Below are 57,671 nucleotides of genomic sequence, written 5' to 3'. Positions count from 1 at the left end.
GGCAAAATAGAAAAGTCTACATTTACCGTCCGAATCGAGAAGTTGAAATTTTGGAAAATCCCGAAGCAGTTAGTGGCAATCCAGAATTACCAGGATTTATCCTACGAATGACCAAAATTTGGTAATTTGAGTCTTCCTAATAAAAAACTTGTGTTTTGAGAGCGTTAGGAATTGCCTCAAGTATTCGCTGAAAGTAAAGTGATCTTCGTTGTTCGAGGAGCGATCGCACTACGCTACGCCATAATCTGTATACTGACGCTTATATGGAGCTTGCAAACCCAAGACAATATCCTCTCGTGGTACTCCCATTATCACTAATTCCTCTGCTGGATTGCGATAGGTTAAATTCTGTTGCAGCCAGATTTTGCCATCTTTAATATCAAAATGGATAACGCATCGATAAATACGATTAAATCCTTGCCAACCTACATTCATCCATTGATAATGATTGCGTTCTGTGTCTAAAATCAGTTGGACTTCGACATTGTTATTCGAGACATCATCACTGGCATAGTTCGTCAACAATGTTTTAACATATTCTTGATATTTTGCTAGTTTATCCACTCTACAATCACCTCATCTACTGGATTGTAAACAATTAATAGCACCTGATACTGTTTGATCGCAGTTTGAGTAAATTCCAGTTGAAAAAATGTTTTGTATGTATCCAATGGAACTGCTAAGTATAAGACTCGCTCTAGTTCATATCCTGCTAATGCTAGACGTTAACTAAGAAATTGTCCCAAAGCAGAGTAAAAATCTGTAATTGCCGAGGGGTTTAAAAAGCTTTTGATTTCAATTGCTATTTTTTCATTTCCTTTTTCTGCGGCAATTATTTTCTCTACGCCTAAACCAATTTGGAAATTGACTTACCCAAATTTAAATTTTAAAGGATCGCTCGTAATCCTCCTTTGTTCTTTTTGCAAAGCTTTTTTAACTGATTCATGAAAAATATCTTTTGCAGATACAGTTAGATTAATATTCCCCATTAATGAGAAACAGTTTTTTTTAGTACGCCAGGAATTGCCTCAAGTATTCGTTTGGCAACGTCTTCAGGCGTATCTCCCTCTCGCTCGGTGATGTGCAAATCGGCTTGAGAGTAAAGTGGTGTTCGTTGTTCAAGGAGCGATCGCAATTTGCCTTTAGGATCAGCATCTTGCAAGAGTGGTCTTGTGGTATCCTCAGCTAAACGGCTGTAAATTAGATCCACTGGCGCATCTAGCCACACTATTAAACCGTGGTGCAGATAACCCCAATTTTCTCGCCGCAGTACAATGCCTCCACCTGTTGATATAGTCAATTTTGTAAAAGCACAGACTTGTGAAAGCACGTCACTTTCTATCTGGCGAAATCCTGCTTCCCCTTCTTCGGCAAATAACTGATTGATAGATTTACCTGTTGCTTGGGCAATGACATCATCGGTATCCACGAACCCATAACCCAGTTCCTTGGCCAGTAAGCGCCCTATTGTCGTCTTACCAACACCCATCATGCCAATTAAGTACAGGTTGACTCCTTTTAATAAGCTGCTCACCAGTTGCTTTGCTCCAATTATGAGTTCTGAGGCACAGTTTTAAATTATAAACTGCCTTAACGCACTTCATTATGTATAAGAATAGAAAAGCGATCGCAGTGTCTAAATTCCCAACTTCGTAAAGTTTTTCGCTTATCTAACTTTTCACGAATTGTTTAGGACTGCTATATAAATTTTCTAACTCGCAATTATTTTTAAATTCTACAAATTCATCTTCTATTTTAGTTTAATCAACCGTTGTTATTACTATTGTTAATGTATTTAAAGTAACCAAGGCAATTAATTAACAATTTTTCTGCGAAATTATCATAATATAAACGAATAATTTCTCAGGAATGTAGTAAGTTCCCTCAATTAACTTTGTATTTGCTGCATAGCGATCGCTATGCTTAATAAAAAAAATAATATAGCTTCTTTGAAACTTTATTCAAACAATTCCTGTCTATCTAAATAATCCGAATTTTCACTTTGGTGGGTAATTTTAAGTATACAAAACACTGTGTTTCTACCAGCACCGTGTAGTTATTCTAAAAATCTAGTCATAACAAGCTCTGAGCAATTAAATGTTTCTGATAGAGGTGTAAATAATGACTTATATACTGCGATCGCCCAAAAAACTTTGCAAATTTGAAGTTTTGGCATGAAAGACTACTGCATATTTCACCCCAATAAGCCTGAATGAATAAATATATGATGAATGAGGCGTCAACTATGACTCGAATTCGTGACGTTGTACAAAAAGCTTTAGCAACTGGCTATTTGACAGTGGAAGCTGAAAATCAACTACGACAATTGTTGACTACCCGGTATGAATTGGAAGATTTTAATGCTTTCATGACTTTGCAGGAAGCTGCCATGACTGGTAAGGTCAAGCAGGAGTCTAGAGAGCGGTGTGGCATCAAGTAGAGAGCCTGCTGCATCTCACCGACGGGAGCGTTTATCATCATCCTCAAAATCATCATCATCATTAAAAAATTCCCAATCATCATCATCAGTTTGATTGGTAGTTGGCGGCTGATAAGGAGGGATGATCACCCGGTAGTCAGCATCATAAACGGATTCAGTTTTTCCCACAGCCGTATTTTTTGGTTCGTGGTAGCTGTAAGAATAAACTGAACCGGACTGAGAACTGCTTTTGACTTCTGATTGACGTTCGTAAGTTTTAGAATCTTTAGGCTGTTGAGCTTGAGGATTAGGGGTAGGTGCTTCGTCTAAGCTTTCATCAAAGTTCCAATCATCATCTTTACTGCCATTTGTCTCCCAATCATCAAATACATCACTGCTAGGCTCTTCTTTTTTACTAGCTGGTGGTGGAGAACTGGCAGGGCGAGATGTAGGTTCTTCTCTCCGGTTTGCCTTCGCACGAGCCGAAGTTGTGCTTCGGCGCTCAGGAGTTTGGCGTTGTCCTCCCCCAAAATAATTGGATAAGTTAAACAAGGTAGCAATCAATACAGATGTGAAAGCACCAGTGGCAGTACTGAATAAAATCCATATCGCTAGTGGTAATGGTTGAGTTTGCACGCCCAAAAATACTAGCGATATGGCAGGTGACCAATTTTGGACTAACAACAGCGTTAGTCCTCCCAGTACCGCCACCAATAAAATTAAGCGAATTACAGCCATAGCAATTTTGTCAGTTGTCAGTTATCAGTGGTCAGTTGTCAGTGGTCAGTTATCAGTCTGATTACTCTTCACTAATTACTGTTCACTGACTACTGACACTATCAGCCATCTCTATCATTACCCTTTTAGGACTATTGTGAAATTTCCGATCAGTCTGCTGAGGGCATTAGCGACGACCTTCCCACCGCTGAATTGGGATGCAGTCAATATCTAGTTGATCTAAAGCACGGGCGACTACAAAATCAACTAAATCCTCAATGGTTTGGGGATTATGGTACCAGGCGGGAATAGCGGGGACAATTCTCACTCCAACTTCTGCTAAAGAGGTTAAGTTACGCAGGTGGATGAGGCTAAAAGGCGTTTCACGAGGGACAATGACCAGCTTTCGCCCTTCTTTGAGTTGGACATCCGCCGCCCGTTCTAGTAAATCGGAACTCAAGCCAACCGCTAACTTTGCTACTGTACTCATGCTGCATGGAATAATTATCATCCCCAGAGTGGCAAAGGAACCACTGGCAATCCCAGCTCCAACGTCACCCCAAGGATGGCAGCGGAGTTTACCCGAAAGTGCAACTCCAGCTTGCTCTCGCCAGAATTGTTCTTGCCCGCTTGGTTCTGATGGCATCCGAATTTCCTGTTCTGACTGCCAAACCATGTAAGTAGATTTAGAAGCAACCAATTCAATACTATAATCTGCTTCTAGCAAAAATTTGATCGCGCGAACAGCGTAAATCAGACCAGATGCGCCCGATACGCCTAAAATTAGAGGTTTAGTGTTATTTGACACGAACGTTTTAGTTGATTTTACTCATCCTCCGAGTAAGGGTCTATATCATCAGACTCCATGTCATTTGGTAAGTAGAGGTCTGACAGATCGTCATTGGAACCATTACCAGTTAAACCTTTGGGTACACCATCGCTGCCGACAGTTACCAAATCAATTTGTTGACGGTAGTAATCGACACTCTTAACTTGTACGGCGACCCGATCGCCTAATCTATAAGAAGCGCGATTTTTGCGCCCAAACAGTGCCTGTTGTCTAGCGCGATATTCATACCAATCGTCTTTGAGAGAACTGACATGTACCAATCCTTCTACCCTCAAAGGCACACCAGGATTACTGCTAGATTCCACTTCAGCGGCTGGGACTTCAATTTCCACAAAGAAACCGTAGGATTGAACGCCAGTAATCACACCTTGAAATACCTGTCCGATGCGTTGCTTCATCAGTTGGGCTTTTTGTAGCCCGGCTAAATCGGCTTCAGCCTCTTGGACTTCTTTTTCTCGGTCGTTGATTTGGACAATTACCCTAGTCAGATCGCTTTGCAGTTCTTGTTGCAATTCTGGGGGTAAAACGTTCCAGTTAATTTCCTCGTGGCTGGAGGAGTGGCGCAGGTTAACGCGCTCTCTCACACGGGTATTGCGGCGATCGCGTCCGTTTTCGAGTAGCGTGTAATACACCCTCTGCATCAGCAAATCTGGGTAACGCCGCAAGGGAGCGCTAAAGTGGACATATTGCGGTAGTGCCAGACCAAAGTGAGAACCTTTGGTAGTGCTGTACGCAGACGGCTTAAGGGTATCTTGTAACAAGTAAGTCAGAACTTGCTCAGAGGGAGATTCCGCAAAAGCTGTAGTCAAATGTTGATAATCTAAGGGTTGGATATCGACTTCTGGATCTAGTGTGAGGTCAACGCCCAAATTGACTGCCAATTTCAGCATTTCCTGGACATCTTCGACATCGGGCGTGCCTTGAACTCGCCAGATGGCGGGAACACCAAGAGCATTTAAGTGAGTTGCAACCAGTTGATTAACTAATAGTACCAACTCCGTGAGTAGCGATCGCACTGGTAAATCATTCACCACCACAGCGCCTAAAATCCCTTCATCATAGTAGGCGTTTTGGCTAGGCGGCAGATTTAACTGGAGGCTACCACGAGTCAACCGTACCTGTTTGATGGCTGTTTGCAAGGCTTGGAGGTCTTGCAGGATTTGGGAAACCTGTGATGATTCTTGCGCTTCACCTGTAAGAATTGCTTGGGCTTGTTCAGTAGTCAGTGCAGTTTCTACGTTAATTACACTGGGTTGAATTTCCCATTCCAGGACTTGTCCAGATTGGGGATCAATGGTAATTAAAAAAGAGATAGTTAAGCGATCGCTTCCAGGTACTAAAGAACAGCGTTCTGCCACACCTGGGGGTAGAATGGGCAGCACTAATTCTCCCAGATATACTGATTTGCCCCGTTTGAGTGCTTCTCTATCTAAGGCTTCATCAGGTTGGACATAGTGAGAAACATCGGTAATATGAACGCCTAAAAGCCAATTTCCGGCTAGGTTTTTTTCTAAACTAAAAGCGTTTTCTATAACTTTGGTATCGCCATTTACCCCTTCAATGGTGAAGGTAAATAAATTACGCAAATCCAGCCGATTTTTCAGGTCTGCTTTAAGTAGCTTTTTGGGCAACTTGGCGGCTGCATCTAGTACATTATCTGGAAAAGTCCGGGAAAGGTCATGTTTACACGTAACTAAATCTATATCAGCAGCAGCTTCGGCATCGCTACCGAGGATTTGCACCACTCGACCAAGGGGAGGATATTGTGCTAACGGGTAACGCAAAACTTCCACATGAACCAAGTGATCGATCGCTTCTTCCAACTTTGCCTCGTTAGGTTGAATCTTCAGTTCAAACAGCAATCGATCATCTAAAGGCACAGCCCGGAAACCAGCTTCTACCTGCTTAATTCGTGCCAGTAAAGTGTGGTTAGAACGTTCTAGAATTAGCTTCACCTCCCCTTCAGGAGAGCGACGACGGCTGCCTTCTTTGAGAACTCTTACCAAAACGCGATCGCCATTCCAAGCATTACTCAAATGACTTTCGCGGATGTAAATATCCTCGGCTCCTTCGACATCTTGAATAGCAAAGCAAAAGCCTTTACTAGAACAACGGAGCTTTGCCTCGATTACTCCCTCTTCGGTGACACGGCGGTACTTGCCCCGTTCTTTCACTAAAATACCGATTTTTTCGAGAACATCTAAGGCGATGTGAAGTTTTTGTAAGCTTTTTTCATCTTCACAGCCAAGTTTCTTTTCTAAAACCTTCCGAGCTACCAATTTATCATCGGTGAAATTGGCAAGGAGTGTAGCGATTGAAAATTCCATGCAGTGAACCGACCTTTGGTCAAAACATCATTGGTTGTTTAATCTGGTTCTTTTCTGTATACCCTCACGGCTTACAGAAACAAGCTGGAAGCGAATTGCTCAGAGGCAAGGCTTCCTAAGTTCTAAGGAAAGGAAGCCCAACCCAGCAAGAGTGGGAAACTACTCCGGCAGTTCCGAGCAAAGGAAGCCTACCCACGAACAACTCTGGGCATCTACGAACTTCTCACTGCACGATGCTCTCAGAATTCGCCTGCGTTCAACTCTCTTCATCTAACCAAACTGAGAAAGTACGCCTGATTTAAATCTAGCCCCGCTAGGTAATTACGCGACGGGTTTTTGAGAAGCTGGGTTTAGAGAATCCATACTGCTCAAAAGCGCTATGCAGGGAAGCTACTGCGGTTAGGCAGCCCCCGTCTTGGCGGTTCCCGTCGTTAGCGCTAGCGGTAGCGATAGCCGTTAGCGAGGAACGAGCGTCGGAACGAGTGTCTGGGGGACTGCCGAACCCGAAGGGTCTTGAGGTCTCCCCAAGGGGAGGAGGCAGTGCGGTCTTCTCCTAAAGGGAGAGGCTAACGCCAAGGGGTCTCCCCAAGTGGAGCAACTGCCGTCAAGTGGCGTGGAAACTACAGGTGTTTGATTGTCTAGAGTGAAGGTAATTTTACGCCATTAGAATCTGATTTTTGACTCGGAGGAACTGCCGGTGAACCCAATTTACCCACATGTAGAATCGGTAACAATTAGGTGAGCAGCTTAATAAGCAGTGAGGGCGAACCGTATCTCCATTATTGTAGATTTAGAGCGCATTTCCAGAAAATAGTTCTAGATATCAAGTTGGGTAATCAGTATAGCATTGCAGGCAAGACTACCCAGATAAGTTAGCACTAGCTAAAAATTTCGTCAAAAAAGAGCTGCTGCTACAATTGGGACACAGGACAAAGCAAGAATATGGGACTTCCAACTAAAAAAATATCCCATCGCATTTAGGGCAGGGGAGCAGGGGGCAGGGAGCAGGGGGAAAAATAGTAGTGTTGAGTCCAGAAATTTGGATAATTTATTTTTTGGAGTTCCCTATCACTAAGCTGATGCGCGCCTAAATTGTATAAGCGCTCTTTATGATCGTTAACTGTTGACGGTTAACGGTCATCGTGTAAATGTTCAAGTTAAATGCATAACAGCTTATTGATGAGAGTTAAAAATAAAAAATGCAATATTGGTAGGCATCCTGGGTATAGAGTGGATGTAAATTAAAGTAAGGGTAGCTAGCTCGCTTGAGCATACAGGCAGTATCGACCCCGTTATTAAAAAGATTTAGATTGGTAGCAATATTATGTTGGCTCAATTCCAGAGCTTGTATCCCAAGGGCAGTCTGATTTCTGAATTAGTGCAAATTTTTCAAGGAAAATATATTGTCCGGGCAAGCGTGCAAATAGAAGGTGTAACCCGTGCTACGGGTATGGCAGCAGCAGAAACAGTAGAAGCAGCAGAAGACCAAGCCAGAACCAGGGCGCTGATAGTTTTGGGTATTACAAATGCGCCACAGCAATCAGTTGCATTTAGCTCAAATCCAATTCCACCAGCGCAGCTAAACCCTTCGTTGAATACCAAAAGTGGATTAGATCAGTCTGCTGCCTATTCCTCTGCCAAAGATCAGGATTTTGTTAGTAGTCAGTGGTCAGTAGTCAGTGACAAAGAAATATCTATACCGCCTTCCAAAGTACGGAACATCAAACCAGAAGTAGTAACAAACAATAATGAACAGTACGGGTACAGCAGTGGTGCGTCCCTACCAAGCGATAGCTATAGCCAAGATTTAGGTCAAAACTTTCCTGTGACACCCAACAAGGAGCTAGAATTTGATCCTCCAGTGGAAAACTTGGAAATAACCTTTGATAAACAGGTGGAAAATCAAACATTTCCAGAGATTTCTGCCAATAATGTCACACCATTTACACCTCGGAGTTACAGCCCTCAAGAGAATGTCGCTACCCCGCCAGTGGCAGGAAAGAGAAAGAAGAAAGCTGAACCCGTTGATTTATCGGATGTAATTGCTAAAACAGATGTCGAACTTCAGCGTTTAGGCTGGACACCAGAACAAGGACGGGAACATCTGATTGAAACTTATGGTAAGCGGGGGCGTACTTTGCTAACTGAAGAAGAATTACACGGATTCCTCAATTACTTACAATCTCAGCCAGACCCAATAGCGGGATTTTGATTTGTCATTAGTCATTAGTTATTTGTAAGGACTAATGACTAATAACGTAGTGTGTTAAATCTGAATCGAGTTTTGAAGTCAAATAACCCCTTTTCACTGATGAAAAGGGGTTATTTTTAGGGTTTAAGGGAATTAAAATTGGTAAATCACCATTTACCAATCGTGACTATTAATTAAGAACAGCAACTGCTGGACGGCTACCAGCAGCGTGACGGTCAATCACTTCGTCAATTAAGCCGTATTCTCTGGCTTCCTCAGGTGACATGAAGAAGTCACGTTCAGTATCTTCAGCAATGCGCTCAATTGGTTGACCTGTATGTTCGGCTAAATAGTCATTTAGCCGCTTCTTGTGGTACAAAATTTCCCGCGCCTGAATTTCGATATCAGTCGCTTGTCCTTGAGCGCCACCTAGAGGTTGATGAATCATAATCCGAGAATGGGGTAAACTCATCCGCTTACCCTTAGCACCAGCACTGAGGAGGAAAGCGCCCATACTCGCCGCCAATCCGGTACAAATTGTACAGACATCAGGGCGAATGTGTTTCATAGTGTCAAAAATGCCCATACCAGCCGTCACCGAACCACCGGGAGAATTGATGTACATATAAATGTCTTTCTCCGAGTCTTCGGCATCCAAATACAGCAGTTGGGCAACAATCAAGTTAGCAATGTTGTTGTCAACTTGTTGTCCCAAAAAGATGATGCGCTCACGCAACAGCCGTGAGTAGATGTCAAAGGCGCGTTCGCCTCGACCCGATTGTTCAATAACGATAGGAATCATGGAAGCGTGTTTGTGGCTACTTTAAATACATTTTATCGGTGACAGCACGAAACTGGGGTTTATCTCTACAGTTCTCAAGCAGATAAATCAATCCTTTCTCGTTTTCCCTTGTCTAATACAGCGATTTTCAGTTGAGCAGACTATAAAATTTAACCCCTAAGGGCACTTTTTAGGAACAGAAGGTGTCTAAAAAAAAGAGAAGAACAAATTAAAAACTCTAATTATCGCCAACCTCATATATCGGCACTTGCTGGACAACTTTGGCGATGTAGTGATTAAGCCGATAACCGAAATCCAACTTACTTAGGGAATTGTGTTAAATTAGTAACATTTTAAACATTTTTTTAGGATTTTCCTCAGCAATTCTCAAGTTATTTTTGTTAGATTCGGTAAATCGATAGTACAAGGTGTATTTAGAATAACCAGTCCTACTTTAATGCTATCCACCCAGAGAGACGTGCCATGCTGGAAAAACTTGTACAAGCCGCCATCATCACCTTCTTGCTCCACCTGATAGCAGGACTTAGCCCAAATACTATGATTCAAACAAGGACAGCATCACCTGTGCCAGAAACGCCACCAAATATCGTTAGCTTACTATTGCGATCGTTTCAGTAAAAATATTTCACAAATTGTACAGGTGTCGGCGATATCAAAGACATGGACTACTATCTCTTACCCAAGGGATAATTCGCTCGTAGGATTTCTTGCTTATGTACATAGCCGTTTAGGCTAAGACTTCTGGGAACAAGATAGACTGAGCAAAGAAGGCAACTACTTGCGTTTAATCATGACTAATCGCCTTGCTGAAGCTAAGAGCCTCTATCTCCGCAAACACGCCGAAAACCCGATTGATTGGTGGTCTTGGTGTGATGAAGCACTTGCAACTGCAAGGGCGCAAAATAAACCGATTTTTCTCTCCATTGGCTATTCTAGTTGCCACTGGTGTACTGTCATGGAAGGCGAGGCTTTTTCTGATATTGCGATCGCTGACTACATGAATGCTAATTATCTTCCCATCAAAGTAGACAGGGAAGAAAGACCTGACCTCGATAGCATTTATATGCAAGCTTTGCAGATGATGAGTGGTCAAGGGGGTTGGCCTTTAAACGTATTTCTTTCCCCAGAAGATTTAGTGCCGTTTTATGCTGGTACTTATTTCCCTGTAGACCCGCGCTATGGTCGTCCTGGATTTTTACAGGTGTTGCAAGCGCTTCGCCGTTACTACGATACAGAAAAAGCAGAATTACAGCAACGCAAAGCCTTAATTATTGAGTCGCTGCTCACGTCTGCGGTGCTGCAAGATGATACAACAGATGAGCTTGAAGACCGGGAATTACTCCGCCAAGGTTGGGAAACCAGCACAGGTGTAATTACTCCTAGTCAATCTGGTAATAGCTTTCCGATGATTCCCTATGCAGAATTAGCACTGCGGGGAACTCGATTTAATTTTGAATCTCGCTATGATGGTAAGCAAGTTTGTACCCAACGCGGATTAGACTTAGCGCTGGGGGGCATTTACGATCATGTAGGCGGTGGCTTTCATCGCTATACTGTTGACGCTACTTGGACAGTGCCCCATTTTGAAAAAATGCTCTACGACAATGGACAGATTGTGGAGTATATAGCTTCTTTATGGAGTGCAGGAGTACAAGAAGCAGCCTTTGAGAGAGCAGTTGCTGGTACTGTACAATGGCTGAAGCGGGAAATGACCGCGCCTGAAGGTTACTTCTATGCTGCTCAAGATGCCGACAGCTTCATTGAACCCACGGCAGTAGAACCAGAAGAAGGAGCCTTTTACGTCTGGAATTACAGCGAATTACAACAACTGTTAACACCTGAAGAATTAAGGGAATTAGAACAGTTTACGGTAACACCTAACGGCAACTTTGAAGGACGTAATGTCTTGCAAAGGCGCTATTCTGGGCAACTGAGTGCAACGGTGGAAACGGCTTTGAGCAAGCTGTTTACCGCTCGCTATGGCGTTAGTTCTGAGTCTTTAGAAACTTTTCCCCCGGCTCGTAACAACCAGGAAGCAAAAACCACTAACTGGCCAGGTCGCATTCCTTCAGTGACAGATACGAAGATGATTGTCGCTTGGAATAGCTTGATGATTTCTGGGCTAGCTAAAGCTGCTGGGGTTTTCCAAGAACCGTTATATCTGGAATTAGCAGCACGAGCGGCGAATTTTATCTTGGAAAATCAGTTTGTCGATGGGCGTTTTCAGCGACTCAACTATCAAGGAGAACCAACCGTTTTAGCGCAGTCTGAAGATTACGCCTTTTTTATTAAAGCTCTGCTGGATTTACAAGCTTCCAACCCTGAGCATAAGCAATGGCTAGAAAAAGCGATCGCCATCCAAGATGAATTCAACGAATTTCTCTGGAGTGCAGAATTAGGTGGTTACTATAACACATCAAGCGACTCTAGTCAAGATTTAATTGTGCGGGAGCGTAGTTACGTTGATAATGCTACACCATCAGCGAATGGAATTGCGATCGCTAATCTTGTTCGTCTCGCCCTACTCACCGATAATCTAGACTATTTGGATTTAGCAGAACTTGGTTTGAAAGCTTTTCGGAGTGTGATGAATCGCGCTCCCCAAGCTTGTCCTAGTTTATTTACAGCTTTGGATTGGTATCGTAATTCTACCTTGATTCGCAGCACCACTGAGCAAATAAACTCTCTGATCCCCAAGTTTTTACCAACGGCTGTGTTTGCCATAACATCTGATTTACCGGAGGGAAGCGTTGGGTTAGTTTGCCAAGGTTTGAAGTGTCTTGCACCAGCAGCAAATGTAGAGCATTTATTGCAGCAAGTCCAGAAAAGTCAAAATAGAGGGTAATTTTAGCAACAGTCAGACGCACAACCGTGAATAAACCGCCTGTACTTGGAAACATTAGTCCTATTATTCCTGCTGGTAGCGATATGGAAAAAGTGATCGCTTTCTATGAACAACTTGGTTTTACAACAATCCATAAAGAAGGCGATCCGGTCATTATGGCAATTATAAAACGCGACTGTGCAGAAATTTTTCTGCAAAAAAATGACGATCAACACCTTGCAGAATGGACAACTTTTCGGATCAAAGTTGATGGTATTGAGCAGCTTTATCAGGAATTTCAAGCACAAGGCGGACAAATGATTCATCCCAACGGTCAGTTGCAAACACAACCTTGGGGAATGAAGGAGTTTGCGATTATTGATGTAGCTGGTGTATGCATTACGTTTTTTGAGCCAGAGAACTAACATGACTATCCGCAGCGAATTAACTGCCATAGTCTTAGCAGGTGGCAAAAGTTCTCGCATGGGCCAAGATAAAGCCCTGATTCCCATTCAAGGAGTGCCGTTGTTGCAGCGAGTTTGTAGCATTGCTCAAAGCTGTGCTGATGTTGTTTATATAGTCACTCCCTGGCCAGAACGCTATCAAGACTTGCTTTTGCCTGGTTGTCAGTTTATTCGAGAAGTGCCTTTATCTGAAGAATCTTTAGCCCACGGGCCTCTAGTTGGGTTTGCCCAAGGGCTAGCCGAAGTTAAAACAGAATGGGTGCTGCTGCTTGCTTGCGATTTGCCAAGATTGCGGGTTGAGGTTTTGCAAGATTGGGTAACTAGACTTGATGGCGTGGAGGATAATGCGATCGCAGCTTTAGCTCATCATCCGAAAGGTTGGGAACCTCTATGTGGTTTCTATCGCCGTCGCTGTTTGCCACCGCTTTTAGAGTTTATCAACCAAGGGGGGCGATCGTTTCAGCAATGGCTGCGGCAATATCCTGTAGAAGTTTTGCCTTTACCAGAACCCGAAATGCTGTTTAACTGTAATACACCAGAGGATTTGGCTTTAAGTTAATTGAAAAAGAGTTCAGAATTCAGAATTAAGTTAGTGGGGGATGAGAAAGATGAGGGGGATTTTCCTTCTGAATTCTGACTCCTGCTATTTACCGACTGCGACAAAATTTGCGATCATTATCATTCTGAGGATATTGCCAAGAATAGGCAAAATGGCTCACTCCCTTCAGTTGGGGGGCGTATTGGCGAAGTGCTTGCATTTGCGCTTCTAGGGATGGACGATTACTAATAGATCCTCCCCATTTGCCGGCTAAAGCTGGAATCACTTGAGTACCAGGTTTTGTCATACTCAAAACCCGTTGCACTTGTGCCACAATACAACTCGCATTACCGCAATTCCCATAAGCCATAGGATGCCACTGCAATGTGGCGGGGAAACGATCCCAAGGTTGTAAGCGGGAATCATACCCTTGTCCTACAGTTTGGTTGCCATCAGGGAAAAACACTACTCCCGTGGGAATATTTTGCTGCTTTGCTGGGTAACTAGCTATAGTGACAAAATCTAGAATTCCTTGCATGGCGTGGGCAACGGCGAGTTGCCACAATTCCCACTGTAAAAGTGGCTGTCTATCAGTTGCAGGCAGAATTGATTTTTGCCCTGGCGGGGGGATGCGTCCTTGCCAGAGGGGTTCGCCTTCCTGAGGATAAAGTTTATCGAGTTCAGCGATATCTCCGGCGGTGACATATCCCTTACGCAAAAAGCGGCGAATCAAGTCTAGCCCTTTATAATTCTGTGCCCGTTTAAATAAAGCTTCTTGAATTGCGGGACTAAATAGCCATAAATCTGAAACTTTGGTAGCGATGGAATCACTTCCTGCTTGGCGCGGATAGCGCACGTAGTCTAATAGCAAACCATCTGGGCGACGACGTAAAACTTCTTGTACTAATTGGTAGTAGTCGCGTTTTGCTTGTGGGTTGTAGGGGTCGATAAATAGTTGAGAGCCGTTATCTACGACATATAAGCTTGTTTGACCTTTACCATTACGAGCGATCGCATCTTCTCTATCTTTACGCTGGGCGTAAGTATAGCCGAAATTGGTAGTAAACATCCAGGCGTAGACCTTTAAACCGCGTTGCCGACCTTTTTGAATTGCTGTGGCGAGTAAATCGGCGTTTTCTGCTCCTGGGGTGCGAATTACAGAAGGCCAAGCCGTCGGGTTGGCTGTTGCTGGCAATAATACTTGCCCGTCGTAAAATACTTCTATATAAACTTGATTATAACCACGGTTGACAATCCGATCCATAATCTGGTCAATTGTTCCTGGTTGAACATCACAGGGATACAAGCGCAACCAGAGGGCTTGGATTTGGGGCCAAGTCCGGGTGCGACACTTCTGTAATTCCTGTGCCTGCTTTTTTACTAAATTTTGGTAGCGGGTTTGGGCATCTTGGTTGCCTTTGAGAGCTGATAAACGTAAGGTTTCTTTTTCTTGTGCTGCTGCCGATGATAAGTGACAATACTGGGTTACTTGCGCCCTTGCTGGTTCGCTTCCCAAGTTGGGGAGCAACGAACTACTAGTGAAAACAACAGCGAATAGGCGCTGCCAAAATAATCTTGATCTTGCAACGTTCAAGGAATGGTTAGACATACCTAGCAGTAGATGGACACAATAATCATCGACCCCAATTCAGATAATTGTGGGCAACGTGTATCGAATTATATCGTTAAGGAGTAAAGGTTCTAAAACCTCTTTTTTCAAGACTGATAAAGGACTATTTGTGTTGCCGAATTTTTTTATAAATACATAAATACATATATTGCAGTATAAAATATCTAAATTTTTACGCAATTTAGCCTACTATTGGGTAGATTTAGCCTCTACCTTAGTTAGTGAAAATCTGCCAAAACTAGTAGTATTTTTGAACTAAGAATAACCTGACTTTTAGCTCTTGTCATTACCCCCATCTTTTTAATTTCTAGCTTCGTTGCTATTCCGTTTGGGAATTAATAGCTATATGTAGCAGTCTTAAAAATCATTGTTAAATAAATTAACCGCAGAGGCGCAGAGAACGTAGAGAGAGGAATCGGAGATTTTCACGGCTTATTTAGGATTGCTATAGCTAAAGCCGATTAAAACTTTCAATATTTCAATAAACAAGGTAGGAGCTGAACTAAAGCGTCTACGCAACGATCGCAAAGTCAAGTCAAGTGAACTAAAAGCTAAATTTGCTATTTTTGAATGTGGTGCTGAGTATGTTTCTTATGCCATTCTTACCCTAAAAGGAGTTTTAATATGTATCGTCGTTGGTTATTATCTGCTTTAGCACTTTTGATGAGTATAGTTTTGGCTGGTTGCACTACAGTAACCACTCAACAGCCACAAACAAAAATCACAAACCCTACTGAAACGGTAAATACAAATTCTCAGCAATTATCAAAAGGATCAGCTAAAAGGGTTGTTGCTCTTTCTTCTCTGTCTGCTGACATTATCTCTCGGCTCGATCAAACAAAAATTGTTGGAATTACTGGTAGTAAATTATTTAATAATGACTCAAGATTCAAGGATATCCCCCGCGTTAGGGAAGGGCAAAGTCCGCCCAACTTAGAAAAAGTGGTAGCACTCAAACCAGATTTAGTTATTGGTGCAGAAGGTTTTTATAACATCCCAATTCAAAAACTTCAACAGCTAGGGATTCCAACCTTTATGACTAAGGTAAATAACTGGGAATCTCTAGAAGAACTTACTAAAACGCTTGCTAAATCAATTGATGCTGATCCTCAGACTTTGTTAAACCGTTACAAAACTTTCTTGCCAGAAAAGCCAACTCAGGGTTTTTCTACTCTAGCGCTGGTTAGTCGTCAACCAATTTTAGCGCCAAATAAAAATAGTTGGGCTGGGGATTTGCTGGCGAAATTTCAGGCGAAAAATATAGCAGCAGATTTACAAGGAAAAAGCCCAATTGGCGGCTATGTGACGCTTTCGGCTGAGAAAGTTTTAGAAGCAAATCCAGAGGTGATAATTTTGGTCAATCCCCCACAAGGTAATTCGGAAGCTGGGCTTTTAGATTCCCTGAAAAAGGAAGCTTTTTGGCAAAAACTGCAAGCAACTAAAAATAACCGAGTCTATATGTTTGATTATTATGGTCTGGTGAATCCAGGTAGTATAGATGCAATTGAAAAAGCTTGTCAGCAGCTTAAGCAAGCATTGTTTGCGCCACAGTCTACTTAGCTCAATAAATATAATTTGAAATCTTGTTTTCAGGTTCTACCTTGATGAATATAACGGTTCCTATTGAGCTTACAAGATTATATTGCGAGGTGTAAGGGCACGGTATGCCGTGCCCTTACGCGTGTATCTTCAATCTTTTGTAGAACTAATTGGTTTTTGAGGAAAGGGGATATTTTTTTTACCTTCAGGAGAAGCACCTCCAAGGCTGCGGAAATATAGTCCTCCAATGGTAAGTAAAAATGTTACATATCCCACTGCTTGTACAAGATAGAGGTTGTCTCTGTAACCAAATAAAGATTTGAGGATAATACCAGGAAACTGTTCGTCAGGCAAAATTCTGGAAGTATTTGAAACCATTGGCCCCAAAATACAAGAGTGGACTTTAGTAAAACGTTCGTAATAGAAACAAAGGCTTTCTGTAGCACGACTGCTAAGGGCAAAGTTAGCCACAGCGTCGTCAAAATGTTTCAAGGCTGAAACTACTAACCCAGCGACAATCAACACTAATAAAATGCCCATTACCTGGAAAAACTGGCGGATGTTAATTTTGACACCCCATTTAAATAGCAGCACCCCAATGGCAGATGCCACTACCAAACCACCAATCGCACCCAAGGCTGGCATTAATCCCTGTTGAAAATTAGCAGCAACGAACAGAACAGTTTCAAAGCCTTCGCGAACAACGGCAACTAAAATTAAAGTAAAAACACCCCAACCAGCATTTGAATTTTGTGTCAGTGCTTGTGTAACTGCTCCTTCAACTGTAGCTTTCATGAATCTGGCTTGTTTAGTCATCCAGATTAGCATCCAACTGAGCATTGCGATCGCTAACACACTAAACACACCTTCCAACGCTGGCTCAACCACCGAAGTGTATTGAGGATTAGCTGCTCCCAGTACTTGAATTACCCAACTGAATAGCACGCCTATTAAGGCACTCACGATAATACCAACGCCGACACCAGCATACACCCAAGAGTTGAGTCGGGATTGTTTAGCTTTTTTCAGTAAAGCTAGCACAATGCCAACAACAAGGGCGGCTTCTACTCCTTCTCGGAGCGTTATTACAAAAGTAGGTATAGCAGTACTAAAATTCATCTTTTGTCCTTTGTCTTTTTTCATTTGCCATTAGTCATTTGCCCTTTATCAGTTGTCCTTTGAATTATTTTTTGACTAATGACTAATGACCAATAACTAATGACTAATGACTATTAACTAAAATCGCGTAGCATCTTTTTCAATTCGAGATTATGCATCTCTTCTTGCCCAATCATGCCGCGCGCGAATTCTTCAAGATAAATGCTGGCATTAGTAACAGTTTCGAGCAGATTTTTATACAGATCCAATGCCTTTTTTTCATGGGATAAGCTTTCTTCCAAGATATCCCTGACTTTATGCTGGTAAGTTTCTTCCATTGGGGCAATTTTCAAGGAAGGATGCCCATCTAAACCGGTAAGAATTTCTCCCACTTGTTCGGCATGAAGTAAAGATTCACTTGCCTGTGCTTTGAAAAAGGCCACGATTGGAATACGGTTAGGGCCAGTCACCATCAAAGAATAATGTGTATAGCGCACTACCCCTGCTAGTTCAAATTCCATAATGGCGTTAAGCAAGTCAATGGTCTTTTTATGGTCAAGTTCTTGCATCAGTTGTTAGTTCAAGTAATGAATGTGTAATTAGGTATAAGTTAGGAGTTAGGAGTTAGCAGTTCGGGATTATTAACTCAAAACTTTTAATTCATAACTCCTAACTATTTCCTCATTCTAAACTCCTTACCCCATCCTTCCCATTAAATGAAAGTGTTATCGCTGTGCTTGGGTATTGGATTTACCAACCACTTTTTGAGAGTTTTCCTCAATGGTTTTCACCAGTTTGGTAACATCATTAGCAGTTTTGACTGCTTTGGCTGGTGGGATGGCAGAAGGCCAAACTTTTATTAGTTCAGCAAAACTAGCATCGATCGCTTTGTGGGCTTCGGGATCTGCTTGAGCTACTTGACTAGAAATTCCTTTGTATAAATCATTGGCGTAAACGACAAAACCACGAGAATCTTGATACTCAATTGGCGCGGTTATTTTACCATCTGCGATCGCAGCGCCATATTCGGAGTTAGCTGAATCTAGCAATTCGTTAACAACCTGTAGCACAAATCCTGGTTTTGAGCGTTGATCTGCTGGCAAAGCTGCGATCGCTCCATCCACTGCTTGCACTGAAGAAGTAAAATTAGTTTTAACTTTGGTATCCTTCGGACTAGATTTCACTAAATCTTGCAAACTTACTAATGTTGTCTTAAATTCTTTGACTTTGCGCTCATTTAATTGTTCTTCGACATCAACATATATTTCCTCAACTGGATGTCCAATATGAGGTTCTGCTTGTTTCGGCTGATTCTGATCTAGAAGTTCTTGTGCTACTAAAAGATGCCCTTTCATTAAGCCCAATTTACTCATGTAGTCAATATCTTTTGGCTCACCAGTGAGTACCACTTCCTGAACACCAACTTGGTCTTTTATTTGGTCGAACTGCTCTTGAGTAATTACTTTTTTAGTAACTAAATCTTCTGGGCTGCCGTATGGGCGATTTGCCTGGATTTTGTTTGATAAAGCTGGAATACCTAGTTTGGCTTCAAACTTATCTAATTCTGACAATATAGCGCTATTAATGTTAATTTTTTCTTTGCCACCGTGACCACTGTGACTGTTATTACTTACTGCCTGTGTAGCTTGAGGGCTAGCAACTGGTGCTGATGGATTTTCTGCGGTTGGTGTACTACTACAGGAACTCAAGGTAACTATTACGGCTGCTGCTGCTGTTAAACAGATATAACGAAGTTTTATCATCTTTGCTTCTTGCACAACAAAAAAGGTATTAATTGAAACATTTCAAACTATTACTATCAAATAGTTTGTTTGACACATTGTCATAGATTTTACTGTCGCATATAATGACAGTTTTTATCAATTATTATCTAAAATTTTAAGGAATTAATACGAATAATATTGTCACAAATTTTTAGTAGGGTTTTTAGAGTTGCTATCAGCAACTACTTCAAATTGACCCATACAACCGTTTTCTGCGATCGCATCCTGATGGGGATGGAACATATACTTACCTGGGTAGCGAAAAGCAAATTCCAAGATGTGCCTTTCTGCTACACCCATCGTAATCACATCAGTTTTCTCGCTAGGAGTCATGCTCATGCCATAGCGATAGACATCAAAGAAGTTGGCGTGAAGATGAAACGTCACTGCTGGATCGTATTCAATGATGTTAAGGACATACAGCCGAATCAACTGATTTTGATAAATAGGGATGGGATGATGCATATAGTGATGGGGCAAACCGTTGAAAGCGTAATAGTCATTATGGCTATCATCATTCACGTCATACCCAGCCATTACTAGTACGATCTCATCAGCCGGGGGACGAGGAGTAGGTGGATCGATGATGAACATCCCGTAAAGTCCCTTAGCGATGTGACGGGTGACTGGTTCAATATGGCAGTGATACAGGTGTACACCATAGGGTTCAGCATCAAATTCATAAATTGTGGCTTTGCCGTTGCTGATTGGGCGAACACCATCCATTTCTGCCGGATGAACGCCATGAAAATGCAAAGAGTGAGAATGTCCCGCATTATTGAGAAATAGTACCCGGATGCGATCGCCCTGTTTTGCCCGTAGCGTTGGCCCTGGTATGCGACCGTTTAAGTCCCAGATGTTGTAAGAGACAGCACTATTGAGTTTAATGATCGAAGTACCCGCAGTTAACTGAAATTCTCGGATAGTCCGCCCATTTTCTTGCTTTACTGTCCCATAATCAAAATCCCTTAACATCTTCATCGGATTATTAACGTCATCGGATGCTTCCATATCGAATGGTGGCACTTTGACGATTGACTTACTTTGTAGATTTAGCATCTGCCAAAGTCCAGCTGCACCAATTACTCCAGCACCTGCTATACCCAGCTTTAATAATTGACGACGGCTCAAAAATTTTTCGTTACCCAGAGTGAAGTTGTTGGGCATGACATTTAGTTACGGTTAGCGCCAAACAAAGAATTGCAAAATATTTTCAATTGCTTTTAAATATTAGAGGAATTAATAATTATTGTCAATAAATTTAATAACTTCAAAGCTGCTGCTTTAAGTTATTAAATTTAGATCAAGTGATAATCAGTCAGTGAAAATTACAAGCAAATTTCCAAATTTTATCAGTATTTGTTTTTAACCTTATGTATAAAGAATATATCAATAAACTAGCTTTTACTGCCTATGTTCTATTTTATTGATATGCTTATTGTTTTATAGCAGTCCTAAATTATTTGTAAAAGTAAATTAGCCATAGAGGCGCAGAGAGAGGAATCGGAGATTTTCAGGAGTTATTTAGGATTGCTATAGCAGTACTTATAATACAAACAATGCGTATAATAGCACCTGGAATATAGACGAAACTAAGATAGTGTTGCTATGCTGTAGTGCATTTTATTTGCTTGGAGATGAAATAAATTGCGTTTTTATAATATTGTCAGTACTTAGCATTTTTAATTTTTAATCGTTGATTAAAGCATCTACCGATTTAAACTAAGTTCTTAAAATTTATTTGCGAGGTATACAGCGTGGCAAGAATTCTTCTCAAGTCAAAAAGCGTATCACTAATTTTGATAGGTATTTTGAGCTTTTATCTAGTTATTGGAGCGTCTACACCAGCCTATGCCATGCATATTATGGAAGGTTACTTACCAGGAAATTGGGCAATTTTTTGGTGGGTAGTGGCGTTACCATTTTTTATTTTAGGATTGCGATCGCTGACTCGCATCACCCAAGCCAACCCTGAACTAAAATTACTCTTGGCATTGGCGGGAGCTTTTACCTTTGTCTTGTCAGCGTTGAAACTTCCTTCAGTCACGGGTAGTTCTTCTCATCCTACAGGTACAGGGCTAGGAGCGGTGCTATTTGGCCCTCTAGCTATGTCGGTGCTGGGGGGTTTAGTCCTGTTATTTCAAGCGTTGCTGTTGGCTCATGGAGGGTTGACGACATTGGGGGCAAATGCTTTTTCGATGGCGATCGCAGGCCCATTTGCTGCTTACTGGATATATCATTTGACGATGCGGCTAACTGGTAAGCAAAAAATAGCTATATTTTTAGCCGCCGCCTTGGGAGATTTACTCACCTACATTATTACTTCCGTGCAACTTGCTCTTGCTTTTCCCGCACCCGTAGGTGGATTTGTAGCCTCATTTACCAAGTTTGCGGGAATTTTTGCGATTACTCAAGTTCCTCTGGCAATTAGTGAAGGTTTGCTAACTGTATTGGTATGGAATTGGCTACAATCTTATACACCTCAAGAACTAGAATTTTTGAAATTAATCAAAGGGGAACCTCAACACAATGAAACAGTCTAAGAAAGGATTGAGTAATTGGCTGTTGCTATTAGGAGTAGTGGTATTAGCAGTAGCACCACTAGTATTAATTAAAGGAGAATTTAGCGGCGCAGATGGTCAGGCTGAAGATGCAATTAAAGAAATTCAGCCCAAATATAAACCTTGGTTTAATCCATTAATTGTGTTACCAAGTGGAGAAGTAGAAAGCTTATTATTTTCCGTGCAAGCGGCAGCGGGTGCTGGAGTAATTGGTTATGTAATTGGTTTGTATAAAGGGCGATCGCAAGATCAAAGGAATAAGGAATGAGTCTGCAAATAGATACTCTTGCATACACTAATCGGTTGCGGTGGTTAGCACCAGAACAGAAATTGCTGTTTGCGATCGCTCTGCTGATTATCGCTGCCTTTAGTCATTCCCTAGTTCAAGTTTTAATTGCAGTTTGGATGTGTACTTGGACAATTATATATGCAGGGATTCCTAGCAAGATTTATTTTAAATTAATGTATGTTGCTAGTTTATTTTGGTTGACAAGTTTACCAGCTTTAGTGATTAATGGCGTAAATATTTATAACTTCCATTTAGTGCAAACTGACTCAGCAGCAGGGTTGGATATTGGTTCTTATTATGTGTACATCAGCATTCACGGTATGCAACAGGGCTTCATGATTTTAACACGAGCGATCGCCTCTCTTTCCTGCTTATATTTTATCATGTTAACTATCCCCTTCACCGAACTTTTGCAAGTTCTGCGCCGTGTGGGTTTTCCTGTGCTGTTAACCGATTTATTATTACTAATGTACCGTTTTATTTTTATTTTATTAAACACATCTGCCGAATTATGGATTGCCCAACAAGCTCGTGGCGGCTATTGCAGTTTTAGTATTGGGATGAAAAGTTTAGCTCTATTAATTGGACAGTTGCTCAAGCGAACCCTAGAAAGTTATCGTCAAGTATCCTTGAGTTTGGCATCACGGGGATTTAATGGAGAATTTAAAGTTTGGCATCCTCATCGCTATCATTTATCCAGGCGCTATGCTATCGAAGCCGTTATAGGATGTGCATTATTAATAGCATTAGATTGGTATGATCATGCAACAGTTTTTACTCGAATTTGAAAAGTTATATTACACTTATACAAGCGCAGAACAATCAGCTTTAAATGGATTAAGTCTCAAAATTCCTGCTCATAAGAAATGTGCATTAATAGGACAAAATGGTTGCGGTAAAACCACACTATTTTTATTAGCTAACGGGTTATATAAACCTCAAAAAGGCAGCGTCTATTGGCAAGGTAAGCCTCTACAATACGACCGTAAATCACTCATGAAATTACGGCAACAAGTAGGGCTAGTTTTTCAAGATCCAGAGCAACAATTAGTAGCTTCTACTGTTGAAGAAGATATTTCTTACGGCTTGTGCAATTTAGGATTACCGACAGGAGAAATTAAACAACGAGTTGAACAAGCTTTAGTCGAATTTGAACTTACTCAGCTAGCACAAAGACCTGTCCATCATCTCAGCTTAGGGCAAAAAAAGCGAGTTTCCATAGCTGATGTTATGGTGCTAAAACCAGAACTGCTATTATTAGATGAACCAACGGCATATCTTGATAAGTTGCATACTCGTAAGTTGATGGCAACGCTGAAAAAGATTCATGCAGATGGTACAACTATAATAATGGCAACCCACGATCTTGATTTAGTTTATCGTTGGGCAGACTGGATATTTGTGATGGATCGGGGACAACTCGTGATAGAAGGAAAACCCCAAGATGTTTTTAAGCAACGCGAAATTCTTGAAGATTTACAGCTAGGGCTGCCACTGATATATGAGATGTTATTTGCTGAGGTATCACCCGAAGAAGAACCAGTTTTAGAGCGCTTACGGCAACGAATATTGCATCGATTTCATGATTTTTAATTAAGAATAGCCATATTTTTTAAGTAGAATTTAATTGTTTAGAAGATAAAAAATTAATATTTACCGAGAAATTAAGAAAGTAATGTTGACAAAAATTGCCGTTGAAAAAATTCTTGAACGTGCCTTGATGGGGTACGATTTATCTCCTGAAGAGGGAGTGGTATTGTTACAACAAACTGAACCAGAGGCGATCGCAGCAATACGTGCTACATCCGATACACTCCGCCACACACAAGCAGGCGATACGGTTACATACGTAATTAATCGTAATATCAACTTTACTAATATTTGTGAGCAGCACTGTAGTTTTTGTGCTTTCCGTCGAGATGATGGTGATGCTGGTGCATATTGGTTAGATTCGGCGCAAGTTTTGGAAAAAGCGACAGATGCGGTGCAACGGGGTGCGACGGAAATCTGTATGCAGGGGGGATTAAATCCGCAAGCGCTGATAAATGGTAAATCTTTGTCCTATTACCTCAAGGTAGTGGAAACCATTAAACAGGAATTTCCGCAGATCCATCTCCACGCTTTTTCCCCGCAGGAAGTGGAATTTATCGCCAGGCTTGACGGACTTGAGTATGCTGATGTGATTGCTGCTTTGCGCGATGCTGGTGTTAGCTCAATGCCGGGAACAGCAGCCGAAGTATTAGACGATGATGTAAGGCGGATACTGTGTCCAGAGAAGATTGACACAGCCACATGGCTAGAAATTGTCAGCACAGCTCATAAATTAGGCTTGCATACCACCAGCACCATGTTATCTGGGCATATTGAAACCCACGAGCAGCAAATCGGGCATTTAGAAAAATTGCGATCGCTCCAAAAAACTGCCATCAATCAGGGATATCCAGCAAGGATCACAGAGTTTATTTTGTTACCCTTCGTTGGGCAAGAAGCGCCCAAACCCTTACGTCGCCGTGTCGGACGCGATCAACCAGTTCTGAGTGATGCATTGCTGCTGGGGGCTGTGGCGCGGATTTACTTGGGTAATTGGATTCCCAACCATCAGCAGAGTTGGGTAAAACTGGGGCTTGCTGGTGCAACCGAAGCCTTAGTTTGGGGTTGCAACGATATTGGTGGCACATTGATGGAAGAACATATTACTACAATGGCAGGTGCTTTGGGTGGTACGTGTATGGAAGTGGAAACCTTGGAAACTGCGATCGCTTCTTTAGGACGACCTTACCAACAACGCAATACTCTTTATCAAAAAATTAGGAATTAGTTTCAGATTGCCAGCTTTTAAACAATATTCCAAAAAGATTGCTGACATTGGCAAAATTAAAATAGTGCTGATTTTTGTAGAAGCCGTGAGTACAGAAAGTTTAGAAATTGCTAAAACCCGCTACCAGAGAGGGAAAATTGCCTTTGAAAATGGGCAATACCGCGAAGCCATCGAAAATTTAGAAAAGGCCAGCGCCCTATTAGTTCATACTTCTCGCCTTGCGGGCGAAGTAGAAATTTATCTGGTGACAGCTTATGAAGCTGCTGGACGCAGTGATGATGCGATCGCTCTTTGCGAAAGACTTAAACGCCATGCCCATTTTGAAATTAGCAAACAAGCGCGACGGATGCTTTATATCTTAAAAGCACCAAAGCTGAAAAGACCTAGCGAATGGATGACCGAAATCCCCGATTTGGGCACATTACCCGATAATGAACTCAAAATTTCTGTACCTGCTAAGTCTAATAAATCTTCTGTGCAGCAAAAGCCTAAACCTACTGAACCAGAATTCGTTGACCTCAGCCAGGTCAATACCAGAGATAATCGCTTTATCTGGGTAGCGCTAATTGCTATTGGTTTAACCATCTCGTACTTGGTTTGGTTGAATTTTTCAGGAACCCCTGGCTGATACCAATTTTGGATTTTAGATTTTGGACGAAAATTCTTTACCAAAATGATGTTCTAGGAATCTCAAACAATACTAAGAAGTCAAGATTGGTTAAAATGTTTGACTTTTGGGGAGACTTATAGTTATGAATTCTTCAAGTTTAGGAAAGGTTTTCTTGTGGTTAATTAGACCATTTAGTTTTGTGTTGACACTGAATGGTCGAAATAGAATGAAGCGCTTCTTTCCCATGCGAAATCCTATTCTGTGGCTAGTGCTGTTAACATCCGTGCTACTGACTGGCTGTGTTAATTACGATGTAGGGCTTAACTTTGACAACTCAAATAGTGGTGAACTAGTACAGCATATTAAATTAGGAGAGCGGCTAACCAGTTTTAGTGGCGATTCTGTGTACGAATGGTTGAACAGCATAGAGCGCCGCGCCCGTCAACTAGAGGGGAAAACGCAGCGAGTTTCCACTGAAGAAATCATTGTCACAATTCCTTTTAGTAGTGGTACGGAATTGCAAGAAAAATTCAACGAGTTTTTTAACTCCCGTGCAAATCAATCCTCTGAGTCTGGACAGGGCAAATCTGACTCAGAATTACCGAAAATTGAATCAAACGTCCTCTTGGAGCAAAACAATTTTTTACTTTTAGTCCGAAATCGGTTGATTTATGATTTGGATTTGCGATCGCTATCTCTAATTGCCAGTAAAGGTAACGTTCTAGCTAATGCTGGTTCAATTCTCGACTTAGAATTTAGTTTGAAGACTCCTTGGGGAGCCAAAAATATTCAACTAACTGAAACTGCCATTGCGCCAGAAAGAAATGGCAATCAACTAGTGTGGAAACTCCAACCTGGTGAGTTAAACCACATAGAAGCTATTTTCTGGTTACCCAGTCCCCTCGGTATTGGTGGGTTGTTAATTATCCTGTTTATCTGGGGAGGATTGTACTTGAGATACAATTTCATGCCAGATCCCAGAATTCAATTCTCTCCCAAAGCAACAGCTATCCAGGAACAGTAGACTATATCAATATTGTCAGTTAAGCCGATGGAGAATGCATCGGCTTTTTTAATTCACCTTTAAACTGTTGTTCGCTACCATACCAACGTTCAGCAAGTGCATTGAGTTGATGAAGCACATCAATGAGTTCTTGACCATGTTCCGTCAGACCATAAGTTACTTGGGGGGGAATAGTTGGTTCATACTGCCTATAAATAATCTCTGCTGCCTCAAGCATCCTCAGTCTTTCCGTCAAAACTTTAGTTGAGATGCCCTCAACTAAATGTTTCAATGCACCAAAACGAGTAGGGCCACTATTACACAACACCCACAGTATATACATTGTCCAGGGACCTGATAGTAAAGACATCAGAATACTTACGGGGCAAGCATCAGGATTTTTAGACACAGACATCGATAAGTTAGCTAAAATTTTCCGACAGTTACTTTATAGTAACTACTTTACTTTAGTAACTAGTTACTTTTAGTATCTGATGTAATGCTTTACAAATTAGACTTAAAAACAGTAAAAGCAGAAATCCTAGTTAATCAGGAGATATTTGGTGTCAAACATTCTACATATTGATTCCAGCCCCCGTGGTGAACGATCGCACTCAAGAGAACTATCGAAGGAATTCGTCAGTGCGTGGAAAGCAGCGCATCCTGAAGATGCGATCGCCTATCGAGATATAGGACGTCACCCAGTTCCTCACGTTGATGAAGCTTGGATTGCGGCGGCATTTTCACCACCAGAAACCCATACTCCAGAATTAACTGAGGCAATTAGGATTTCTGACGAACTAGTTGATGAGTTTTTGGCAGCCGATCGCTACGTCTTTGGTGTGCCAATGTATAACTTCAATATACCTTCCACTTTTAAGGCTTACATCGACCAAATCGTTCGCATTAACCGGACTGTTGCAATAGAAGCTCAGGGTTTTAGAGGGTTAGTCGAGGGTAAAAAGGCAGTTATCATCACAGCTCGCGGCGGTGACTTTAGCCCGACATCTCCTGCTGCTGCATACGACTTCCAAGAACCCTACCTGCGGACGATTTTCGGTTTTATTGGGATTACAGACATTCAATTTATTAACGCTAACAGCCTGAATGAGGGAGATGCCCGTACCCAATCTCTATCAAAAGCACGGGCAACAATTCAAGATTTGATCAGCCAGTGGTAATCGGGGCATTGGGGATTGGGCATTGGTCAATATGAATATTCTTCTTCCCCTGCTTCCCCTGCCCCCTGCCCCCTGCCCCCTGCCCCCTGCCTCTTCTTCACGGTGACAACCGCTCGATTTTCCAAGTGTTATTATCTAAACGGCTATAGAGCAACCGATCGTGTAAGCGGCTAGAGCGTCCTTGCCAAAACTCAATTTCTGTGGGGATTACTCGTAAGCCTCCCCAATGAGGCGGCCGGGGGATCTCTCGATTTTCATATTTGCTGTGGAACTCTTGCAAACGTCGCTCCAAGACTTCTCGGCTTTCTATCACCTCGCTTTGATTAGATACCCACGCACCCAGACGGCTGTTGGCAGGGCGAGTCTCAAAATAGTGGTCAGACTCAGTTTCAGAAACTTTCTCTACATACCCACAAATCCGCACTTGACGTTCCAGTTCTGCCCACCAGAAGACTAAAGCCGCCTGGGGATTTTCTGCCAATTCTTGTCCTTTGTGACTGTTGTAATTGGTAAAAAAGACAAAGCCCCGTTCATCAAAATCTTTGAGTAACACCATTCTGGCTGAGGGCTTACCGTCTGGTGTAGTAGTGGCAATGGTCATGGCATTAGGTTCGGGGAGTTGCGCTGCTAGTGCTTGATCGAACCATTTTTTAAATTGAATAAAAGGATTGAGGTCTACTTCTAGTTCGCTCAAACTTTCTAAAGTGTAGTCTTTGCGAAGGTCGGCTACGGTTTTGTCCATTGTGATTTGTTTCCTTACTATTCAGATACGCCTATACATATCTTTGTTAAAAATATCTATGATGATGATCAGTACCACCAAGAATTTTACAAATTCTTGGTGGAATATCTAAAAATAGGTTGCATAAGATGCGCCGTTCGGCCTCCCTTCAACGCCTGTTAATTTATGGTCTAAGCGGCCCGATTATCGCTCTTAATGTCTGGCTACTGTCCTTGCTTTTTCGCTATTTCCAACATCCTATTACCGTCTTGATCATTGCGGCAATTTTGGCTTTTCTATTAAATTATCCAGTTCAGTTCTTTGAACGTGCTCAAATTACCCGCACTCAGGCGGTGATCATAGTTTTACTTGTAACGTTAACCCTGTTTGGGATTCTGGGCATCACTTTAGTGCCGTTGATCATTGACCAAACAATCCAACTGTTAAATAATATCCCTGATTGGTTAGCCGCCAGTCAAAAAAACTTAGAGCAATTTGAGATGCTGGCAAAACAACGACGTTTGCCAATTGATTTGAGGGTTATGAGCAGTCAAATCAATGCCAACATTCAAAATCTGGTGCAACAGATTGCTTCTGGTGCAGTGGGATTTGCTGGGACACTGCTATCAGGCTTAGTTGACATAGTGTTAGTCATTGTGCTTGCATTTTATATGCTTTTATATGGCGATCGCGTCTGGTATGGTCTAGTCAATCTTTTACCTTCTAACATTGGAGATCCCCTTACCGCATCCTTGCGCCTAAATTTTCAGAACTTTTTTATCAGCCAGTTGTTACTAGGATTATTCATGGTGCTAACCCTGACACCAATTTTCTTAGTAATGAAAGTACCCTTTGCCCTGTTGTTTGCCATAGTAATCGGGATCTCAGAACTTATTCCCTTTATTGGGGCGTTTTTGGGCATTGGTCTTGTAACGATCTTAGTACTGCTGCAAAATTGGTGGTTGGCAGTTGAAGTTGCTGTGGCGGCAATTCTTATGCAGCAGGTTAAAGATAACCTGTTAGCTCCCAGGTTACTCGGCAACTTTATTGGACTGAATCCCATCTGGATTTTTGTGGCTATTTTGATGGGATTTGAGATTGCTGGATTGTTGGCGACACTCGTTGCTGTTCCTATTGCTGGTACTATTAAAGGCACTTTCGATGCGATCAAGAGTGGTAAGCCTAGTGATTTTGTATCAACTGTCACCATTGCTCATGACCCACCCAATTAAGGGGCAGGGGGAGCAGGGGAGGCAAAGGGGAAGAATAACTCATGCCCCATCCCCAATACCTAAAATCAAAAGTTGCATAATCTTATCTCACAATTCACAATGGTGATTGATTATAAATTTCAGGGGATACTGCCAACAGCCAATTCCTGAAATAAAGAAGCACAAAGGAATTCATAAGTACACGCTTTGCCAATAGTCAATGAGTTTACTCTTGAATTTACGGTCTTATGATTCTGATTAATTAATTTAGAACCCGTTAATGGAAGCTTCCGAGCTATTAGAAACAATCACACTCCTGATTTACCAAGCTGAACAGGGAGAAATTGACCCTTGGGATGTCCAAGTGATTGAGGTGATTGACCGTTACTTAGAACTGATGGCACCGGAGGCAATAGGAAGAGGTTATGAAGCGGACTTGTCTCAATCTGGACAGGCATTTTTATCAGCATCAATGCTGGTATTATTTAAAGCTAATACCTTGATGCAATTGTCAACGGTAGGAGATGTCCAGGATGGTGTACTAGATGATGCCCTATTGGAAGATGAAGACGGAATATCACATCAGGGTCATCGTCTACCATTAGAACGGCAATTACGTCGTCGTCCATCGGCAATGCCACCACCAAAACGTCGGGTGACTCTGCAAGAGTTAATCAAGCAATTGCAGATTATGGCAAACCAGCTAAAACTGGTAGAAAAAGCCAGCAAACCTATCCGTCCCAGACGTTTGCCTAGTGTCCAAAGTATGCGAGAGGCGCTGGAGTTAGCTCACCAGGAAAATCTGACGGAAGTAGCTGGGGAACTGGAACAGGTGTTGAATGTGTCGGCAAGGGAGCTAAATTTAGAACAAAATTGGTTGAATCTAGAACAACTTGTAGAGCTGTGGACTCAGACAAAGCATCTCAACCAAAATGGGTCTGGACATGATTCTAAACATAGTAATTTAGTTAGCGTTTTCTGGGCGCTACTGTTGCTCTCGGCTCAATCGAAAGTAGAGCTATTTCAAGAGGAGTTCTACCATGAGATTAAAGTTCGGCTACTTACAGATTCAGCTAAGACTGGCAAACCTTTTGAGCAATCGATGAACTAAAAAAGCGAAAAGTAGCTTTACAGATAATTTACAGATTTTTGATTCAGTCCCAAAATCCGAGTAAATTGAAAAGATAAGCGATCGCTTGTCATCTAAGTATACCTATGGTTGTAATAACCACTAAATTCCTGTTATCCCTGTTAAAGGGATGACTTAGAGCAGAAATAAAAACTGATGATTAAGTCTCACTTGATAAAAGTAAACTGGCTTGTGGTTGAGGAATAAATTCTTATGAAAGCGATGATTCTCGCGGCTGGCAAGGGTACTCGCGTACGTCCGATTACCTATACAATTCCTAAACCAATGATTCCCATCCTGCAAAAGCCAGTGATGGAGTTCTTGCTGGAACTGTTACGCCAACATGGATTTGATCAAATTATGGTCAACGTTAGTCATTTGGCTGAGGAAATAGAAAACTATTTTCGTGACGGTCAGCGGTTTGGGGTGCAGATTGCCTATTCCTTTGAAGGGAAAATTGATGACGACGGTAAACTGGAAGGCGAAGCAATAGGATCAGCTGGAGGGATGCGTCGCATCCAAGACTTCTCACCGTTTTTTGATGATACCTTTGTAGTGTTGTGCGGTGATGCTTTAATTGATTTGGATTTAACTGCGGCGGTTAAATGGCATAGAGCTAAAGGCTCGATCGCTACTATTATCACGAAATCTGTCCCCAAGGAAGAAGTTTCTAGCTACGGTGTTGTAGTCACTGATGAAGATGGTCGTGTTAAAGCTTTCCAAGAAAAACCTTCAACTGAAGAAGCCCTCAGCACCAACATCAACACAGGTATTTACATCTTTGAACCAGAGGTGTTTAACTATATACCCTCTAATATCGAGTACGACATTGGTGGTCAATTATTCCCTAAATTGGTAGAAATCGAAGCTCCCTTCTTCGCCATTCCTATGGACTTTGAATGGGTAGATATTGGTAAAGTACCAGATTATTGGCGGGCGATTCGTGGTGTACTGCTGGGTGAAATCAAGAATGTGCAAATTCCTGGTCATGAAGTCGCCCCTGGCATTTACACTGGCTTAAATGTTGCCGTGAATTGGGACAAAGTGGATATCACAGGCCCAGTTTACATTGGTGGGATGACGAGAATAGAAGACGGAGCTAAAATTGTCGGCCCAGCAATGATTGGCCCTAATTGTTGGATATGTAGTGGCGCAACAGTGGAAAACAGCGTGATTTTTGAATGGTCGCGCCTGGGACCAGGAGTCCGTTTAGTCGATAAGCTAGTGTTTGGACGTTATTGCGTGGATAAAACTGGCGCTGCAATAGATGTTCAGGCGGCTGCTTTAGACTGGCTGATTACTGATGCCCGTCAGACCCCACCATCACATACCCCTCTTGAGCTACAAGCGATAGAGGAATTGTTGGGGACAAACACAATTTAGGGAATGGGGAATGGGGAATAGGGAATAGGGAATAGAGAGATGAGGGGACTTGCAACAAGTCTTTCCCCTTGTCCCCAATTCTCCTTGTCCCCAAGTCCTCTTCTCCATGCCCAATGCCCAATTCCCCAATTCCCAATCCTAACTATTTAGATACGTGTATCTTCTGAGACTCTGCTCGTAAGTTTGCAGCAGTCGCTGAGATTCTGCTAAGGTGATACGCTTTTCTTCTAATGCTTTCTCGCAACGCTGGCGAATGTTTTCCACCATATCTTCGGAGTCATACTGAACATAGCTCACTACTTCGCTCATGGTGTCACCTTTGACAACGTGTTCAATCTGGTAGCCTTTGGGCGTTAACTGGATGTGAACGGCGTTGGTGTCGCCAAATAAGTTGTGCAAATTGCCCATGATTTCTTGGTAAGCTCCATTTAAGAACATTCCCAAATAATAGGGTTCTCCGGGTTTGTAGGTGTGTAGTTCTAAAACAGATTTGACATCGCGCAGGTCAATAAAGCGGTCAATTTTACCATCACTGTCACAGGTGAGGTCTGCTAAAATTCCTCGTCGGATTGGTTCTTCATCCAATCGGTGGATTGGCATGATCGGGAATAGCTGGTCGATCGCCCAGCAATCTGGTGCCGATTGAAACACTGACATATTGACGTAGTAGATGGAAGCCATGATTTTTTCTAGGTCTTCCAGTTCATCTGGTACGTAGTCTTGCTGTCTAGTGATGTTAAGAATTTTCTGACAACAAGCCCAGTAAAGGCGTTCGGCTTTGGCTCGTTCTCTGAGGCGTAAAATTCCTAAGTTGAAGCGGCTGATAGCTTCTTCTTTGAATTGCGCCGCATCATGGTAGAACTCTTGATAATTTTCTTGGTTGATGGATTGGTAGGTTTCCCACAGGTAATTGATAATTGGGGATTCTCCCTCTTGTGGAGGTTCTGGTGAATCGAGGGGGACATCGCTAGTACTGAGAACATCAAAAATCAGCACTGACTGATGGGAAGCGATCGCTCGTCCACTTTCACTAATCAGTGTTGGTACGGGAATTTGGCGCTCTGCACAGGTATCTTTTAACTCTGCCACAATGTCGTTGGCATAGTTCTGCATATTGTAATTTTTCGATGCATAGAAGTTGGTTTGGGAGCCATCATAATCTACGCCTAAGCCGCCACCAACATCAAGGTATTTCATATCTGCCCCCAGCATCGACAATTCCACATAAATGCGGCTGGCTTCTTGGATGGCATCTTTAATCACATTGATGGCAGAAATTTGTGAGCCGATGTGGAAGTGCATCAACTGCAAAGAATCGAGCAGGTTAGCTTCGCGTAACTTGTCAACAGCCTCGATCACTTCAGGCATTGTTAAACCAAATTTAGCGCGATCGCCACTAGAAGTTCCCCAACGTCCCATGCCTTGGGTACTGAGTTTAGCGCGAACACCTAATATCGGTTTAATACCTAACTGGCGATTGGCATCAATTACCAAATCAACCTCTTCAATCTGTTCTAAAACGATGATTGGTGTTTGCCCTAGCCTCTGGGCTAACATTGCCGTTTCGATGTATTCTCGGTCTTTGTAACCGTTGCAAACTAACAATGCTCCTGGTGTATCCAAAACAGCTAGAGCAATCATTAATTCTGGTTTGGAACCTGCTTCTAAGCCAAATTGATGTGGTTTGCCAAACTTGACTAAATCCTCAATCAAATGCCGCTCTTGGTTGCATTTGACGGGAAACACGCCACGGTATACACCAGGGTAATTATAGCGGGCGATCGCTTTGGCAAAACAAGCGTTCAACCGTTCAATCCGGTCTTCTAAAATATCGGAAAAGCGGATTAACATGGGAAGTCCCAAGTTGCGCTGCTTCATGGCGTTGACCAATTCAAACAAGTCAAGAGATCCCCCGCGATCGCCTTTAGGTGCGACGGTAACGTGACCAGCAGCGCTAATAGAAAAATAAGGTTGTCCCCAACCTTCAATCCGGTATAACGCTTCACTATCCTCAATTTTCCAGGAGCGAGGTAAATCTCCTGTGGTAGTAGTACTAGGTGGTAACAGTTTTTTTTGCTTATGATTTTTCACTTCTTTGTGTCCATTGGACGGTACCTGTACCACCTCGTCAGATGTAGCAGTTGGATCAACACCCATTTCTTCCTAACCTCTGTTTTTCACCCACGAATTAACAATTTAACGCATTCATTTGGGAACGTATATGCACCCAAAGATAATTTCTGAGATAAACTCTGATTGGTCAAGAGTCATGTGTCATTAGTCATTGGTCATTGGTCATTAGTGGAAAACCCTTGGACTTAAGACAAAGGACAAAGGATAAATGACAATTGACAAAATAAAAAATTCATTAAGTTTTTGGAGATAGCTTTGGAACGTACATTCTTAGCAATTAAGCCAGATGGAGTACAACGGGGATTAGTGGGCGAAATTATCCGCCGCTTTGAAACTAAAGGTTTTACCCTAGTTGGTTTGAAGTTCTTGAAAGTCAGTCGAGAATTGGCTGAACAACACTATGATGTTCACCGGGAACGTCCGTTTTTTGGTGGTTTAGTGGAATTTATCACTTCTAGCCCAGTGGTAGCGATGGTATGGGAAGGTGATGGCGTTGTTGCATCTGCTAGAAAGATTATTGGTGCGACGAACCCCTTAACATCAGAGCCAGGAACGATTCGCGGCGATTTTGGCATAAATATTGGCCGCAACTTAATCCACGGTTCTGATGCTCCAGAAACCGCACAACGGGAAATAGCCCTATGGTTTAAGGATGAAGAATTAGTAAATTGGCAACCACACTTAACGCCTTGGTTGCGCGAGTAAGACAGTAGGGAGTGGGGAATGGGGCATTGGGAAGAGGACTTGGGGACAAGGAGAATTGGGGACAAGGGGAAAGACTTGTTGCAAGTCCCCTTGTCCCCTTGTCCCCCTCATCCCCCTCACTTACTTCGAGACTTCGCTCTTTTCCGATTCTACTTGGGCCAATTCAGTGCCAACACGCTTGGAAAATCCCCAGCCTAGAATCAGGAAGATGGCAGTAATCATGATCCATTCTGGTGGAACTAAATTATCGTTCACTACTTTCAACAACAAGCGCAAACCCACAAAAGCTACAGTTATATAGCCTGCGTCTTCTAGGTTTTCATATTCGTCTAACCAACGGATAAACAATCCCGCCATGAATCGCAGCGTGATAATACCAATTGTTGCACCCGTCAGCACTAGCCATTTTTCTTGAGAAACTGCGATCGCAGTTGTCACACTATCCAAAGAAAATGCCAAATCTGTAAATGCAATCACAGGTATCGCTTGCAACAATGAATTAAAACGCGGCCCGTGATGGTGATCGTCCTTCGTTTCTTCCGAGGTAAAGTGTTGAAATACCAACCACAGTAGATAAGCAGCGCCCAATAATTCAAATTGCCAGAATTGTTGCACCCAAGTAGCAGTGAGAATCAGGCTGATTCGCAGCACATAAGCAACGACTAAACCAAAGTTCAAAGCTCTACGCTCAAGTTCCTTGTCTTCCAACCCCTTTGCGATCGCAGCGAGAGCGATCGCATTGTCGGCAGATAACAGCGCCTCTAAAAGCACCAGGATCAGCAGAACTATAAGGGCTTCAAGGCTGAAATGAAAGTCGAGGTAATCAAAAATTTGGTCTAGCATTCCGGGTTTCTCAAGCAGAAAAAATTAAAATTTGACAAGAAGAGAGATTTATATATTAAAAATCGCAATAAATTGCCACTCTAATCCAGCTTAACGTGCTTGTGGTGGATTTTGAAGAGGGTTGAATGGATGCGATCGCAGTGATAATGGGGTAATTTGCGTATAAGTCAATACATCCAAAGTTTTAACATCTAGTTTAGTGCGATCGCAATGAACTGTTGTCAGTTCGCATCTAAAATTAAAAGATGACAACAAAAATATGATAAGAGTTTATGGATAACACACTTCTACAACGCATCACTCATAATCCAAATATCTGCCACGGCAAACCCTGCATTCGAGGACTTCGTTATCCAGTTGAGTTTATTTTGGAACTGCTCAGTTCTGGCATGACTACTGAGGAAATATTGACAGATTATGACGATTTAGAATCTAAAGATATTTTGGCTGTCTTGTTATTTGCCGCTCGACTCAGCCAAGTCAAAAGCATTCATCGAATTGCCTCATGAAATTTCTTGTCGATGCTCAATTGCCAGTTCGTCTTGCCCGTTTTCTCAAAACTTCAGGTTATGACACAATCCACACCAGAGACTTACCACGGGAAAATGCAACGCCAGATAATGAGATTAATGCCGTATCAATTCAACAAAATCGAATTTTAATTACCAAAGATGTGGATTTTGTCAACTCTTTTTTAACAGTTCAGGAACCTTATAAACTATTTTTAATTACGACAGGGAATATCAATAACTCAGAATTAGAATCTCTATTTATAGCGAACTTCCAATCTGTAGTTGAATTGTTTAAGCAGCATTCCTATATTGAAATAAATAGAGACACCATTATTGTGCATCAGTAGTCTCTATAAAAATTTCTAACATCACACATAGGCTTTAGCTTCGTGTTCTAGATACTCAATTTCTCTTTTCCACCGCTCAAGCTTGTTTTCTCGCTCTTGTAATTGAGGTGTTGTAGGGTTTCTTGAAGGCTGGGTATCTGGATTAGGCAAAATTCCCTTATTTGCAAGCCAAGTACGGGAAAATACCTGCCAAAGAAATACATGATCGTGCTTATCCCCACCCAGACAACGAATCCGCTTGACTGAAAGCGTGGATTCACCAAAAAGGATTTGCTCATTTTTGGAATTTTTCGGAAACAGGCGCGTCTCACTACCTCTTCCACGAAAGAATTCGACTACAAACCACTCACCAAAATCGAATATACAGACCTCTGTAAGGTCGCTACCATCATCCTCTAATAGATCAACATCACCTTGAATTTGATACCCTATGGCAATTTGTGATGTCTTGGGTAACAAGATACGAAGCCGTTCAAAGCGGTTACTGTAATTAGCCCAAAAATCCCTGCGACTACATAGCCGATTTGACTCGAAGTTTTCTAAATCCAGCCTGTTTAATATGAGATTTACTAACTTTTGAAAATCATCATAATTGATACCTCCAATCCACTCTCGAAGTCTTTGCCTTGCTGGATCTGAAAGTTTATACCAATTTTCACCATTTCTATAGTTATGTCTCAACCAATCAACCAGTAAAGAATGATTGCTTGCTATATCATTGGAAACATTAGTTAGCAAATGATTAACAGCTTTTATTTGCTGACTCTCTGACATTTCATCCAAACAACTTAACAACCATCTTACTTGCTGCTGAGTTGGAGAGCGAATTGTAGTAAAATAAGGGCTTATATCTTCTATGAATCTGCTAAATAAGGGAATCCAAGTAGGTAAATCTCCTTTGATTATGTTTAGTAATTCAGTTTGATTAACACGCTGTTCACAAGCAATTTTTGCTAATTCTATACCTGCTTGTATACTGCGAAATGCCCGAATAATTTGAAATGGTAGCAGGTGACTAACTGAATTAGCAAAGATATCAAAAGATTCAGCTAAAGACTGTGCTAACACCTGTTCTTGCCGATCGCCATAATAAAGAGCTAAACGCCACAATAGCTGATGCTGCAACCATAAATTAGAAATTGCTACGTTCCAAATAGCTGCTGATGTTTTCCCGGATCGGTCAATGTTTTGCTGATCCCACTGTGCTTTAGCATGGATGCAATAAATCCAGTCTAATTTACTTACTCGATCGGCTTTACCCTGTTCAATAGCTTCCAATACTTTATCAACACTTGGTATTGATATTGTTACATCTGGTAAATTACTTGCAAGCTGAATAAGTTGATTAGGACTACACTGGGGAGTTTCAGGTAGGGAAGTAATGGAAAACAGAGAATTCAAAGTTTTAGTTCCTTTAAAGAGAGGTTTTTACAATATCTTTTTTTAACTCATCACTGCGAAACTGAAAGCGGAAAACTACCTTGCGATCGCCTGGATTATCATATTTGTCAGATTCGATTTCTCCCCGACCAGCAGCCAATATTTTCTGGCTTAAAGGTGTTTTGGTAGGGAAATTCATCTCATAAAAAATGTAGTTGTAAACTGATGATGATCGCAACAAGCTTAGTTGTAGATTGGTTTTATCGTCTCCATCTGAGCTAGTATGACCTTCTATAACTACGCGGCTAATTTCCTGTTCAAATTCTTTTTTTGAGAAAATCACCCCACTGTAAACAGGAATAAAGCTGCGTAAAAAGGCTTTTCCTTCTGGTTTTAGTTCAGTACTTCCCTTTGCAAAAAGAATTGATTCTTGAATACTGATATCCCCGGTTTCTGGGTTGACTTTAACATTGATATGGTTGCTTTTCATCTGTCCCACAACATTACCAATTACTACTCGTTTTGGTACATCCTTTTGTGCAAGCTGGAGTAGTGCAGTAATAAATAGCAAAGCAAAAAACATTAGTAAACCAGACATCAGATCGCCAATAGACAGATAGATACTAGAGTCATCATCCTCTATAATCTCTGCATCAATTTCACCTCTGATAAAATCATCCATGATTGCTTCCACCATTACCAAATTGGCGGTTATCATGTGCAGCAACTAGAACTCTTGCTGTCTCTAGTAAACCTCCGCAAACTCTAGCCATAGAAGTATCTGCTTGTTGGAAAAAGCTTAACTGTGAGTCAACAGTTCTTTGCATAGAAACTTCAAGATGACCCTGCCAAGACTGAAGGCTATTGTCAAATTTTTCATTCAAATTTTTGTATGAATTTTCAACTATGTTCACTTGCTTGGCAATATCAGTAGTAAGATTTGCTAGTTGTATTAGTCGTTGTGAATCGTTTAATCCAGCCGCAATAACTAATTTGTTAATTTGTTCGACAGATACCTGAATTTTAGTCATACTTTCGTCTACTTCTTGAGTCAATTTACTACGTCTTTCAAATTCTTCTCTGAAGACTTGATCAAGATTGCTCACAACCCCAGATAATCCTTCCTGTTGTTTGCCTAGTGTCCCCTCAAGTAAGTTGTTTTGTTTTTGGAAAAACATTTGTAAATTCGCTTGATATTCTTGCCGGAATGTTGTCAAATCTTCCTCTACTGTTTGGCGAGTGGCTGTAAGTGTTGCGTCGATATTTCCTAAAGTAGCCAGAAGATTATCCTTTGCATCATTCATCAATCCAGAAGCTTGATTACCCACTGTTTGTAGAGTATTAGTTTGCTCATGAAAGGTTTTATTTGCTTGGGTGAGAATTTGGATAATTCCAGTCTGAGTAGCTTGAAGCATCTGTTTTTCTACTGCTGCGCGTTCTTGTAATGCTGTTTGCAGTTCCTCTCGAATTCCTCGGAAGGTAACAGCAGCTTGCACTGCGCTTGCTTCAAAAGCACTTCGCTGGGCTGTCATTCCTTGGATACTTTGGTCTACGGCTCGATTAATTTCGTGAGATGTTTGTTGTATAACTCCTGTAGTTTCAGTTTGGAATTGACTCAAAGTTTGCCCCATATTGTTAGCAAAACCTTGAAGCATCTGCTGTTCTACTATTGCCCGTTCTTGTAGCGCTGTCTGAAGTTCCTCTCGAATTCCCCGGAAGGTAGCAGCCGCTTGCACTGCACTTGCTTCAAAAGCACTTCGCTGGGCTGTCATTCCTTGGATACTTTGGTCTACGGCTCGATTAATTTCTTGTGCTGTTTGCTGTAAAACACCTTTTGTATCTGTTTGAAATTGATTGAGAGTGTATCCCAGATGGTTAGCGAATACTTTGAGTTCTACCAAAGTTTCTTTTTGAAAGTTCTGAATTGTCAGGATGGAACTTGCCAAACTTTGAGAGATACCACCCAATTCTCTATGCAGACTCAGCACAGCTTCGGAAGCTTGTTGGGTTAACTTTGCACTTTTATCTAACCGATCTGCAATGGGTTCGAGTACCTGAACTCGCATATCCTTAATGAGTTCTTCTAAAACTCTCTGTCCTTGGTTTTCTTGGAGTTCTCGAAGTTTTTTCTGCTCTTGAAAAATTGCTTCTAAAGCTGGAAATATCTGCTGACGCACAGCTAGACCAATAGCTTGGGCTGATAATTGATTTAACCCGTCGAACTGTCCTGCTATACTCTTACCCACAGATTTACCAATAGCTTCAGCACTCAGTTGATTTAACCCGGCTAACTGTTCTGTTATACTCTTACCTACAGATTTACCAATGGCTTCAGCACTCAGTTGGTTTAGCCCTGACAAATTATTTCCTATACGGATAAATGCCTCAACTACATCGCCATTGTTATTGTCTGTTGTTTTTAAAGTTGCGATCGCCTTCAATTTCTGACGCAAACTATCGCGCCGTTTTTGCCTTAGCGAATCACACCCAAACAAAACTAGAGTAAACAAGCTACCAGAACCAAGCCCCATCAGGGAAGTGGAGAAAGCTGTTTTCATTCCTACCAGTAGTTCTTTACTGGCAGCCATCAGTTCTTTGGGATTTTCTGTAGATAAATTGATTCCTTGGAGTCCCTGCTGTATACCGTAAAATGTTCCTAAAACGCCGATGGCAGTACACAAGGTTGTCACAAAGCGCAGTGAACTACGAGGTATAGGGTGGGCTAAGACAGATGGATACTTTATGAGTATGAAATTACCATCTTGTTGTCTGAATTTACTAGAGTCATCGGTTCCTAGATGCTCTTTTAACCAGGGGCGAACTTTATTTAAAAGCTTTACATTTTTACCTTTTTTCAAATTACTCAAAAATTTAATAGAGGCTCTAGTTGTGCCACACTCTGAGTGCCAATACGATACAATAACAGATGTTTAGATTCCAAAGAGTTAAAGGCTAATCCCGGTTCTCTGCTTAAAGTCAGATGTACTCTTTAGGGGAACAGTTTCAACCTGAATAACAATTCCTTCAGCATTGATAAGTAAAGATTTAATCTTTGTAAGAAATGCTTAAACCTTTCTTATAAATGCTTTAACGTGAGTAACAATTGCTTCAACAAGCATAAGAAAATATTTAACCTTTGTAAGAAATACTTAAGCCTTTCTTATAAATGCTTTAACGTGAGTAACAACTGCTTCAACATTCATAAGAAAATATTTAATCTTTGTAAGAAATGCTTAAACCTTTCTTATAAATGCTTTAACGTGAGTAACAATTGTTTGAACATTGGCAATAAAAAATTGAAATTTTGCAACAAATACTTAGGGTGTGTGCAATTGAGATACCTTACCTTGATTTGACTATGTAAAATTTGTCCCTCTCCTTAGTAACGAGCTGACTTTTCACAGCATCTGGAAAACCTCACTTCTATTTCTCTCTCCTAAAAGGAGAGAGACTTTGAATTTCCCCCTTCCCGCGACGAGTTGGGGGTTAGGGGGTTAGGGGGTTAGGTTTTTCGTGGACTTTTCCATATAACGTGAAAAGTCAAAGTAACGAGAGGGATGTCTGATAGAACAGGGTGAGGTTTTTTACTGTAAAATCAAACAGCGATCGCTCTCCTAAATGCTGTCTTACTCTTACAGCTAAACTATCATTACTTACCAAAAATTCTTTAATAGCATCTAATTGATAATTACCTAAAATTTCGTCATGTCCCCACGTTTCTAGCCACTCTCAATCTACATATTCAACTTAAAAATTAACAAAGTTAACCCCGTAAGTTAGCCAGTTTTGCTGCATTTGTCGTGCTGTTGCTAAAGCTTTAGCAAATGTATCTACTTGATTGTCGCAGTGAGTTGCTCTTTTGAGTGAAACCCAGCCTCATCTAAGGTTAAAACTGAGTTTCACTGCATTCAACTAGCTTAATTCGGCGGTATTTCTTCAGGTGGTGCTTCCGCCGGGGGAGCGAGTACCGCATCCGGCGCAATTTCTTCTACGGGAATCGGTTGCTTCTCCTCAATTTCAAAATCTGGTTGCGCTGCTTCCACTAATTCAGGAGATGGGGGATGTGGTGGAATCGCTTCCGGTACACTCTCGGTTTTGGCTTCGGTGTCAGTAGTAACTGTCTCCTCTGCTGGTTTTTCTGGTATGGCAGTAGTTTTGTCGATAATCTCAACAGTAGGTTTCTCTGCTATTACAGAGGTAATGTTTTCAGGTTTGGGGGTTGTAGGTGTTTTTTTACTCCCAGTCTGTTGTACCTTGTCTTTCACACCACTGAAGGTGCTACCAAGACCTTTTTGCAACTGGCCCAGGCGTTCCTGAAGGGAGAACTTATTTACCTGTTCCTGAATGCCAGTTTTCACCGTCTCAGGACTGGGTACTTGGGTTTGTTGTATTTGCGGGGTCAGTTGGCGACGTAATGATAGAGTTTGCCAACCAAACCAGACCAATAAAGCCACACTAGCTACATGACCCAGTAACAAACCTCCAGTAATGCGTGGTGCAAACACCCATAAAACTAAGGCGTAAAATAGTCCTACACCACTCCAGATAAAGTCATTCTTGCGGTGGATTTCTGGAAAAAAGAAAGCTGCTATATAAATGGCTAAACTACCAATACCGACCACCAAAGCTAGGACAAATGCCAGCATTATTTGGTTACTCCTTACTGCGTCCTTTGACTATTTCAATTTTGCAAATTTTGCCAGTTAATTGTTGATTTAGATACAATTTAAAATTAATTAACCGTCTTAGTTGTGGATTTTTGCCCTTTATTCAAGTCTTAAGGTCTTCTTTAGGGGAGAACGGAAAATATCGGACTACCCTTAAAGGTAAAAGGATCTGCAAGAGTTAGCCAGAAATTTTTTATGACACTACAAAGCTTTGGTGTGATTGGATTAGCCGTTATGGGTGAGAACATCGCTCTAAACGTGGAGCGCAATGGCTTCCCAATTGCAGTTTACAACCGCTCCCGAGAAAAAACGGATGCGTTTATGGCGCAGCGTGCTACAGGACGGAACGTCAAAGCCGCCTTTACCTTGGAAGAATTCGTTGCCTTATTGGAACGTCCCCGCAAAATCCTAGTAATGGTGCAAGCTGGTAAACCAGTGGATGCGGTGATTGCTCAACTCAAACCCTTGTTAGAGGAAGGCGATATCATTATCGACGGTGGCAACTCTTGGTTTGAAGATACAGAACGACGCACTCAGGAATTAGAACCCGCAGGGCTTCGGTATCTTGGTATGGGTGTCAGTGGCGGTGAAGAAGGAGCGCTAAATGGGCCTTCACTGATGCCTGGAGGTACAACAAGCTCTTACGAGTTTCTATCACCAATTTTCAACAAAATTGCTGCCCAAGTCGATGATGGCCCTTGTGTAACCTACATTGGTCCTGGTGGTTCTGGCCACTATGTCAAAATGGTACACAACGGCATTGAGTATGGCGATATGCAGCTAATTGCTGAAGCCTACGACTTGCTGAAAAATGTCGCTGGATTAAACCCTACTCAGCTACATGAGGTGTTTGCTGAATGGAACACCACCGATGAACTCGATTCATTTTTGATTGAGATTACGAAGAATATCTTCCCATATATTGACCCAGAAACAAATAAACCCCTGGTGGATTTGATTGTTGACGCAGCAGGTCAAAAGGGAACTGGACGCTGGACTGTGCAAACTGCCTTGGAATTGGGAGTCTCTATTCCCACAATTACAGCAGCAGTTAATGCCCGGATTATCTCTTCTATTAAAGAGGAGCGCGTTGCAGCATCTAAAGTCCTTACAGGCCCCAGTGGCAAGTATGACGGGCAAACCAAGGACTTTATCAATAAAGTACGCGATGCTCTCTATTGCTCAAAAATCTGTTCTTATGCTCAAGGGATGGCGTTGCTATCCACAGCTTCAAAAACATATAACTGGAATTTGGATCTGGGCGAAATGGCGCGGATTTGGAAAGGTGGTTGTATTATTCGCGCTCGCTTTTTGAATAAAATTAAGAAGGCTTTTAGCGAAAATCCAGCTTTGCCTAACTTGTTGTTAGCTCCCGAATTTAAGCAGACAATTCTCGACAGACAGACTGCTTGGCGGGAAGTGATTGCGACAGCTGCAACACTGGGAATTCCAGTACCCGCATTTAGCGCATCCTTAGATTATTTTGACAGCTATCGCCGCGATCGCTTGCCTCAAAATCTAACTCAAGCACAACGCGACTACTTCGGCGCACATACCTACCTGCGTCTTGACAAGCCCGGAAGTTTCCATACTGAATGGGTACCCATTGCTGAAGCTAAGAAGTAAATTTTCACACATCTACACCAGGATATTGTGAAAGGTTAAAAAGTTTCAGAATACAGTTTTAAGAGTGGCTCTGAGTTTCAGAGTCACTTTCTTTTTAGGGAGGACATGATATCATCCCATTTTTGGAATCAAAACGACTCCTCCTCCCCCTGCCCCCTTGCCTCTTGTTCAACGAATACGCACAAATCCAGCTTCATTCATCAGTTTTTGTCCCTGATTTGTTAGTAGCATTTTGGCGTATGCCTCGCCAACTTGTTGTTCTAAACTGCCATTATTCTGCTTGACTATGACAAACATTTGACGTGTAATTGGATACTGACCTGTTTTGAAAGCATCAATGTTTAACTTGTTTCGTTGATTGGGACATTGATCGGCTTTAATCAAAGGTTCTGTATAAGGAGCGACAAAATTGTTCCCTTGTTTAGCGATCGCCAATGGTTTAATCTGACATTGGGGGACAACTTCTGGAGCCGAAGCGTAGTAAATGCCACCGCGATCGCTGATTAATTTTTTCAGCCCATCTGTTGTATCGTAAACGTATACTACATTACTTCCCAGTTTCTCTCCACTGAGAATGTTGTTAGCAAAGAACTCTACAGTGCCTCCGTCTTCAAAGCGACGGGAGTAAGGAGTAATTTTTAGGTTAGGGCCGCCAATCTGATTCCAGTTAGTTATTTTACCAGTGTAAATATCTTTAATTTGTCCCAAGGTTAGCCCTGGAATTTGGAGATCGGGGTGAACAGCGATCGCTAATCCTTCTAAAACCACTGGAATTTGTTTCAGGTTAAATCCCCGTTGTTGAGCTTGTTGATACTCTCTGTCTGCGATCGGACGGGAAGATTGAGAAAAGGTCAATTGTCCTTCCAATAACATCCGAATTCCTGTACCGGAACCTGGTGTAGCATTAATTGCATCGGTATAGCGTAATTCAAACTGTGGATGTGCTTTTTTGATTTCGGGATCTATATATTTCCGAATTGTTGCCCAAGATGTGCTACCACCATAAAACCATGTTCCTTCGGGAGCAGTTACTGAACTAAAATCGGAGTTAACTTTTTTCCCAACTAAATTGGAGCTGACTTTTTTCTCAACTAAATCGGAGTTAACTTTTTTACCAAATAAATAGGTTACACCACAGATAACCACGCCAAGCAAACTAATTAATAACCACAGCTTGATATTTTTCTTTGATTGATGAGTTGAATCCTTTGGCTTGATTGAAGTCAGCTTTTGCGGAGAACTTTCGCGTAATCCTTGCCAAGTCAACGGTTCAACATTAGCTTCAATACAAATTGTTGGCAACCAAATTGCACCTGGATAATCAGACTTAAAATGTTCTAGGCGTTTGCGGGCTTTTTTTACAGAAGTAAATAATGACTTATTATTATGGGTAAATTCTTGGAAAAAGTATCTTAAAAAATCTACTGCTACGGGATCTGGAACAGGTTCCCGCATGATAATAACTTGAGGTAAATGTATTTGGGCAAGTTGATTAGCTAATCCTAAACCATCACAAGAATTAAAAATTGCTAACTGTAATCCTTTGTCAATAGCTTGCTTCAAAGCCTCCTTAAATTCCTCAATAGTCAAACTCTCTTCATCGTTAAGTTCAATCCAACCTATCTGCCCATCTTCTTGACTTCCACTATGTCCCGTAAAAACGAAAATATGGTGGCCTTGTTCATCCCAAAGAGCATCACACAAATCTCGGCGGCTAGGCTTAATTAAACAGCGTACTTCTACGTCATCTGTTTCTAAGTCTTGAATTACTTTTAAGTCATCTTTTGTATTAATGCCGTCACTTCTCCCCACAGCAACTAAAATTCTGACTTTTGTGCTTTGAGGAACTAGTTTATTTATCTTAGTATTGGAGCTTTTGGGCGCACTGAGGGCAACTTCGGCGTTGGGATAGTGTTCTTCTAATAAATTCCATGCTTGCCAAGGAAGGCGGCGTAAATCGATATCTTTGGCATCAATGATTACACGAATCTCATCATTTGACTGATGTAATTGTTGAGCGATCGCAATTAATCTATCCCGGATTGGTTGCCACCTGCTATCTCCAGAGTTGAGCCATTGATTAAGATAATCCTTGACTGCTGCGGTGTGTTCCACGTGGGAGTGATTCGTCGCACTTTTAGGTGTAAGACGTAACCCTGGTGCAGGAGAAACGCAAGAACGCACAGCCTCAATTTCACGATAGGCTGACTGCCATTGATTGAAGGATGATTCTAAATCTGGTGGTAATGGAGGCAAAAATCCTTCCGTTTCTTCATCCAAGTTCTTTGCTGTTAGAATTACCAGAAATCCATTTTGTGAGTTATGTCTGAGTTTCAATTTGACGATCGCCATTGCTGTCTCCTTGCGTTTGTCTTAAACAACAAACTCTTCAATCAGACTTGTTTCCTCTAACACTATATTGACACTGAATGTTTCCTCGTGCTGGCAGCTAAATTCTAGTTGCATCCAGTCATCTGCACTTCTTGCTTGCACTTCCATGACGGTGTTTCCCGCTTCATCAAGGACAATCATTTGTAAACCTGGCGGTAGATGAATGGAATCATCACCGGGATAAATCCGCAGGCGAATATCAAAAACTTCGCTATCTGTAGGAGTTAACTGCAATAACAACAGTACTTGGCTTTCCAAGTCAATCACCTTCGCCCGGCTGATGGAGTTAGTTGAGGGACGAGTCATTGTGCTACTGCTTCTCAAATTGTTAGCAAACACTAACTCTGGTGGTTGCCAATCTGTCTCAAAAATTCCTGTAATCCATTGACGCAGATTTATTAATAGCGTTCGTCTATGTATAATCTCGAAAAGAGCATCAAAGGATTGCAGTTGTGCTATTTGCAGTATTGCTGGTGATTCAGCCATCTCCCTTGCTGGAAGAAATCCTAGTAATTCTACATAATCTAATTGCTGACTAAACTGAACTCCTACATAACCAATGCGCTCTCTTGTCATAGTTAAAGGCAAGACTATAGCAGCCTCACCCGGTAATACTGGACGACATTCAAGCTTACCGACACCCGGCAAGACTAAATCAGCAACATCAAAAATTGCCCTTAAAGCACGATGCCAACTGTCCCCTTGATTCAGCGCTGTCTCAATGTTTAGCCATTTGAGGTAGCTGTGAACGGCATAAACAGCCAGAGTATTCAGATAAACTTGTTTTCCCTTTTGGGGGTTATCTTGCTGGGCAGCAAATTCTTCAGCCCAACGGTGGGCATTTTGGGGGAGAGGGACGCTTAAAATATGTGGTTGTGTGTTAGTCATTAGTCAGATCCGAAATTCATACCAATCTCTTTTAGCAGGGGAAGCAGCGCAGTGGTAATCAAGAAGCAGCGCAGATGGCAATGGCTAAGGCAATTCAGACAGAGCAGATTTTGCCCAAATTAGAAGAAATGGTTAAACAGGCTAAAACATCTGTGAATGCTTCCAAAGACAAGCTGAACCGGGAGCGCATGAAGCTAGAAACCTACAAAGCTGATATGCAAAATATGAAAGATATGTCAGAGGTGAATGAGGCACTAGCGATGATTGCCAAAGTCAATAATGAATTTGATATTGGTTCGGCGAAAAGTGACTTTGAAAAAGCTAAAAATGCAGTTGAAAGACGGAATCTACAAACTGGCGCTTTAGCTGAAATCTCTGAAAACCCAACTGAAAAACTCCAGGCTGAAATAGAACGAATGACTGTAGATGATGAAGTTTCTCGGCGTTTGCAAATGTTAAGTGAATCAAGTATTGAAAAACTACCAGAGTAAAAATTTATGAGTCAAAAAAGCCCTACTCCTCCAATTGTTTTTATCCTGACTTTTCTAACTTTAATGGGTGGTGGTTACTGGTTCTTTGTAATCAGACCAAGTAATTCTACTCCTCTAGTTAACACACCTTCTGTTAGTAATTGGACTTTTTCACCCCCAAGTTCAGTACAAAGCGGTACTACTTTGAAGATAGACGGTTCTACGAGCATGGTGACAATTAACCAAAATCTCAAAAGAGCTTTTGAGAGGCAGTTTCCTGGTACAAATGTTATCACTAGTGCTAATAGTTCTCAAAATGGGATCACGGATTTGGTAGCGGGTAGAGTAGATATTGCGGCGGTATCGCGATCGCTAACTGCACAAGAACAAAGTCAGGGATTGATGGCGGTGTCTGTGACAAAAGATGCGATCGCGCTTGTAGTTGGCAAAGCAAATCCTTTTAATCAAGGATTAACCAGCGCCCAAGTAGCAGATATTTTTCAGGGTAAAATTAATAACTGGTCAGCCGTAGGTGGTAACAGTGGAACTATTCGAGTCATTAATCGACCGGCGATTAGTGGAACGCATCAAGCATTTCAGGAAATGGTATTGAAGGGAGTTAATTTTGGCACAACATCAAATATTGCAACCTTACCACGAGATGCCACAACTCCTCTACTCCAAGCTTTAGGAACTGATGGCATCGCCTATGCAACCTTTGAACAGGTTGCTAATCAACAAACAGTACGATTTATTCCAATTGATGGATTGACTCCCGATGCAAATGCTTATCCCTACCAACGACAACTTTTTTATGTCTATAAAAACCCTGCTAGCCCTGGAATTCAAGCTTTTTTAGGCTATGCAACTTCGCCTCAAGGGCAGCAAGCTATGATACTGGAGAATTAATTCATCTATACAACTCCTATTTAATTCGTCAACTTCTTTCGTTCTTCTATTGACGCTCTTCTCTGCGAGACGCTGCGCGATAGCGGTATGCCTCCGGCACGCTATGCGAACGATAATTTTTATAATTCAAATAGGATTGCTATAGAGGATAATTAATTTGAATGCGTTATTTTACTTGCAATGATGGTTTCTTTGAGCGGATAGATTTTTAAGGATTGTTATTACCAAGATATTTTGCTTTTAACTCTTCTAATTCTTCATCTATTTTGTTTGTACTCGTAGGCTGAGATGTGGGGTTTGTTGGTTGTATTTTATTTGCTTGAGGTTTGTTGCCACCCAAAAATTGGGTTTTCATTTCCTCTAATTCATTATCAATTTGACTAGGAGATGGTGATACAAATGTGGATGGAGAATTAGGTGGCGATTGAGGGATAGGTTTTGGCGCTATTGCTGGCGTCGCTGCTACTTGTGACTGTTGATTTAAATCTTTGAGAACTTCGTCTACTGTTTGATAACGCCGAATTGGAATGCTTTCTAGCATCTTATTGATAATGCGACTCAACTCATTGCTGACGGGAGCTTTCAAGTATTGCTGCCAAACCCAAATATCGTTGTTGGTATCATAAGAATCGAAAGGCGATCGCGCTGTTAATAAATTAATACAAGTAGCACCCAAACTGTAAATGTCGCTGGCAAAAATAGCCCTACCTCTCATTTGTTCAGGGGCAACATATTCTGGACTACCAATACTTGTACCAGTTTGATTTAAGGCAGCGCCAGTGGCAGATTTAGCAGCACCAAAATCTACTAATACTAGTTTGTTATCCTTCTCACGTAAAATAATATTTTCTGGCTTAATATCGCGGTGAATTACGTGTCTAGCATGGCAAAATTGCAAAACTGACAATAAATCATTCAATAGTTGCCGGATTTGCGTTTCACTAAAAGCACCCCTATGCGCTAATTCCTGGGCTAAGTTATGCCCGTCAATGAATTCTTGTACAAGATACTGTCGGTTTTCTTGGGTAAAATATGCCAGTAGTTCGGGAATTTGAGGATGTTTGCCCAATTCATCTAACTGCACCGCTTCTTGGTTAAATAGCTCTACGGCTTTGGCAAGAGTGTTAGTGCCTTGGGATTGGGGATAAAATTGTTTAATGACGCAGCGTGGTTTTGAGGGTTTATCCTCATCCACAGCTAGAAAGGTTTTGCCAAAACCACCTTGTCCGATTGGTTTGATAGCACGGTAACGTTCTTTGAGGAGTAACTTAGAACCGCAAGTCCGGCAAAACTTGACATCATGAGGATTTTCAGGCTTGGGACAATGGGGATTAAGGCAGTAGCTCATAAAGGCGATCGCTCTTATATCTCTTTATTTTACTGGCGTTGAGGATGTGGACTTCTCCGAATCCGTTAAACTATGAGCGATGTCTACGATGGGCTACGCCTACGCACTGCTTAACTAGTACAGCACGGCAGAAATCAAGCCACCATTTTAAACAAGCAAAAGCCTTGATATATAAACTTTTGACTTTTGACTTTTAACTTTTGACTTCCGCCCTGCGGTACTACCCGATACCTTCTATAACTGGATGGAAGTAGAAGGCGAATCCCAATACTGTATAAGCAGCTAATAATAAAGTCCCTTCCAGCCAATTGGATTTACCATCAGAACTAATACTGTTTGCAATCAACACTGACGCAACCACAGCTACTAATTCAAAGGGTTGAAAATCTAAATCCATTGGTTGTCCCAATATCCGCCCTGCTATCACCAACACAGGCGCGACAAATAGGGCAATCTGCATACTTGATCCCACAGCTACCGAAAGGGAAAGATCCATCTTATCTTTCATCGCTACGGTAACTGCTGTAGCGTGTTCAGCCGCGTTACCGACGATGGGAACTAAAATCACCCCTGTAAACAGCGCCGTCAAACCTAGCTGAGATGTGGCCACTTCCAGAGAATCAACTAACATTTCTGACTCGATTGCCACCATTAAGGTACATACTAGCAACACGCCAACCCACAACATCATATTTGGTTTGGCATGAGGGGTTTCCTCTTCTTCTGTCTCCGCTACACCCACATCATATAGATAGGAGTGGGTTTTCATCGAAAATAGTAGCGTTAAGGCATAAACCAGGATTAACACCACAGCAACAGCAATAGAAAGATTTTGCAGTGTTTGTTCGTTAATTCCTTGAGAGGTATAATTCATTGCCGTTGGCATCAACATGGCAATCACCGCTAAATTCATCGAATCAGCATTCACCCGCGCCACAATTGGCTGAAATGTCTGTTCTTTGTAGCGCAGTCCTCCCAAAAGCATGGAAAAACCCATCACCAGTAGTAAGTTGCTAATAATCGATCCCGTGATACTGGCTTTGACTACATTTATTAATCCAGCGTTCAGCGCCACTAGGGCAATGATTAGTTCTGTTGCATTGCCAAAGGTAGCATTTAACAAGCCCCCCATTGATGGTCCCACTACAACAGCAATTTCTTCTGTGGCTGTACCCATCCAAGCTGCTAAGGGCAAAATTGCCAATCCAGCTGTAATGAAAACTATCAATTCTCCCCACTCCAGAAAGTGAGCTGCTAGAGAAACTGGGATAAATAGTAATAAAACCAGAAGAATAATGTTTTTAGTTGACATTTGTTGCCTTGGTATGAAGGTATCATTCACAGCGATAAATCCTAAATTTTAAATTTGCAGTGTTGAATTAACAATTACTTTCACTCAGCACTCCAATAGGATACTCTCAACCGCCTGTAGAGCAATTCAGAAATTGTACTGTTTTCAGTTCAATACTCTGTATGTAAAATAAGATTGCGATTTAAGGAGTTTTCGTAATTTTTTGTTGCAAAAGTATGAATTTGAGCCAAACTACTACACCAAAAATAGAGTTTAATGTATTAAAAGACAATTAAAATTTTGATTGGCGCTGCTAACCTGAAAACCCCTAACCGAGTCCTTGTTCAATTGCTAATTACATTTAAGCCTTCAGGGAAAGGGCTGTGCGATAACGCAGATTTCCCACTAGAATAAGAAAGATTTGTCAAAAATTTGGTTGGATTCCATAGTTGTTGTTTATACCGGATTTTGTGTTCAAACCATTGGAGAAAGGTTTATGCACAATGTTTTCGGTGCAACTGCAAGTTTTTTGTTTTGGATAAATATACATGACTTCTGCTGCTGAAATGCCAGCTAGCTCTGGCTCAACGTTAACATTACATTCAGATCCCAAAAACACTAAAGAAACCGATCCCCTGAGAAAGGCTAATGGTGTTTATGTGACGGTGCATGGTCATTTTTACCAGCCACCAAGGGAAAACCCCTATCTGGACGCAATTGAACGCCAACCGAGCGCTGCACCTTTCCATGACTGGAATGAGCGGATTCATTGGGAATGCTATCGTCCAAATGCTTTTGCCAGAGTCTTAAATGACCGAGGCGAAGTGGTGAAGATCGTCAACAATTATGAGTATTTTAGTTTTAATATCGGGCCAACGCTGATGTCGTGGCTAGAACGCTACGATGTGGAGGTTTATCAGCGCATTTTAGAGGCGGATGCCAAGAGTAGCGATCGCCTGCATGGTCACGGCAATGCGATCGCGCAAGTATACAATCACATCATCATGCCTCTGGCGAACGAACGCGACAAATATACCCAAATTCGCTGGGGTAAAGAAGACTTCCGCTCTCGCTTTGGCCGTGATCCCGAAGGGATGTGGTTAGCAGAAACCGGTGTGGATTATGCCACCCTCGAAGCTCTTGTTGCTGAGGGTATTCGCTTCATTATCCTTGCACCATCTCAAGCACTGCGTTGCCGTCCCGTCCCCACTCAAGATCATCCCAATCCTGAATGGCACGAAGTCGGTGGTAGTCAGATTGATCCCACCCGTCCCTATCGTTGTTATTTGAAGCCCACACTAAACACTTCATCTTCACCTCTAAGTGCAATCAAGGAGGGGAATGGGGATGGTAACGACTCCCCACTTCCCTACATTGATATCTTCTTTTACGATGGCCCGATATCGCGGGATATGGGTTTTAGTGATGTCGTTTATAATTCCAGTCACTTTGCTGGACGTATCGGTTCGGCTGTGCGTGGGGATCATCGGCCAACACAGTTAATCTCTGTGGCAACGGATGGCGAAACCTTCGGACATCACAAGAAGGGAACTGAGAAAACTTTAGCCTACGCTTTTACTAAAGAGTTTCCTCAACAGGGTTGGACAGTAACCAACTTCGCCCACTACCTCAGCTTAAATTCTCCTGGTTGGGAAGTGGAATTAAAATCAGTCACAGCCTGGAGTTGCGCTCACGGTGTAGATAGGTGGCAGGATGACTGTGGTTGCGGTGGAGAAGGTAGCATTTGGCATCAGAAATGGCGTCGTCCCCTACGCGATGCCCTAAATTGGCTGCGGGATCAGTTAACAGGGGTGTATGAGGAACATGGAGGACAGTTATTTCGCGATCCCTGGCTTGCACGAGATGAATATATCCAAGTAATGCGCGATCGCTCTGCTACCAATGTCAACCGTTTCCTAGCCCGTCATCAAACCCACAAACTAACCGCAGCCGAACAAGTAGACGCACTACGGCTATTGGAAATGCAGCGTCACGCTTTGTTGATGTTCACTAGTTGCGGTTGGTTTTTTGAAGAAATTTCTCGTCCAGAGGGGACACAAATTTTGCGCTACGCCGGCCGTGCTTTGGAATTGGCAGGGGAAGTGGCTGGTGTGCAGTTGGAAAAGGGCTTCGTCAAACGTCTTGGTTTAGCCCCCAGCAATGTCGATGACTTCAAACACGGTGGCGAAATTTATCGGCAACTCGTGTTAACTGCCCAGCTTGGCTTTAAGCAAGTAGCAGCCCATTACGCCATTACTTCCCTATTTACCAATCACAAACCAGCAGAAACGCACAATTTGCCTAGAAAAGATGCTGCGGACAAACAGTCTCAGCGTTACCAGAAAAAGGTTTATTGCTACGCTGCTAATGAGCTAGATTACCAGCTGCAACGCATGGGATCGCTAACTCTGGCTGTAGGAAATTTAAAGCTGGTATCAGAGATTACTTGGGAAAGCGAGCATTTGGTATTTGCGGTTCTCCATTTGGGAGGCTGGGATTTCCACTGCTGTATTCAACAATTTACTGGGCGGCGTGACTACAGCCAATTAAAAGAAAAGCTGTTCGGCGCACTAAAACAAGCTAGTGCAGCTCATACTATCTTGGCGATGACACAGCTATTTGGCGAAGAAGCTTTCAACTTGCAAAATCTATTTGCTGAAGAACGCCACCGGATTATGCGGCTGCTGAGTGAGGAAACGCTGACACGTTTAGGACAGTTGTATACTCAAGCGTACCGTGATAATTATGGTGTGCTGATGGCGTTTCATCGAGATGAAATAGCAGTACCACAAGAATTGCAGGTAGCAGCCGATATTGCTTTAGGGCATCGCTGTCTGATGACATTACGATCGCTTGAGCAAGATATCGCTGATCCCCAAAAGAGTTGGAGTCACATATTAGAATTGGAAGCGATCGCTACTGAAGCAAAACATCTGCGTTGTCGGCTGAATATTCCCGACGGTAAGCAGATGTTGGAACAGTTAATTGCGCGATCGCTTTGGCAATTGTTACACGATGCCAATGGTAGTTTTAATGCAGATATCCAATTATTGGAGCGATTGATTGATGTCGGGGATCAACTAAATATTGACATTTCCCTACAGCGATCGCAAGAACTCTATTTTAGTTGTCTGCAAAGTCAGATAGCGTCGGTGTGTATTACTAGCCTTGGGAATGAAGCAGATAATCAGTGTCTTCAGTTGCTCAAGTTGGGCAAAAAGTTAGCCGTTGATGTCAGCGTAATCTCAAATCAGTTGAGATAAATGTAGGGTAAGACGGTAAAAATTTCACACAGAGAAGGGGAAAATTTCCCCTTTTCTTTTTAGTTGGCTTTACTTAACTTGGGAGCGATCGCAATGGTACGGATAAAGCCACTCACACCTGAAGAGTCCACGGGTATGTTTTTCAAAAAACGTTCCTGCATGGCGTCCACGTGATATATCGATCCCAGCTTTCGTTTTAATCTCATATAACCAAGGAAAGGATACTGCTAAAACAGCTATGACCGCAAAGAGGTAGAAAATCGTAGTTTTATTTAGTATTGAAGAATCTTAGAGAATTGCTATTGTGATTTTGAGGCATAGATCGTGAGAAATTAATAGCTCATCCAATCCTAACCTAAAGCTGAAAATATCGCTGAAAGCGAGAATCAATGTTGCTTGATTTCTGCTGATTGCAGGTTAAACAGAGGGTTTGTAGATTGCTAATATCATTTTGACCACCACGAAAGAGGGGAATTATATGGTCAATACTGAGGTTAGTTTCTATAGTAGTTTTACCGCAGCTTTGACATTGATATTTGTCACGTTGAAAAACATATTTTTTCACTTCTGGCGGGATACGAATGCGGGGAGTTTTGCTCATTTTATCTTTAATTACTAATAAACTCTTCCAAGCTTGGTACATCTACCCAACTCGCTTTTGTATGAGATTCATGAGATAAATCCATCAACAATTGAGAATAAATTCCTTCTCGTAGCGATGGTGTAATTTCCTGATTGCGGTCAATTCCCTGCACCCATTGGTCTACTACGCGGATAAATGCTGAAATGCGCCCATCAGCATAATTTTTGGGAAAAATTAACCGATTCGGTATTTCTATTTCCGTTAGAGGTTTACCTGGCTGGGAACCCCAAACACGAAAACCATGTATATAATCTTTTTGATTTTCACTGCCCACAATTAATGTACCGCGATCGCCATATACTTCTACCCAATGGGTTCTTGGTGCGTGAACAACTGCACTGATAGAAAGTTGGCAAGGTGTACCATTCGCTAATTCTAAGGTTAATATACAGTTATCATCTGTATTAACTAGCTTAGATTCCCCACTAACAGGGTCAACTCGTGTGGGAATCGCAGTATTTAAATGGGCGCTTAATCTATGGACTGGCCCAAATAACCAGTGAATGTAATCGAAGGCGTGAGAACCCAAAGATCCCAATGCACCGCCTCCTTTCTCTTTATCAGAATACCAATTCCAAGCGCGTGAAGTATCAGCACGAGAAGAACCTAACCAATCAATTTTAATTAGGCGCAACTTACCCACATAATTTTCTGATAATAGTTTAGCAAACAACTGCCATGCTGGTACAAAGCGAAATTCAAAGTCTACAGTTGCAATAACGCCTTTTGCTTTAGCTAACTGATAAAGTTCTTTAGCTTCAACTGCATTTAACGCTGTGGGTTTTTCTAGTAATAAATGTTTCCCAGCTTGCAATACGGTTTTTGCCATTTCATAGTGCAAAAATGGCGGTGTAGAGATACTGACTGCTTGCACTTGAGGTAATGCCACAATATCAGCAAGTGAGTCGGAGGCGTGGTGAATATTATAGGATTCTGCTATGGCTTTAGCTTTATTTATATCTCGGTGATAAACAGCAACTACTTCAGTTTGAGGATGTGCTTGAAATCCCGGTATGTGGACTTTTTGACCAAATCCAGTGCCTGCGATCGCAACTCCAATCATATAATTTTTATTCCCTGATTTTTGTGATGTTCTTCGTTCGTAATAAGTTTTATCATACCTTTTTTATCGTAAAACTCTAATAGTCAATGGGTAGCGATAATGCTCTCCATTGTAAGCTTTAATAGCAGCAAAAGTCACTACAAACAATTGTAATACCAATTTGAATAAAGCTAATGACATAAGTACAGTTAATAAACTATCTAAAGTATTTTTTATTTCATTAAATGAACCATTGGTAGTTACTGCCATACTAAATCTAGTTAACAGCAAAATTAAGGATATTACTATGACAATGAAGGTATATAATGTTAAAGAAATTTGAAAATTTATAGATTCCTTTCCTTGTAAATCAATCCAGGGATACTGTGCTTTTTTACATCGCCAAATCATGACTGGAACTAAAAGGTTTAGGGGTAAATATACAGGAATACCAATAAACACTAAAAAAAACAATAATATCCACCCTAACAAAGCCGAGAAATGACACAACATCGCCCATATACGCATTTGTTGTTTAGGTTTTTCTCTCATGGCTTTTTATGTGTAAGTGGATTTAACAGATAATTCCCCATTTTAATTATCTATAAAAAAGCCAAACAAGAGCTTTAAATCTGAGTATTTCTCTTTCATAGCTTTCGGGAAGAGGTTCTATTTCCCAGACTATACCCTCTCCTAGCAGCAGCGCAACTTCTAAACCTTTGAGGACTTTATCAAGAGCGATGGCGTAATCGCCCCCCGGAGGCGATGGTCTGGAGGTCATCGCAATTTGAAAATAGTCTGACAGACTATACTAAGTACTGGCAAAACAAGCAACCGTCTTTTGGGATAACCAATAGCAAGGTTGATATAGAACTTACGCACAAGAGATCCGCTCTATGCTGTAAACTTAATAACACTAACGAATTTCCAATATGCGAGTTCAAATAACTGTAGTTGCGTTGCTTGCCGCCGTAGGCATCCCAGTAATGTTAGTGGGTGGGGAAAATCCACAGGCTCTTGCAGACTCGCAACCTCTTACTCAAGATGAGGCTAGTGGTATTGTGACCCCAAAAGCAACGATTCATATAGAAGGAGGTTATGCCAAATATGGTGATTATATAGGA

The 57,671-nt window shown here is 41.8% G+C and carries 55 protein-coding genes and 1 pseudogene (2 of these 56 cut by a window edge); 27 read left to right on the top strand and 29 right to left on the bottom strand.

From position 1 onward, the window contains the following. A protein-coding gene (locus H6G26_RS11050; RefSeq protein ID WP_190729291.1) for a Uma2 family endonuclease crosses the window boundary here: on the top strand, positions 1-125 show its final stretch. Its footprint begins 478 nt before the window's first position; only the last 125 of its 603 coding nucleotides appear in the window; its start codon lies beyond the left edge, outside the window; the stop codon is at positions 123-125. A 103-nt stretch (positions 126-228) separates the two neighbouring features. Here the strand turns inward: H6G26_RS11050 and H6G26_RS11045 are convergent, their stop codons facing one another. The 3 genes and pseudogenes from H6G26_RS11045 to H6G26_RS11035 form a co-directional block, all read right to left on the bottom strand. After that, complete coding sequence (locus tag H6G26_RS11045; protein ID WP_190729290.1) at positions 229-564, bottom strand: element excision factor XisI family protein; 336 nt, start codon at positions 562-564, stop codon at positions 229-231. After that, a pseudogene (locus H6G26_RS11040) lies at positions 552-989 on the bottom strand (XisH family protein). The gene H6G26_RS11045 and the pseudogene H6G26_RS11040 overlap by 13 nt, the downstream one beginning before the upstream one ends. Then, positions 989-1,534: a shikimate kinase gene (locus tag H6G26_RS11035; RefSeq protein ID WP_190729289.1), complete on the bottom strand. Its 546-nt coding sequence runs from the start codon at positions 1,532-1,534 to the stop codon at positions 989-991. Before H6G26_RS11035 ends, H6G26_RS11040 begins: the two are co-directional and overlap by 1 nt. A gap of 711 nt (positions 1,535-2,245) precedes the next feature. On the opposite strand from H6G26_RS11035, the gene H6G26_RS11030 reads away from it, so the two are divergent. Continuing rightward, the gene (locus H6G26_RS11030) at positions 2,246-2,440 is read left to right on the top strand and encodes a hypothetical protein (protein ID WP_190729288.1); all 195 of its coding nucleotides are present in this window, start codon (positions 2,246-2,248) and stop codon (positions 2,438-2,440) included. A gap of 15 nt (positions 2,441-2,455) precedes the next feature. Here the strand turns inward: H6G26_RS11030 and H6G26_RS11025 are convergent, their stop codons facing one another. The 3 genes from H6G26_RS11025 to H6G26_RS11015 all read right to left on the bottom strand — a co-directional run bounded on the left by H6G26_RS11025 (position 2,456) and on the right by H6G26_RS11015 (position 6,313). Then, positions 2,456-3,157, bottom strand: a complete 702-nt coding sequence (locus H6G26_RS11025; protein ID WP_190729287.1) for a LapA family protein — start codon at positions 3,155-3,157, stop codon at positions 2,456-2,458. A gap of 166 nt (positions 3,158-3,323) precedes the next feature. Further along, positions 3,324-3,944: a UbiX family flavin prenyltransferase gene (locus tag H6G26_RS11020; RefSeq protein WP_190729286.1), complete on the bottom strand. Its 621-nt coding sequence runs from the start codon at positions 3,942-3,944 to the stop codon at positions 3,324-3,326. A 17-nt stretch (positions 3,945-3,961) separates the two neighbouring features. Further along, complete coding sequence (locus H6G26_RS11015) at positions 3,962-6,313, bottom strand: ribonuclease R family protein (RefSeq protein ID WP_190729285.1); 2,352 nt, start codon at positions 6,311-6,313, stop codon at positions 3,962-3,964. A 1,324-nt stretch (positions 6,314-7,637) separates the two neighbouring features. On the opposite strand from H6G26_RS11015, the gene H6G26_RS11010 reads away from it, so the two are divergent. Then, a complete protein-coding gene (locus tag H6G26_RS11010) occupies positions 7,638-8,525 on the top strand; it encodes a hypothetical protein (protein WP_190729284.1) in 888 nt (295 codons plus the stop codon). Positions 8,526-8,694: 169 nt separating this feature from the next. On the opposite strand, the gene clpP is transcribed toward H6G26_RS11010, so the two are convergent. Further along, positions 8,695-9,306, bottom strand: a complete 612-nt coding sequence (gene clpP / locus H6G26_RS11005) for an ATP-dependent Clp endopeptidase proteolytic subunit ClpP (protein ID WP_190729283.1) — start codon at positions 9,304-9,306, stop codon at positions 8,695-8,697. Positions 9,307-9,768: 462 nt separating this feature from the next. Here clpP and H6G26_RS11000 point away from each other — a divergent pair, with 462 nt between their 5' ends. From H6G26_RS11000 to H6G26_RS10985, 4 genes are all read left to right on the top strand, one after another. Beyond that, positions 9,769-9,924, top strand: coding sequence for a hypothetical protein (locus H6G26_RS11000; protein WP_190729282.1), 156 nt, complete (start codon positions 9,769-9,771; stop codon positions 9,922-9,924). Between the two features lie 172 nt (positions 9,925-10,096). After that, on the top strand, positions 10,097-12,151 hold the full coding sequence (locus tag H6G26_RS10995; protein ID WP_190729281.1) for a thioredoxin domain-containing protein: 2,055 nt from the start codon (positions 10,097-10,099) through the stop codon (positions 12,149-12,151). Between the two features lie 26 nt (positions 12,152-12,177). Further along, a complete protein-coding gene (locus tag H6G26_RS10990; RefSeq protein ID WP_190729280.1) occupies positions 12,178-12,555 on the top strand; it encodes a VOC family protein in 378 nt (125 codons plus the stop codon). Between the two features lies 1 nt (position 12,556). Further along, the gene (locus tag H6G26_RS10985; protein ID WP_190729279.1) at positions 12,557-13,153 is read left to right on the top strand and encodes a molybdenum cofactor guanylyltransferase; all 597 of its coding nucleotides are present in this window, start codon (positions 12,557-12,559) and stop codon (positions 13,151-13,153) included. 88 nt (positions 13,154-13,241) lie between these two features. Here H6G26_RS10985 and H6G26_RS10980 read toward each other — a convergent pair whose 3' ends face one another. Beyond that, positions 13,242-14,741: a family 10 glycosylhydrolase gene (locus tag H6G26_RS10980; RefSeq protein WP_190729278.1), complete on the bottom strand. Its 1,500-nt coding sequence runs from the start codon at positions 14,739-14,741 to the stop codon at positions 13,242-13,244. Positions 14,742-15,386: 645 nt separating this feature from the next. On the opposite strand from H6G26_RS10980, the gene H6G26_RS10975 reads away from it, so the two are divergent. Beyond that, positions 15,387-16,322 carry an ABC transporter substrate-binding protein gene (locus H6G26_RS10975; protein WP_190729277.1) on the top strand — a complete coding sequence of 312 codons (936 nt, stop codon included), beginning with the start codon at positions 15,387-15,389 and terminating at the stop codon, positions 16,320-16,322. Positions 16,323-16,451: 129 nt separating this feature from the next. Here the strand turns inward: H6G26_RS10975 and H6G26_RS10970 are convergent, their stop codons facing one another. The 4 genes from H6G26_RS10970 to H6G26_RS10955 form a co-directional block, all read right to left on the bottom strand. Then, the gene (locus H6G26_RS10970; protein ID WP_190729325.1) at positions 16,452-17,420 is read right to left on the bottom strand and encodes an FTR1 family protein; all 969 of its coding nucleotides are present in this window, start codon (positions 17,418-17,420) and stop codon (positions 16,452-16,454) included. A 113-nt stretch (positions 17,421-17,533) separates the two neighbouring features. Further along, positions 17,534-17,968: a ferritin-like domain-containing protein gene (locus H6G26_RS10965; protein WP_190729276.1), complete on the bottom strand. Its 435-nt coding sequence runs from the start codon at positions 17,966-17,968 to the stop codon at positions 17,534-17,536. 156 nt (positions 17,969-18,124) lie between these two features. Next, on the bottom strand, positions 18,125-19,162 hold the full coding sequence (locus tag H6G26_RS10960; protein ID WP_190729275.1) for a helix-hairpin-helix domain-containing protein: 1,038 nt from the start codon (positions 19,160-19,162) through the stop codon (positions 18,125-18,127). Positions 19,163-19,324: 162 nt separating this feature from the next. After that, positions 19,325-20,350: a multicopper oxidase domain-containing protein gene (locus tag H6G26_RS10955; RefSeq protein WP_190729274.1), complete on the bottom strand. Its 1,026-nt coding sequence runs from the start codon at positions 20,348-20,350 to the stop codon at positions 19,325-19,327. Positions 20,351-21,039: 689 nt separating this feature from the next. Here H6G26_RS10955 and H6G26_RS10950 point away from each other — a divergent pair. The 7 genes from H6G26_RS10950 (at position 21,040) to H6G26_RS10920 (ending at position 26,485) form a co-directional block, all read left to right on the top strand. Next, a complete protein-coding gene (locus H6G26_RS10950; RefSeq protein WP_190729324.1) occupies positions 21,040-21,726 on the top strand; it encodes an energy-coupling factor ABC transporter permease in 687 nt (228 codons plus the stop codon). Beyond that, positions 21,713-22,012 carry an energy-coupling factor ABC transporter substrate-binding protein gene (locus H6G26_RS10945; RefSeq protein WP_190729273.1) on the top strand — a complete coding sequence of 100 codons (300 nt, stop codon included), beginning with the start codon at positions 21,713-21,715 and terminating at the stop codon, positions 22,010-22,012. Before H6G26_RS10950 ends, H6G26_RS10945 begins: the two co-directional genes overlap by 14 nt. Then, a complete protein-coding gene (cbiQ, locus tag H6G26_RS10940; RefSeq protein ID WP_190729272.1) occupies positions 22,009-22,821 on the top strand; it encodes a cobalt ECF transporter T component CbiQ in 813 nt (270 codons plus the stop codon). Before H6G26_RS10945 ends, cbiQ begins: the two co-directional genes overlap by 4 nt. Then, positions 22,796-23,626: an ABC transporter ATP-binding protein gene (locus tag H6G26_RS10935; protein ID WP_190729271.1), complete on the top strand. Its 831-nt coding sequence runs from the start codon at positions 22,796-22,798 to the stop codon at positions 23,624-23,626. The genes cbiQ and H6G26_RS10935 overlap by 26 nt, the downstream gene beginning before the upstream one ends. Positions 23,627-23,708: 82 nt before the next feature. Next, entirely contained in the window at positions 23,709-24,851 is a 1,143-nt protein-coding gene (gene cofH / locus H6G26_RS10930; protein ID WP_190729270.1) for a 7,8-didemethyl-8-hydroxy-5-deazariboflavin synthase subunit CofH, read from the top strand. 85 nt (positions 24,852-24,936) lie between these two features. Next, positions 24,937-25,479 carry a tetratricopeptide repeat protein gene (locus H6G26_RS10925; RefSeq protein ID WP_190729323.1) on the top strand — a complete coding sequence of 181 codons (543 nt, stop codon included), beginning with the start codon at positions 24,937-24,939 and terminating at the stop codon, positions 25,477-25,479. 124 nt (positions 25,480-25,603) lie between these two features. Further along, on the top strand, positions 25,604-26,485 hold the full coding sequence (locus H6G26_RS10920) for a DUF3153 domain-containing protein (protein WP_190729269.1): 882 nt from the start codon (positions 25,604-25,606) through the stop codon (positions 26,483-26,485). Between the two features lie 19 nt (positions 26,486-26,504). Here H6G26_RS10920 and H6G26_RS10915 read toward each other — a convergent pair whose 3' ends face one another. Then, entirely contained in the window at positions 26,505-26,834 is a 330-nt protein-coding gene (locus H6G26_RS10915; protein ID WP_242053660.1) for a helix-turn-helix domain-containing protein, read from the bottom strand. Positions 26,835-27,027: 193 nt separating this feature from the next. Here H6G26_RS10915 and H6G26_RS10910 point away from each other — a divergent pair, with 193 nt between their 5' ends. Then, positions 27,028-27,645 (top strand): NAD(P)H-dependent oxidoreductase, encoded by a 618-nt coding sequence (locus H6G26_RS10910; RefSeq protein ID WP_190729267.1) that lies wholly within the window; start codon positions 27,028-27,030, stop codon positions 27,643-27,645. Between the two features lie 97 nt (positions 27,646-27,742). On the opposite strand, the gene pdxH is transcribed toward H6G26_RS10910, so the two are convergent. After that, positions 27,743-28,387: a pyridoxamine 5'-phosphate oxidase gene (gene pdxH / locus H6G26_RS10905; RefSeq protein ID WP_190729266.1), complete on the bottom strand. Its 645-nt coding sequence runs from the start codon at positions 28,385-28,387 to the stop codon at positions 27,743-27,745. A gap of 128 nt (positions 28,388-28,515) precedes the next feature. Between pdxH and H6G26_RS10900 the strand changes: the two genes are divergently transcribed. The 3 genes from H6G26_RS10900 to H6G26_RS10890 all read left to right on the top strand — a co-directional run bounded on the left by H6G26_RS10900 (position 28,516) and on the right by H6G26_RS10890 (position 32,089). Further along, entirely contained in the window at positions 28,516-29,598 is a 1,083-nt protein-coding gene (locus tag H6G26_RS10900) for an AI-2E family transporter (RefSeq protein ID WP_190729265.1), read from the top strand. A 259-nt stretch (positions 29,599-29,857) separates the two neighbouring features. Then, positions 29,858-30,688, top strand: a complete 831-nt coding sequence (locus tag H6G26_RS10895) for a ScpA family protein (RefSeq protein WP_190729264.1) — start codon at positions 29,858-29,860, stop codon at positions 30,686-30,688. A 231-nt stretch (positions 30,689-30,919) separates the two neighbouring features. Next, complete coding sequence (locus H6G26_RS10890; protein ID WP_190729263.1) at positions 30,920-32,089, top strand: NDP-sugar synthase; 1,170 nt, start codon at positions 30,920-30,922, stop codon at positions 32,087-32,089. A 138-nt stretch (positions 32,090-32,227) separates the two neighbouring features. On the opposite strand, the gene speA is transcribed toward H6G26_RS10890, so the two are convergent. Beyond that, positions 32,228-34,246 carry a biosynthetic arginine decarboxylase gene (gene speA / locus H6G26_RS10885; protein ID WP_190729262.1) on the bottom strand — a complete coding sequence of 673 codons (2,019 nt, stop codon included), beginning with the start codon at positions 34,244-34,246 and terminating at the stop codon, positions 32,228-32,230. A 231-nt stretch (positions 34,247-34,477) separates the two neighbouring features. Here speA and ndk point away from each other — a divergent pair, with 231 nt between their 5' ends. Beyond that, on the top strand, positions 34,478-34,927 hold the full coding sequence (gene ndk / locus H6G26_RS10880; protein ID WP_190729261.1) for a nucleoside-diphosphate kinase: 450 nt from the start codon (positions 34,478-34,480) through the stop codon (positions 34,925-34,927). Positions 34,928-35,047: 120 nt separating this feature from the next. Here ndk and H6G26_RS10875 read toward each other — a convergent pair whose 3' ends face one another. Together H6G26_RS10875 and H6G26_RS10870 are read right to left on the bottom strand one after the other, a co-directional pair. Further along, positions 35,048-35,770, bottom strand: a complete 723-nt coding sequence (locus H6G26_RS10875) for a DUF475 domain-containing protein (protein WP_190729260.1) — start codon at positions 35,768-35,770, stop codon at positions 35,048-35,050. 90 nt (positions 35,771-35,860) lie between these two features. Further along, positions 35,861-36,022, bottom strand: coding sequence for a hypothetical protein (locus tag H6G26_RS10870; RefSeq protein ID WP_190729259.1), 162 nt, complete (start codon positions 36,020-36,022; stop codon positions 35,861-35,863). 20 nt (positions 36,023-36,042) lie between these two features. Between H6G26_RS10870 and H6G26_RS10865 the strand changes: the two genes are divergently transcribed. Both H6G26_RS10865 and H6G26_RS10860 read left to right on the top strand, forming a co-directional pair. Continuing rightward, positions 36,043-36,279, top strand: coding sequence for a DUF433 domain-containing protein (locus tag H6G26_RS10865; protein ID WP_190729258.1), 237 nt, complete (start codon positions 36,043-36,045; stop codon positions 36,277-36,279). Continuing rightward, positions 36,276-36,629 carry a DUF5615 family PIN-like protein gene (locus tag H6G26_RS10860; RefSeq protein ID WP_190729257.1) on the top strand — a complete coding sequence of 118 codons (354 nt, stop codon included), beginning with the start codon at positions 36,276-36,278 and terminating at the stop codon, positions 36,627-36,629. The genes H6G26_RS10865 and H6G26_RS10860 overlap by 4 nt, the downstream gene beginning before the upstream one ends. Positions 36,630-36,650: 21 nt before the next feature. On the opposite strand, the gene H6G26_RS10855 is transcribed toward H6G26_RS10860, so the two are convergent. The 4 genes from H6G26_RS10855 to H6G26_RS10840 form a co-directional block, all read right to left on the bottom strand. Then, the gene (locus tag H6G26_RS10855; RefSeq protein WP_190729256.1) at positions 36,651-38,030 is read right to left on the bottom strand and encodes an EH signature domain-containing protein; all 1,380 of its coding nucleotides are present in this window, start codon (positions 38,028-38,030) and stop codon (positions 36,651-36,653) included. A 13-nt stretch (positions 38,031-38,043) separates the two neighbouring features. Continuing rightward, the gene (locus H6G26_RS10850; RefSeq protein ID WP_242053659.1) at positions 38,044-38,727 is read right to left on the bottom strand and encodes an OmpA family protein; all 684 of its coding nucleotides are present in this window, start codon (positions 38,725-38,727) and stop codon (positions 38,044-38,046) included. Beyond that, the gene (locus H6G26_RS10845; RefSeq protein WP_242053658.1) at positions 38,684-40,876 is read right to left on the bottom strand and encodes a hypothetical protein; all 2,193 of its coding nucleotides are present in this window, start codon (positions 40,874-40,876) and stop codon (positions 38,684-38,686) included. The genes H6G26_RS10850 and H6G26_RS10845 overlap by 44 nt, the downstream gene beginning before the upstream one ends. A gap of 1,050 nt (positions 40,877-41,926) precedes the next feature. Next, entirely contained in the window at positions 41,927-42,655 is a 729-nt protein-coding gene (locus H6G26_RS10840; RefSeq protein WP_190729255.1) for a Ycf66 family protein, read from the bottom strand. 216 nt (positions 42,656-42,871) lie between these two features. Between H6G26_RS10840 and gndA the strand changes: the two genes are divergently transcribed. Continuing rightward, entirely contained in the window at positions 42,872-44,302 is a 1,431-nt protein-coding gene (gene gndA, locus H6G26_RS10835) for an NADP-dependent phosphogluconate dehydrogenase (RefSeq protein WP_190729254.1), read from the top strand. A 168-nt stretch (positions 44,303-44,470) separates the two neighbouring features. On the opposite strand, the gene H6G26_RS10830 is transcribed toward gndA, so the two are convergent. Next, complete coding sequence (locus H6G26_RS10830) at positions 44,471-46,654, bottom strand: substrate-binding domain-containing protein (protein WP_190729253.1); 2,184 nt, start codon at positions 46,652-46,654, stop codon at positions 44,471-44,473. A 21-nt stretch (positions 46,655-46,675) separates the two neighbouring features. Next, entirely contained in the window at positions 46,676-47,581 is a 906-nt protein-coding gene (locus tag H6G26_RS10825; RefSeq protein WP_190729252.1) for a DUF1822 family protein, read from the bottom strand. Between the two features lie 80 nt (positions 47,582-47,661). Between H6G26_RS10825 and H6G26_RS10820 the strand changes: the two genes are divergently transcribed. Continuing rightward, on the top strand, positions 47,662-48,072 hold the full coding sequence (locus H6G26_RS10820) for a hypothetical protein (RefSeq protein WP_242053657.1): 411 nt from the start codon (positions 47,662-47,664) through the stop codon (positions 48,070-48,072). A gap of 6 nt (positions 48,073-48,078) precedes the next feature. Next, a complete protein-coding gene (locus H6G26_RS10815; protein ID WP_190729251.1) occupies positions 48,079-48,960 on the top strand; it encodes a phosphate ABC transporter substrate-binding protein in 882 nt (293 codons plus the stop codon). A 208-nt stretch (positions 48,961-49,168) separates the two neighbouring features. Here the strand turns inward: H6G26_RS10815 and H6G26_RS10810 are convergent, their stop codons facing one another. After that, complete coding sequence (locus H6G26_RS10810) at positions 49,169-50,308, bottom strand: serine/threonine-protein kinase (protein ID WP_190729250.1); 1,140 nt, start codon at positions 50,306-50,308, stop codon at positions 49,169-49,171. Positions 50,309-50,528: 220 nt separating this feature from the next. Continuing rightward, the gene (gene cax, locus H6G26_RS10805) at positions 50,529-51,620 is read right to left on the bottom strand and encodes a calcium/proton exchanger (RefSeq protein ID WP_190729249.1); all 1,092 of its coding nucleotides are present in this window, start codon (positions 51,618-51,620) and stop codon (positions 50,529-50,531) included. A 527-nt stretch (positions 51,621-52,147) separates the two neighbouring features. Here cax and H6G26_RS10800 point away from each other — a divergent pair. Then, a complete protein-coding gene (locus tag H6G26_RS10800; protein WP_190729248.1) occupies positions 52,148-54,862 on the top strand; it encodes a DUF3536 domain-containing protein in 2,715 nt (904 codons plus the stop codon). 355 nt (positions 54,863-55,217) lie between these two features. Here H6G26_RS10800 and H6G26_RS10795 read toward each other — a convergent pair whose 3' ends face one another. The 4 genes from H6G26_RS10795 to H6G26_RS10780 form a co-directional block, all read right to left on the bottom strand. Beyond that, entirely contained in the window at positions 55,218-55,463 is a 246-nt protein-coding gene (locus tag H6G26_RS10795; RefSeq protein WP_190729247.1) for an HNH endonuclease, read from the bottom strand. A gap of 7 nt (positions 55,464-55,470) precedes the next feature. Then, complete coding sequence (locus H6G26_RS10790; protein WP_190729246.1) at positions 55,471-56,568, bottom strand: Gfo/Idh/MocA family oxidoreductase; 1,098 nt, start codon at positions 56,566-56,568, stop codon at positions 55,471-55,473. A gap of 63 nt (positions 56,569-56,631) precedes the next feature. Further along, positions 56,632-57,099: a DUF4870 domain-containing protein gene (locus tag H6G26_RS10785; RefSeq protein ID WP_190729245.1), complete on the bottom strand. Its 468-nt coding sequence runs from the start codon at positions 57,097-57,099 to the stop codon at positions 56,632-56,634. Between the two features lie 46 nt (positions 57,100-57,145). Beyond that, the gene (locus tag H6G26_RS10780) at positions 57,146-57,328 is read right to left on the bottom strand and encodes a hypothetical protein (RefSeq protein WP_190729329.1); all 183 of its coding nucleotides are present in this window, start codon (positions 57,326-57,328) and stop codon (positions 57,146-57,148) included. 151 nt (positions 57,329-57,479) lie between these two features. On the opposite strand from H6G26_RS10780, the gene H6G26_RS10775 reads away from it, so the two are divergent. Further along, positions 57,480-57,671: the 5' end (the start) of a BamA/TamA family outer membrane protein gene (locus H6G26_RS10775; RefSeq protein WP_190729244.1), read on the top strand. It continues 1,338 nt past the right edge of the window; only the first 192 of its 1,530 coding nucleotides appear in the window; the start codon lies at positions 57,480-57,482; its stop codon lies beyond the right edge, outside the window.

The organism is Nostoc sp. FACHB-888, assembly GCF_014696655.1.
Classification (GTDB): domain Bacteria; phylum Cyanobacteriota; class Cyanobacteriia; order Cyanobacteriales; family Nostocaceae; genus Nostoc.
Note: the sequence above shows the minus strand (reverse complement) of the source record. Positions and strands in the feature narration are given on the sequence as shown.

What these genes read in the sequence shown, in the direction of transcription:
- H6G26_RS11030 (WP_190729288.1), top strand. Translation starts at nt 2,246, where the DNA reads ATGACTCGAATTCGTGACGTTGTACAAAAAGCTTTAGCAACTGGCTAT.
- H6G26_RS11025 (WP_190729287.1), bottom strand. Translation starts at nt 3,157, where the DNA reads ATGGCTGTAATTCGCTTAATTTTATTGGTGGCGGTACTGGGAGGACTA.
- H6G26_RS11015 (WP_190729285.1), bottom strand. Translation starts at nt 6,313, where the DNA reads ATGGAATTTTCAATCGCTACACTCCTTGCCAATTTCACCGATGATAAA.
- H6G26_RS11010 (WP_190729284.1), top strand. Translation starts at nt 7,638, where the DNA reads ATGTTGGCTCAATTCCAGAGCTTGTATCCCAAGGGCAGTCTGATTTCT.
- clpP (WP_190729283.1), bottom strand. Translation starts at nt 9,306, where the DNA reads ATGATTCCTATCGTTATTGAACAATCGGGTCGAGGCGAACGCGCCTTT.
- H6G26_RS11000 (WP_190729282.1), top strand. Translation starts at nt 9,769, where the DNA reads ATGCTGGAAAAACTTGTACAAGCCGCCATCATCACCTTCTTGCTCCAC.
- H6G26_RS10995 (WP_190729281.1), top strand. Translation starts at nt 10,097, where the DNA reads ATGACTAATCGCCTTGCTGAAGCTAAGAGCCTCTATCTCCGCAAACAC.
- H6G26_RS10985 (WP_190729279.1), top strand. Translation starts at nt 12,557, where the DNA reads ATGACTATCCGCAGCGAATTAACTGCCATAGTCTTAGCAGGTGGCAAA.
- H6G26_RS10980 (WP_190729278.1), bottom strand. Translation starts at nt 14,741, where the DNA reads ATGTCTAACCATTCCTTGAACGTTGCAAGATCAAGATTATTTTGGCAG.
- H6G26_RS10975 (WP_190729277.1), top strand. Translation starts at nt 15,387, where the DNA reads ATGTATCGTCGTTGGTTATTATCTGCTTTAGCACTTTTGATGAGTATA.
- H6G26_RS10970 (WP_190729325.1), bottom strand. Translation starts at nt 17,420, where the DNA reads ATGAATTTTAGTACTGCTATACCTACTTTTGTAATAACGCTCCGAGAA.
- H6G26_RS10965 (WP_190729276.1), bottom strand. Translation starts at nt 17,968, where the DNA reads ATGCAAGAACTTGACCATAAAAAGACCATTGACTTGCTTAACGCCATT.
- H6G26_RS10960 (WP_190729275.1), bottom strand. Translation starts at nt 19,162, where the DNA reads ATGATAAAACTTCGTTATATCTGTTTAACAGCAGCAGCAGCCGTAATA.
- H6G26_RS10955 (WP_190729274.1), bottom strand. Translation starts at nt 20,350, where the DNA reads ATGCCCAACAACTTCACTCTGGGTAACGAAAAATTTTTGAGCCGTCGT.
- H6G26_RS10950 (WP_190729324.1), top strand. Translation starts at nt 21,040, where the DNA reads ATGCATATTATGGAAGGTTACTTACCAGGAAATTGGGCAATTTTTTGG.
- H6G26_RS10945 (WP_190729273.1), top strand. Translation starts at nt 21,713, where the DNA reads ATGAAACAGTCTAAGAAAGGATTGAGTAATTGGCTGTTGCTATTAGGA.
- cbiQ (WP_190729272.1), top strand. Translation starts at nt 22,009, where the DNA reads ATGAGTCTGCAAATAGATACTCTTGCATACACTAATCGGTTGCGGTGG.
- H6G26_RS10935 (WP_190729271.1), top strand. Translation starts at nt 22,796, where the DNA reads ATGCAACAGTTTTTACTCGAATTTGAAAAGTTATATTACACTTATACA.
- cofH (WP_190729270.1), top strand. Translation starts at nt 23,709, where the DNA reads ATGTTGACAAAAATTGCCGTTGAAAAAATTCTTGAACGTGCCTTGATG.
- H6G26_RS10920 (WP_190729269.1), top strand. Translation starts at nt 25,604, where the DNA reads ATGAATTCTTCAAGTTTAGGAAAGGTTTTCTTGTGGTTAATTAGACCA.
- H6G26_RS10915 (WP_242053660.1), bottom strand. Translation starts at nt 26,834, where the DNA reads ATGTCTTTACTATCAGGTCCCTGGACAATGTATATACTGTGGGTGTTG.
- pdxH (WP_190729266.1), bottom strand. Translation starts at nt 28,387, where the DNA reads ATGGACAAAACCGTAGCCGACCTTCGCAAAGACTACACTTTAGAAAGT.
- H6G26_RS10900 (WP_190729265.1), top strand. Translation starts at nt 28,516, where the DNA reads ATGCGCCGTTCGGCCTCCCTTCAACGCCTGTTAATTTATGGTCTAAGC.
- H6G26_RS10895 (WP_190729264.1), top strand. Translation starts at nt 29,858, where the DNA reads ATGGAAGCTTCCGAGCTATTAGAAACAATCACACTCCTGATTTACCAA.
- H6G26_RS10890 (WP_190729263.1), top strand. Translation starts at nt 30,920, where the DNA reads ATGAAAGCGATGATTCTCGCGGCTGGCAAGGGTACTCGCGTACGTCCG.
- speA (WP_190729262.1), bottom strand. Translation starts at nt 34,246, where the DNA reads ATGGGTGTTGATCCAACTGCTACATCTGACGAGGTGGTACAGGTACCG.
- H6G26_RS10875 (WP_190729260.1), bottom strand. Translation starts at nt 35,770, where the DNA reads ATGCTAGACCAAATTTTTGATTACCTCGACTTTCATTTCAGCCTTGAA.
- H6G26_RS10865 (WP_190729258.1), top strand. Translation starts at nt 36,043, where the DNA reads ATGGATAACACACTTCTACAACGCATCACTCATAATCCAAATATCTGC.
- H6G26_RS10860 (WP_190729257.1), top strand. Translation starts at nt 36,276, where the DNA reads ATGAAATTTCTTGTCGATGCTCAATTGCCAGTTCGTCTTGCCCGTTTT.
- H6G26_RS10850 (WP_242053659.1), bottom strand. Translation starts at nt 38,727, where the DNA reads ATGATAACCGCCAATTTGGTAATGGTGGAAGCAATCATGGATGATTTT.
- H6G26_RS10840 (WP_190729255.1), bottom strand. Translation starts at nt 42,655, where the DNA reads ATGCTGGCATTTGTCCTAGCTTTGGTGGTCGGTATTGGTAGTTTAGCC.
- gndA (WP_190729254.1), top strand. Translation starts at nt 42,872, where the DNA reads ATGACACTACAAAGCTTTGGTGTGATTGGATTAGCCGTTATGGGTGAG.
- H6G26_RS10830 (WP_190729253.1), bottom strand. Translation starts at nt 46,654, where the DNA reads ATGGCGATCGTCAAATTGAAACTCAGACATAACTCACAAAATGGATTT.
- H6G26_RS10825 (WP_190729252.1), bottom strand. Translation starts at nt 47,581, where the DNA reads ATGACTAACACACAACCACATATTTTAAGCGTCCCTCTCCCCCAAAAT.
- H6G26_RS10820 (WP_242053657.1), top strand. Translation starts at nt 47,662, where the DNA reads ATGGCTAAGGCAATTCAGACAGAGCAGATTTTGCCCAAATTAGAAGAA.
- H6G26_RS10815 (WP_190729251.1), top strand. Translation starts at nt 48,079, where the DNA reads ATGAGTCAAAAAAGCCCTACTCCTCCAATTGTTTTTATCCTGACTTTT.
- H6G26_RS10810 (WP_190729250.1), bottom strand. Translation starts at nt 50,308, where the DNA reads ATGAGCTACTGCCTTAATCCCCATTGTCCCAAGCCTGAAAATCCTCAT.
- cax (WP_190729249.1), bottom strand. Translation starts at nt 51,620, where the DNA reads ATGTCAACTAAAAACATTATTCTTCTGGTTTTATTACTATTTATCCCA.
- H6G26_RS10800 (WP_190729248.1), top strand. Translation starts at nt 52,148, where the DNA reads ATGACTTCTGCTGCTGAAATGCCAGCTAGCTCTGGCTCAACGTTAACA.
- H6G26_RS10795 (WP_190729247.1), bottom strand. Translation starts at nt 55,463, where the DNA reads ATGAGCAAAACTCCCCGCATTCGTATCCCGCCAGAAGTGAAAAAATAT.
- H6G26_RS10790 (WP_190729246.1), bottom strand. Translation starts at nt 56,568, where the DNA reads ATGATTGGAGTTGCGATCGCAGGCACTGGATTTGGTCAAAAAGTCCAC.
- H6G26_RS10785 (WP_190729245.1), bottom strand. Translation starts at nt 57,099, where the DNA reads ATGAGAGAAAAACCTAAACAACAAATGCGTATATGGGCGATGTTGTGT.
- H6G26_RS10780 (WP_190729329.1), bottom strand. Translation starts at nt 57,328, where the DNA reads ATGACCTCCAGACCATCGCCTCCGGGGGGCGATTACGCCATCGCTCTT.